Source organism: Aureisphaera galaxeae (assembly GCF_028561275.1).
Taxonomy (GTDB): domain Bacteria; phylum Bacteroidota; class Bacteroidia; order Flavobacteriales; family Flavobacteriaceae; genus Aureisphaera; species Aureisphaera galaxeae.
Genome location: NZ_JAQQTF010000006.1, coordinates 288,357 through 346,027, shown reverse-complemented (window position 1 = coordinate 346,027; position 57,671 = coordinate 288,357). Strand labels below are relative to the sequence as shown.

The 57,671-nt window shown below is 40.7% G+C and carries 30 protein-coding genes and 1 pseudogene (2 of these 31 cut by a window edge); all 31 read left to right on the top strand.

Annotation, left to right across the window (positions count from 1 at the left end):
- Positions 1-117, top strand: partial view of an alpha-amylase family glycosyl hydrolase gene (locus tag POV27_RS11920; RefSeq protein ID WP_272863001.1) — the 3' portion only. 1,569 nt of this gene lie to the left of the window's left edge; only the last 117 of its 1,686 coding nucleotides appear in the window; the start codon falls outside the window, past its left edge; the stop codon is at positions 115-117.
- Between the two features lie 2 nt (positions 118-119).
- The gene (locus POV27_RS11915) at positions 120-1,586 is read left to right on the top strand and encodes an alpha-amylase family glycosyl hydrolase (protein WP_272863000.1); all 1,467 of its coding nucleotides are present in this window, start codon (positions 120-122) and stop codon (positions 1,584-1,586) included.
- A 106-nt stretch (positions 1,587-1,692) separates the two neighbouring features.
- Positions 1,693-2,679 (top strand): 6-phosphofructokinase, encoded by a 987-nt coding sequence (pfkA, locus tag POV27_RS11910; RefSeq protein WP_272862999.1) that lies wholly within the window; start codon positions 1,693-1,695, stop codon positions 2,677-2,679.
- 15 nt (positions 2,680-2,694) lie between these two features.
- Positions 2,695-3,690: a type I glyceraldehyde-3-phosphate dehydrogenase gene (gene gap / locus POV27_RS11905; protein ID WP_272862998.1), complete on the top strand. Its 996-nt coding sequence runs from the start codon at positions 2,695-2,697 to the stop codon at positions 3,688-3,690.
- 3 nt (positions 3,691-3,693) lie between these two features.
- A complete protein-coding gene (locus POV27_RS11900; protein WP_272862997.1) occupies positions 3,694-4,563 on the top strand; it encodes a BadF/BadG/BcrA/BcrD ATPase family protein in 870 nt (289 codons plus the stop codon).
- 12 nt (positions 4,564-4,575) lie between these two features.
- A complete protein-coding gene (gene pgi / locus POV27_RS11895; RefSeq protein ID WP_272862996.1) occupies positions 4,576-6,138 on the top strand; it encodes a glucose-6-phosphate isomerase in 1,563 nt (520 codons plus the stop codon).
- A 111-nt stretch (positions 6,139-6,249) separates the two neighbouring features.
- Positions 6,250-6,609 (top strand): hypothetical protein, encoded by a 360-nt coding sequence (locus tag POV27_RS11890; RefSeq protein WP_272862995.1) that lies wholly within the window; start codon positions 6,250-6,252, stop codon positions 6,607-6,609.
- 672 nt (positions 6,610-7,281) lie between these two features.
- A complete protein-coding gene (locus POV27_RS11885) occupies positions 7,282-8,091 on the top strand; it encodes a sensor histidine kinase (RefSeq protein ID WP_272862994.1) in 810 nt (269 codons plus the stop codon).
- A gap of 46 nt (positions 8,092-8,137) precedes the next feature.
- Positions 8,138-8,809 (top strand): response regulator transcription factor, encoded by a 672-nt coding sequence (locus POV27_RS11880; RefSeq protein ID WP_272862993.1) that lies wholly within the window; start codon positions 8,138-8,140, stop codon positions 8,807-8,809.
- A 157-nt stretch (positions 8,810-8,966) separates the two neighbouring features.
- Positions 8,967-9,704 (top strand): hypothetical protein, encoded by a 738-nt coding sequence (locus tag POV27_RS11875; RefSeq protein ID WP_272862992.1) that lies wholly within the window; start codon positions 8,967-8,969, stop codon positions 9,702-9,704.
- Complete coding sequence (locus POV27_RS11870) at positions 9,701-12,469, top strand: TonB-dependent receptor domain-containing protein (RefSeq protein WP_272862991.1); 2,769 nt, start codon at positions 9,701-9,703, stop codon at positions 12,467-12,469. Before POV27_RS11875 ends, POV27_RS11870 begins: the two co-directional genes overlap by 4 nt.
- Positions 12,469-13,725 carry a DUF4249 domain-containing protein gene (locus POV27_RS11865; protein ID WP_272862990.1) on the top strand — a complete coding sequence of 419 codons (1,257 nt, stop codon included), beginning with the start codon at positions 12,469-12,471 and terminating at the stop codon, positions 13,723-13,725. The genes POV27_RS11870 and POV27_RS11865 overlap by 1 nt, the downstream gene beginning before the upstream one ends.
- Positions 13,722-14,957, top strand: coding sequence for a DUF4249 domain-containing protein (locus tag POV27_RS11860; RefSeq protein WP_272862989.1), 1,236 nt, complete (start codon positions 13,722-13,724; stop codon positions 14,955-14,957). Before POV27_RS11865 ends, POV27_RS11860 begins: the two co-directional genes overlap by 4 nt.
- On the top strand, positions 14,954-16,156 hold the full coding sequence (locus POV27_RS11855) for a DUF4249 domain-containing protein (RefSeq protein WP_272862988.1): 1,203 nt from the start codon (positions 14,954-14,956) through the stop codon (positions 16,154-16,156). The genes POV27_RS11860 and POV27_RS11855 overlap by 4 nt, the downstream gene beginning before the upstream one ends.
- 12 nt (positions 16,157-16,168) lie before the next feature.
- Positions 16,169-17,917 (top strand): hypothetical protein, encoded by a 1,749-nt coding sequence (locus POV27_RS11850; RefSeq protein WP_272862987.1) that lies wholly within the window; start codon positions 16,169-16,171, stop codon positions 17,915-17,917.
- A gap of 75 nt (positions 17,918-17,992) precedes the next feature.
- Entirely contained in the window at positions 17,993-19,534 is a 1,542-nt protein-coding gene (locus tag POV27_RS11845; protein ID WP_272862986.1) for a YifB family Mg chelatase-like AAA ATPase, read from the top strand.
- A 448-nt stretch (positions 19,535-19,982) separates the two neighbouring features.
- Positions 19,983-20,918 carry a DNA/RNA non-specific endonuclease gene (locus tag POV27_RS11840; RefSeq protein WP_272862985.1) on the top strand — a complete coding sequence of 312 codons (936 nt, stop codon included), beginning with the start codon at positions 19,983-19,985 and terminating at the stop codon, positions 20,916-20,918.
- Positions 20,919-20,923: 5 nt separating this feature from the next.
- Positions 20,924-21,595, top strand: coding sequence for a CHAT domain-containing protein (locus POV27_RS11835; RefSeq protein ID WP_272862984.1), 672 nt, complete (start codon positions 20,924-20,926; stop codon positions 21,593-21,595).
- 2 nt (positions 21,596-21,597) lie between these two features.
- Positions 21,598-22,833: a hypothetical protein gene (locus tag POV27_RS11830; RefSeq protein WP_272862983.1), complete on the top strand. Its 1,236-nt coding sequence runs from the start codon at positions 21,598-21,600 to the stop codon at positions 22,831-22,833.
- An 809-nt stretch (positions 22,834-23,642) separates the two neighbouring features.
- Positions 23,643-24,308: a LytR/AlgR family response regulator transcription factor gene (locus POV27_RS11825; protein WP_272862982.1), complete on the top strand. Its 666-nt coding sequence runs from the start codon at positions 23,643-23,645 to the stop codon at positions 24,306-24,308.
- A 499-nt stretch (positions 24,309-24,807) separates the two neighbouring features.
- On the top strand, positions 24,808-24,984 hold the full coding sequence (locus POV27_RS11820) for a hypothetical protein (protein ID WP_272862981.1): 177 nt from the start codon (positions 24,808-24,810) through the stop codon (positions 24,982-24,984).
- A gap of 78 nt (positions 24,985-25,062) precedes the next feature.
- The gene (locus tag POV27_RS11815) at positions 25,063-27,114 is read left to right on the top strand and encodes a tetratricopeptide repeat-containing sensor histidine kinase (protein WP_272862980.1); all 2,052 of its coding nucleotides are present in this window, start codon (positions 25,063-25,065) and stop codon (positions 27,112-27,114) included.
- Between the two features lie 4 nt (positions 27,115-27,118).
- Positions 27,119-27,796 carry a response regulator gene (locus POV27_RS11810; protein ID WP_272862979.1) on the top strand — a complete coding sequence of 226 codons (678 nt, stop codon included), beginning with the start codon at positions 27,119-27,121 and terminating at the stop codon, positions 27,794-27,796.
- A 401-nt stretch (positions 27,797-28,197) separates the two neighbouring features.
- Entirely contained in the window at positions 28,198-28,728 is a 531-nt protein-coding gene (locus POV27_RS11805) for a UpxY family transcription antiterminator (protein WP_272862978.1), read from the top strand.
- Between the two features lie 13 nt (positions 28,729-28,741).
- Entirely contained in the window at positions 28,742-37,447 is an 8,706-nt protein-coding gene (locus POV27_RS11800) for a non-ribosomal peptide synthetase (protein ID WP_272862977.1), read from the top strand.
- A 43-nt stretch (positions 37,448-37,490) separates the two neighbouring features.
- Positions 37,491-40,736, top strand: a pseudogene (locus POV27_RS11795) (non-ribosomal peptide synthetase); the annotation flags it as partial.
- A gap of 187 nt (positions 40,737-40,923) precedes the next feature.
- Positions 40,924-45,612, top strand: coding sequence for a non-ribosomal peptide synthetase (locus tag POV27_RS11790; RefSeq protein ID WP_272862975.1), 4,689 nt, complete (start codon positions 40,924-40,926; stop codon positions 45,610-45,612).
- Between the two features lie 84 nt (positions 45,613-45,696).
- Positions 45,697-53,277 (top strand): non-ribosomal peptide synthetase, encoded by a 7,581-nt coding sequence (locus tag POV27_RS11785; protein ID WP_272862974.1) that lies wholly within the window; start codon positions 45,697-45,699, stop codon positions 53,275-53,277.
- Positions 53,278-53,397: 120 nt separating this feature from the next.
- The gene (locus tag POV27_RS11780; RefSeq protein ID WP_272862973.1) at positions 53,398-54,690 is read left to right on the top strand and encodes a KamA family radical SAM protein; all 1,293 of its coding nucleotides are present in this window, start codon (positions 53,398-53,400) and stop codon (positions 54,688-54,690) included.
- Positions 54,691-54,806: 116 nt separating this feature from the next.
- Positions 54,807-55,736, top strand: coding sequence for a TauD/TfdA family dioxygenase (locus tag POV27_RS11775; RefSeq protein WP_272862972.1), 930 nt, complete (start codon positions 54,807-54,809; stop codon positions 55,734-55,736).
- A 171-nt stretch (positions 55,737-55,907) separates the two neighbouring features.
- On the top strand, positions 55,908-57,671 hold the 5' portion of the coding sequence (locus tag POV27_RS11770) for a non-ribosomal peptide synthetase (RefSeq protein ID WP_272862971.1). It continues 3,318 nt past the right edge of the window; 1,764 of the gene's 5,082 nt are visible here — the first part of the coding sequence; it begins with the start codon at positions 55,908-55,910; the stop codon falls past the right edge of the window.

Below are 57,671 nucleotides of genomic sequence, written 5' to 3'. Positions count from 1 at the left end.
GCCAATGGAACTGCACTTAAGGACGCTTATAGCGGTCAAGAAGTGGAGGTGAAAGATGGAAAAGTCACCTTTAGTTCAGAATTCGATATCGTATTACTAGAAACCTTAAATCCTTAAGAATGAAAAAGGTAATTGTGTTTTTACTCGTGCTTTCTGTAGCTTGGTCCTGTAAGGAAGGTCCCGGTAAGGAAGCCGCAGGCGAAAATCAGGATACAGAATCACAGGAAATGGCAAGAAAACCAGAACGTGTTCTCATTAACGATGCTATATTGGAGCAAGGGGTCATTTATGAGGCCAATATCCGTCAATACTCTCCCGAAGGCACTTTCAATGCTTTCACGAAGGATATTCCCCAACTCAAGGAATTGGGTGTTAAGGTTATTTGGCTAATGCCCATTCATCCAATATCTATGGTGAAGCGGAAAGCCACCAACGATTCTTCCATTGAAGAGATCACCGATCCCGAAGAGCGAAAAAAATACTTAGGGAGCTACTATTCGGTGGCCGACTATAAGGCCGTAAACCCCGAGCACGGGACCATGGAAGATTTCCGGGAGTTGGTACAAACAGCACATGATAATGGCATGTATGTCATTATCGATTGGGTGCCCAATCATACAGGATGGGATCACCCCTGGATAACCGAACATCCCGAATATTACACCAAAAACGAGGCGGGTGAAATTACCGATCCTTTAAATGATGAAGGTGAGCCTTGGGGTTGGACCGATGTGGCCGATCTTAATTACGACAATATGGAAATGCAAGACGCCATGATCGACGCTATGAAGTTTTGGATCGTTCAAGAAGGGATCGATGGTTTTCGATGCGATGTAGCCCATAGTGTTCCTGCCAGTTTCTGGGAAAAAGCGATTCCTGCTTTGCGAGCAGAGAAAAATATTTTCATGTTGGCCGAAGCCGAGATTCCTGAGATTATGAAAGATGATTTATTTGAAATGTCCTATGCATGGGAGTTTCACCATCTACTGAATGCTTTGGCTAAAGGGGAAAGCAGTGTTGCAGATTTCGATGCTTATATGACCAAGGAACAGGGACGCTGGGAAGACAATGATATGCTTATGCGATTTGTAACGAATCACGATGAGAATTCGTGGGCAGGACCTGTAAAGGAGCGTATGGGAGATGCTTCCGATGCGTTATTGGCCCTAACGTATTGTGTGAAGGGAATGCCTTTAGTGTATAGCGGACAGGAATATGATTTGAATCATCGTCTTAAGTTCTTCGAAAAGGATCAGATTCCAAAAGATAAAGGCATGACTTGGGAAAACCTGTCCCGATTAGGACAACTAAAGAATAGCTATCCAGCTATGGCTGGTGGAAAGCAATCGGCATCCTATGAACGACTCACTTCCAACAACGATAATGTCTTGGCTTTCCAACGTGAGAAAGGAGATAGTAAATTGATCTACATAGCAAATTTGAGCGGCGCACCTCAAAACGTAATCTTGAATGTAGAAGCCGAAGGTCCAAATTGGGATCCCATTTTGAATCGGGAATGGGAAGTTAACAAAGACGGACCCATGGAATTAGCTCCTTGGGAGTACCATATTTTGATAAAAAAATAAAAATTAGCCCCAAATTTTGGGGCTTTTTCATAAAATGGCCTTTTCGAAAACGTTATCGTCAATATTTTGCTTTGTTCAATAAAAACTTTGCTATAATTTTACCTAAATGAGTGAGAAAATTAAAAGAATTGCAGTGCTTACAAGTGGGGGGGATGCCCCTGGAATGAATGCGGCCATTCGAGCTGTTGTACGTTCCTGTGCCTACCATGATGTAGAGTGTGTAGGTGTGTTTAGAGGCCTGCAAGGACTTATAGAAGGTGACTTTAAGGAATTGGGCCCCCGATCGGTGAAAAACATCATCAATAGAGGAGGAACTTTTCTGAAATCGGCACGCTCTCAAGAATTCAGAACCAAGGCCGGAAGACAGGAAGCTTACGATAATTTGAAGGAATCCAATATAGATGCCCTTGTGGTGATTGGAGGGGACGGAACTTTTACCGGAGCTAAGGTGTTTAATGAAGAGTACGATTTCCCTATTGTCGGAATCCCTGGAACCATAGATAATGACATTAACGGAACCGACTATACCATAGGATATGATACGGCTTTGAACACCGTGGTGGAAGCCATAGATAAGATTCGGGATACAGCCAACTCTCACAACCGATTGTTCTTGGTGGAGGTAATGGGACGTGATGCGGGCGACATTGCCTTGAATGCCGGAATTGGTGCTGGAGCAGAGGAAATTTTGATTCCCGAACAGGATATGGGAAAAGACAGGTTGGTGGCTTCTTTACGACGAAGTAAGAAGTCCGGAAAGTCGTCCAGTATCGTGGTGGTTGCGGAAGGTGATCAGATTGGAAAGAACATTATGGAATTGGCCGATTACATTCGGGAAAATTTGGATGAATATGAAGTAAAGGTGACCGTTCTCGGACACATTCAGCGTGGTGGCACCCCCAGTTGCTACGACAGGGTATTGGGCAGTAGATTGGGCGTAGGAGCCGTCGATGCCCTCCTAAAAGGAGAACGGGATGTAATGATAGGAATTTCACACAACAAATTGGTTTCGGTCCCCTTTACCGAAGCCATAAAAGGAGAAAACGAAATAGATTTAGACCTAATACGCGTTGCAGATATTACATCTGTATAATTTCAAAAATAGAATATGACAAAACTCGGTATAAACGGCTTCGGCCGCATAGGAAGAATTGCCTTTAGAATAGCAGCTAAAAACGACAATGTAGAGATTGTTGCTGTCAATGATTTATTGGATGTAGATCACCTGGCTTACTTACTTAAATACGATTCCGTACACGGAAAATACGACGGAACCGTAGAAGTAAAGGACGGTCATTTGGTGGTCGATGGAAAAACCATCCGTGTTACCGCAGAAAGAAACCCCGAAGACTTAAAATGGGATGAAGTAGGTGCAGAAATCATCATAGACTGTACAGGAATTTTTACGACCAAAGATACAGCCAGTGCCCACATTAAAGCCGGTGCCAAGAAAGTAGTGATTTCGGCTCCTTCCAAGGATGCCCCCATGTTCGTAATGGGCGTAAATCACAACGAAGTGAAGCCTGAGGATACCATCGTGTCCAACGCCTCTTGTACGACCAACTGTTTGGCGCCTATGGCAAAGGTGATCGATGATAATTTAGGTATTGTAGAAGGACTTATGACTACGGTGCATGCCGCTACCGCCACACAACTTACGGTAGATGGCCCTTCCCGAAAGAATTACCGATTGGGGAGAAGTGCTTTGGCCAATATCATCCCTACCTCTACGGGGGCTGCTGTTGCAGTAACCAAGGTAATCCCTACTTTGGAAGGGAAACTTACCGGGATGGCATTCCGTGTACCTACTACCGATGTATCTGTGGTAGATCTAACAGTGCGAACCGAAAAATCGGCCACCTATGAAGACATCAAGAAGTTATTTAAAGATGCTGCTTCTGGAGCACTAAAAGGGATTGTGGATTACGTGGAAGACCCTGTGGTTTCCCAAGATTTTGTGAGCGATCCGAACACCTGTAATTTCGACGCCAATGCGGGGATTGCCCTTAATGACAATTTCTTTAAATTAGTGGCGTGGTATGATAATGAATATGGATATTCTGCCAAGCTAATTGATTTGGCAGCACACATTGCAAGTATATAATATATGACGATTATAGCCGACGGTGGTTCCACGAAATGCGATTGGATATTGCTGGATGAAGCGGGGAATCAAGTCCTTAAAACAAGAACACGTGGATTGAATCCTGCGGTAGTACCGCGGGAAGATCTCTACCAAAGAATAAAGGAAAACAATGACCTTCCGGGACTCTTTGGTAAGGTAAGTCATGTGGATTTTTATGGTGCCGGATGTGGTACCGAAACGCCTAGAACGGCATTACGTTTGGTACTCGAAGATTTATTCGAAGGTGCTAAGGTTACTGTTCAGGAGGATGTGGCTGCGGCCGTTTATGCAGCGACCACAGAACCCGGTATTGTATGTATCCTCGGAACGGGATCCAATAGTTGTTATTTCGATGGAAAGGAGATTCACACTCCTGTAGCGTCCCTAGGATTTTCCTTAATGGATGAAGCTAGTGGAAACTACTTCGGAAAACGCCTTATCCGTGATTACTTCTATAAGCGAATGCCGGAAGTTTTGGCCAAGGAATTTGAAAAACGTTTCGATTTAGATCCCGATGTCATCAAACAGAATCTGTATCAGAAACCCAATCCGAATACCTATCTAGCCAGCTTTGCGGAGTTTATCTTTACGAGTGAAGAGGTGAACGGGTATTTCTATAAGCTGATTAGCGAAGGCATCATCCGTTTTATCGATTACCGTATTATGTGCTATAAGGAAGCTCAAAGTGTTCCCATTCACTTTGTAGGGTCCATCGCCCATTTTTCCAAAGATATTATTGAAGATTGCATGAAACGCTATCAGTTGGAGTTGGGTAATGTGATTCGCAGGCCCATCGATGGACTTATAGAATACTACCGCAACCATAGATTGAACGTAGCTACCCAAAACTAATACCAAGAGCGTATGAGTTTCCCAAAAATAAATCCCACAAAAACAAAAGCTTGGGACCAATTGACCGCGCATTTTTCTGAAACCAAGTCGGACAAAATGCAGGACTATTTTGCCAATGATCCGAATCGCGCGGATCGTTTCAGTATTCATTGGAACGATTTTTATGTTGATTATTCCAAAAATCGAATTTCAGAAACTACTCAGTCGCTATTGCTTCAATTGGCAGAAGAAGTAAAACTGAAGGAAGCCATTTCAGCTCAGTTTTCGGGAGTGCATATCAATGAAACGGAAGATCGAGCTGTGGGTCATACCGCATTACGGGATTTTACGAATATGAAACCGGAGGTTTCTGAAACCCTTCAGAAGATCAAGGGATTTACACAATCTGTGATCGGTGGAACATGGAAAGGCTATACGGGTAAGTCTATTGAAACCATTGTGAATATTGGTATTGGCGGAAGCGATTTGGGACCCGACATGGTGTGCGAAGCGCTTCGGTATTACCATAATCATCTGGAAGTTCGATTCGTTTCCAATGTAGATGGAGATCATACCATGGAGTCCTTAAAAGGATTGAATCCCGAAACGACTTTATTCATCATTGTTTCGAAAACTTTTACTACCCAAGAAACCCTAACGAATGCCAATACCATTCGAGAGTGGTTCTTGCAATCGGGGACTTCGGAGGATATAGCAAAGCATTTTGTGGCCGTGTCCACCAACTTGGAAGCAGTTTCCAATTTCGGGATTGCCCCAGAAAATATTTTCCCCATGTGGGATTGGGTTGGGGGACGTTTCTCTCTGTGGAGTGCCGTCGGGCTTTCCATTGCCTGTGCCGTAGGGTATGAAAATTTTGAAAACCTTTTAAGAGGGGCTCATGAAACGGATGTACACTTCAAAAGTGCTGCTTTCGAAGAAAATATTCCTGTGATGTTGGCCTTGCTATCTGTTTGGTATAACAATTTTTACGAGGCAGAAAGTGAATGCATTGTACCCTATTCCCAATATCTAAATAAACTGGTGGCCTATCTTCAGCAAGGGATTATGGAAAGTAATGGAAAGGGAGTGGATAGAAACGGTGATCCTATCAATTACCAAACAGGAACCATAGTTTGGGGAAGTACCGGAACCAATGCGCAGCATGCCTTTTTTCAGTTAATTCACCAAGGAACCAAGATCATCCCGACCGACTTCATCGGATTTGCGAAATCATTACATGGAAACGAAGACCATCAGAATAAACTAATGGCCAATATGATCGCCCAGACAGAGGCTTTGTTACAAGGGACATTGGGTACTACGGTAGAAACAGCCTTTAAGGTCTTTACGGGCAATCGACCTACGAACACCATTTTAATTGAAGAGTTGACTCCTAAGTCCTTGGGAAGCTTAATTGCGATGTACGAACACAAGCTTTTTGTACAGGGTGTGGTTTGGAATATCTTCAGTTATGATCAATGGGGCGTGGAGTTGGGCAAGAAGTTGGCCAAGGGAACTTTGCAAGCTATTGAGAAAGAGGATATTTCTCACATAAGTAACACATCTACCCAGAATCTCATCAAGCGTCTGTCCTAGTACACTTCATCGATAAGTTTTTGAAACCTTCGTCAAGTTACGAGGGTTTTACTATTTTTAGTTACTGTTTTCCCCACAAAACAGGCAACTAGTAACCAATAAACTTTAAATATGAGTGCAACAGACAAGAAAATTACATTAGCCGAAGCCATTTCATGGACCTCTGCTTGGAGAAGTGCCCCATCTACCTCAGCTAGGGCATTTTTAATTCCTATTCAGGATCTTCAGGGAGTGTTGAATGAAATTAGTGGACAGGGAGGAAATCCTTGTGCTCGGGCTTATTTGGCTATCGACGGGGGAGTGGAAAAGTTAATTTTCGTGGGTACTTCTCAAGAGACCCAACCGGATAAATCGGTGATCTATCGCGATTTATTACCGGCAGCTGGAGAGGAGGCCACTTCTTCCAATTCCATCTATGATTTTACCAATCCTTGCCCGCCGGATTGTGATCCAAGCAGTCCTTTGAACTAAAGCCGTGAGCGAACATTTCAAAACTATAGGAGATATTACTGTTTATGTTTCCTTGGTCCTTGGACTTATTTACACTGTAAGCTTTATTAGGAATAATAAAGCTTACAGGCTTTTCACGATTTATCTTTTACTAATTTCAATCATTCAAATTGCAGCTTTATATGTAGGTAGAGGCGGTTTGCAGAAATCGAACTTATACTTTTCTCACTACTACTACATAAGTCAATTTGTGCTGCTGTCCCTTTTTTATTTTGAACTCCTTAAAATGCGGTGGATTAAGTTTGCATTGATTCCCGTCCTTCTGTTTATTGCTTATCAGTTCATTGCGGACCCTGAGATATATTTCAGGTATAATCCCTTGGCGATGACAATAACGCAAACAATTATAGTATTTTATTCTATTCTCTATCTCTACAAAACCCTTCAAGGAAAATCAGAATTCGTTATTGTTAATGTCGGAATCTTGGTTTACCTAATTTCCAGCACTTTAATTTTCGCTTCAGGAAATTTGGTTTTGGATCTCGATATTCCTCAAGAGACGAGGTTTACTTTAATTAATGTAAATCGAATATTAACCTTGATTTTTCAGTTATTGATACTAATCGAGTGGATAAAAAATTATCGGCCTCAGTTTAGACGTTCTTAGCGTACTAAAATTCCTATCTTCGTTTCGTGGAAGATTTGCTAACCTCGGACAATCAAGTAATCAATATCATATTAATTGCTATTGGGCTGTTACTGCTCATGGCAATAGCCATTGTCCTATTCTTTTATTTTTCCCGTAAAAAAATCATCAAGGCCGAATTGGAAAAGGCTCGATTAGAAATAGATCACCAAAAGGAATTGCTTCAGGCGACCATTATTACCCAAGAAGAAGAGCGAAGCCGAATTGCCCAAGACCTACACGATGCCATTAGTTCAAAACTGAATGTGGTATCCCTAAATGCGAATTTCCTTACCGAAAAGGACATTACCACCGACGATGCCAATAAATTTGGGGAAAGCATTTTAAACGTCACTTCCACGGTGTTGGAAAACTCCCGTAGGATTGCCCACGACCTTTTGCCACCTACCTTAAGCAAATTTGGATTAGAAGCCGCCTTGGAAGAACTGTGTGACGAGGTGTCGGAATCGGGAAAGTTCGAAGTGCGTTATGAAGCGAACTATCCTATGGAAACTTTGCCATCGGACGAAGAATTACATCTCTTTCGGGTGATTCAGGAATTGATGAACAATTCCATTAAATACAGCGAAGCGTCCCAAATAGACGTGGCACTTCATAAGGAAGATTCGGTGGTGCGGTTGGCGTATATGGATAACGGAAAAGGCTTCGATATAAACGACGCGATGAATTCTAAAGGACTGGGAATGAGTGGTATAAAAAATAGAGCTGCCATACTTAAAGCGGAGCTATCCATGACATCGGCACCCAATGAGGGAATCGAGGTAAAAATTGAAAAACCTTTGGGCAGTAGCGCATAGTATGTTTTCAATTTTATAACTTTACGAAAACTAATTGACCCCAAAAGTGAAAATAAATCTAGTATTAGCAGACGACGAGGAGCTTTTCCGTGTTGGAATGGCCCATATTCTTTCTAAGGATGAAGATATTAATATCGTTCATCAAGCTTGTAATGGAAAAGAGTTACTAGATTATCTGGCAGGAGCCGAATTGCTTCCCGACATCATTATCATGGATATAAAAATGCCAGAACTCAATGGGGTGGAAGCCACCAAGACCATTCACAAGGCGTATCCCGAAATTAGTATCATAGCCCTAACTACTTATAATACCAAACCCTTTATCCGCAATATGATTCAGGTAGGCGCGAGTGCCTATTTGGTGAAAAACTCGCCACCGAATAAGGTACTTCACACGATAAAACAGGTGTATTACAATGGATTTTACTACGATGCGGAGGTTATGAAGGCCATTAAGGGGATCACTAACTTGGCCAATAAGAACGATGCCAAGACCATTTTCGATGATGAGCTTATTACCCCAAGGGAAAAAGACGTACTGGAATTGATCTGCCATCAATATACGTCCCAAGAGATCGCAGACAAGCTTTTTATAAGCAAGCGAACGGTAGAGGTGCACCGAAAAAATCTTCTGGATAAAGCCAATGTGAAGAACATCGCAGGCTTGGTTATTTTTGCCATTCAGAATGACTTGGTGTTGCTATCGGATATGGAATAGCGCAACCATTTTCAATTTTCCAGACTCTTTATTTATAAAAGATGGGCGGTTTACCTAAATATTTTCGCCCATTGATTCATATTTCAGCAATTTTGAAATAACTTTAGAATCAGAAAAGCAATCCTAAAGGGTTGTAATTCATTCAAAAAAACTGCCAATGAAAATACCCCCGATTATAATTGCGTGTATTTTTTTCACGTCTTTGTTGTATGCGCAAAACTCAGCTTCAGAAAGTAATTATTATACGTGGTACGATGCTATAGTAGGTATAGAAAACACGCCTCTTTTCAATGGTGTGGAATATATAGAAGGGTATAAGACCACGCGTGAAAACCACAAGTTCTTCATTAATCAATCCTTCTATGAAGGAAGGGTAGACTACGATGGGCAATCCTATTATAATATTAGCCTTAAGTACGATATCTATGAGGACGAGCTTATTGCCAATTTGGAAAGTGAGGCTCAAAAATCGTTACTACAGCTCATAAAAAGCAAGGTGGCACAGTTCACCATAGGAACACATACCTTTATTAATGTAACGGATCGAGAAGCCCAAAACAATGGAATAGAAGGGTTTCATGAACGCTTGGCCGAAAATAATTTGGGTGTCTTTTATAAGAAACATAGAAAAAGACGTGTAAAGAAGGAAGACAAACGCATTTTGTATTTCGAGTTTTTCGACACCAAAAGCGATTACGTCATCCTTATGGATGGAACCTATCACTGGGTAAACAGTAAAAATGATTTTTATGAACTATTCCCAGAAATCAAAAAAGAATTAAAGTCGTTTCTAAATGCCAATGACGCACTGAGGAGATCGGATAAAGAACAGCAATTAAAGGCGCTTTTCAATAAAGCTAGTCAGATGTTGAATGCTCAAAATCCTGCCCCATGATGAAGAAATGGTTATTCCTGTGGGCTATGGTCCTGCTACCCGTACTGATATCGGCCCAAGAAACGAAGACAATTACCGTGTCATTTCAAGATGAAGGCTTAAAAGAAGCCTTACTAAAGATTGAATCGGCTACTGGCCTACAATTCTATTTTGTAGACGAATGGTTAAAAGAGAAGCGCATTACGGCCAATTATACCGAAACTCCTTTAGAGGAGGTGCTTAATGACCTTTTTACAGATACCATTATAAACTATTACATACTCGATGGGGACAAGGTTATTCTCACGCAGAATAACATTATCTACGATCAGTTGCCTGAGGAATTTTTCGGAAAAGAAGAAACCACCGATCCACAACCTACGGATCAACCTGTAGGGAAAACGGTTACTCCCATCTTTAATACCATTACCAACACGGGAGGAAATACCCCTATGGAAACGGTACGGATAGGAAAGGAGACCAAGGGCAACAATGCGAGTAGTTTTACACTGAGTGGAACCATAAGCGATGAAGATGGTAAGCCTTTGCCCAATGTTACTTTGGTGGTAAGGAATTCAGGATTGGGAACCACCACCAATGCAAGTGGGGCCTATCGTATTACATTGCGTCCCGGAGTGAATAGGATTGAGATCCGTTCCCTTGGATTCCGAAACCTTCAGAAGAGAATTATCATCTATAACAATGGACAATTGGATATCACCCTAGAAGAAGGACTGGAGCAATTGGATGCTGTTGTTTTGGAAGGAAGCGCTAAGCAGAATGTAGCCGAAGTTTCTACCGGAGTTACCGAAATAGACGTAAAAGAAATTAAAAACATTCCTCTGGTTCTGGGGGAGCGTGATATTTTAAAAGTCGCGACTACCTTGCCTGGTATTACCACGGCTGGAGAAGGTAGCTCAGGATTCAATGTAAGGGGAGGTAAGGAAGATCAGAACCTTATCTTGTTGGATGATGGTGTGGTGTACAATCCAACCCATTTCTTCGGTATATTTTCGGGAATTAATCCCTTTACTACCGAAGACGCCAAAATTTACAAAGGGAATATTCCTGCCGAATATGGAGGACGTCTTTCTTCGGTAGTAGATATCATTACCAAGGACGCCAATACAGAGAAATTCTCGGCAGAAGGCTCCATTGGTCCCGTTACCGGAAGTCTTTCGGTAGAAGTGCCTATAGAAAAGGAAAAAGGAGCTTTTTTGGTAGGGGGTAGGAGTACCTATTCCAATTGGATTCTTCGTTCCTTGGACGATGAGGCCCTTCAAAACAGTGAAGCCAATTTCTTCGATGTCATTGCTAAGTACAACCATAAAATAGGCGAGAAGGACGATATAAAGTTTACCGGCTACTATAGCAATGATGCCTTCAGTATCACATCCGATTCTCTGTATAGCTATTCCAACAGAATGGCTTCTTTGCGTTGGAATCATGAGTTTAACGAAAATCACCGAGGTAGCATCGCGATTTCCAATAGTAACTATCAGTTCGGAATTGAGTTCGATGGGCAATCCAATAATGATTTCGATTTAGGTTACGACCTTAACGAAACCAAGCTGAAGTTGAAGATGGAGTCCAATGTTGGGGACAATCATACATTGAGTTATGGTCTGGCTTCGAAGCTCTACAATGTGAGTCCGGGTGAAATAGAACCCATTAACGGATCGAGTGTAATTCCGCTTACAATCCCCGACGAAAAGGGATGGGAGTCTGCTTTGTTTATTTCGGACGATTGGAATGTGACGGACGAATGGCAACTCAGTGCAGGGATACGGTATTCGTACTTTTCGGCTTTAGGGCCGGGATCCCAGAATATTTATGCCGATGGACTTCCCAGAAATGAAGCCACTTTTATCGAAAGTCGCGAATTTGCCGATAATGAATCCATAGAAACGTATGGAGGGCCAGAATTTAGATTGTCTACGCGTTATTTCCTTACATCAGACCTTTCGGTAAAGGCAAGTTTTAATACCACCTATCAGTACATACATACCCTTACGAACAACACCACGGTTTCGCCTACCGATACTTGGAAACTATCCGATCTTAATATAAAACCCCAAGAGGCGAGTCAGTACTCCCTAGGTTTTTACAAGAACCTAAATGACAATATGTTCGAAATCAGTTTGGAGGGCTACTATAAGACTTTAGACAATGTATTGGACTTTAAAACCGGTGCCGAATTGCTATTGAATGAGACCATCGAAACTGAAGTGCTTCAGGGAGAAGGAAGGGCTTATGGGGTGGAATTTCTACTGCGCAAACGAAAAGGGAATCTAAACGGTTGGTTAGGCTATACCTATTCCCGATCTGAACAGAAATTTGAAAGTGCCTTTTCTGAAGAGACCATTAATAACGGAAATTATTTCCCGAGTAATTTCGATAAGCCACACGATATTAGTCTAGTAGCGAATTACAAGTTGACCAAGCGATTCAGTTTCTCGGCCAATTTTGTATATCAGACAGGAAGACCCGTAACAGTACCCGTTGGGAACTTCTTTATCAATAATTCAGAATTTGTACTCTATAGCGAACGGAATAAGTTCCGTATTCCAGATTATTATCGTTTCGATATCAGTTTCAATGTAGAGGGAAACCATAAGAATGACAAACTGGCCCATAGTTTTTGGAACATTTCTATTTACAATGTCCTGGGCAGGAATAATCCCTATTCGGTATTCTTTGTGACGGAAGAAGGACAGGTAAAGGCATTGCAAAGTTCAATCTTTTCCATTCCTGTACCTACAATCACATATAATTTCAAATTTTAATGAAGCAGTGGTGGAGGACATATAGTGCATGGGGAACTGTAACGATACTAATTGTTACTGCTTCCTGCTACGAAGAAATTGGGTTCGATACCCAAAATCTTGAGAATGCACTTATTATTGAAACCATCATTTCCAATGAAAACAAAAAACAGGAGGTGCTGTTAAGTCGCAGTCATGGATTTAGCGACACTATTATGAGCGCTACCCCCGAAAGGAACGCCCAAGTATTTGTAGAAACCGATACAGAAACCATTCCTTTTGAAGAAGTGGAGGACGGCGTGTATACTTCCGTGGAGCCATTTGCAGCACAGCCCAATGTAAATTATACCCTGAGAATCCAGACCAACAATGGAGAAGTTTATTCTTCGACTCCGAGGCAATTAACCACACCCAGTAGTTTGGAGCGATTGTATGCCGAACGTGAAGTAGGGAACAATGGGCAACCCGTGCTTTCCATTTTTGTAGACAGTAATGCGCCGGATAACACCACTAATTATTATCGATATCAATTCGAAGAAACCTATAAGATCGTTGCACCCAAATACAGTAGGTTCAATCTAATTATTACCGATCCCAGATGGGCCTTTTGCGATGTGGAGTTGTTTGATAAAGAGGTAAACAAAGAGATATGTTATAACACAGTTAGGAATACCGAGGTATTACAAATAAGTACAGAAGGGTTAAATACCAATGAAGTCTCCCGATTTAAGGTGCGGCAGATAGATAGTGATAATTACATTATTGGGCAGCGATATTCTATAGAAGTAAAACAATATACGCAGTCTAGCGATGCCTATTTTTATTTTGATCGCCTGTTGGACTTTCAGGAGCAGCCCAATACCTTTTCTCAGGTTCAGCCTGGATACCTTACTGGAAATGTGCAGTCTTCAGACTCCGAATTGCTAACCATTGGATTTTTTGATGTTTCCTATGTAACGTCGCAGCGCATCTTTTTTAACTATGTGGATTTCTTCCCCGATGTAGATATCCCCTCACAAGTGCGATTTTGTGATGTTTATGCACCTATACACTATGATAAATACTCTTTCCCGCCTTTCGAAGATTGTGGTCCTCTTATTTTAGAGGATTTGCCAAGGGACAGGTATTTGTTTTTTGAAATAAACTTGGATCAGGAATTTTATGATGATCCGCCCTTTTTCTTTCCATTAGATGGTCCGTACGATCTCGTTCCCAAAGAATGCGGCGATTGTACGTTATTTGGAAGTATAGAGGTTCCAGAATTTTGGGTAGAATGAAAGAAGTAAAAAAGAAAATGAAAACAATGATTCCCCATAAAATAGTTAGTCTTGCTTGCACCCTGCTTGTTTTTACTGGGTGTGTTGAGGAAGTGGCCTTCGAAACTGAGGAACTGGAAAGTGCTTTGGTTATCGAAGCCATCATAACCGATGAAAACAAGCAACATGAAATTTTACTGAGTCGTACGTATGCCTTCGAAGCCGATGGGCCTACTGCGGAATCTGGCGCTGCAGTGACAATAGAAAGTGGCAATGGAACGATCACGTTTACGGAAGAAGAAAGCGGAAGGTACGTTTCCAATGATAGTTTCAGTGCTGTGCCCAATATAGACTACAAGTTGCTTATTAGAACGAGTGATGGCCGACAATATAGCTCTGCCAATACACAATTAACCAAGGATACGGATATAGCCGAGCTATACGTAGAACGGGAGGTAGACGATTTTGGAGATGACGGAGTATCCATTTTTGTGGATAGTTTCGATCCTGATGGAGAATCACAGTTCTACCGATTCACCTATGTGGAAACCTTTAAAGTAATTGCTCCCCTTTGGCGATTGGAAGATTTGATAGTGATAGACCCCACTTGGCCTGCTTGCGAGGTAGCAACAGTTCTTAAAGAGGAAGAGAAAAGAGTATGTTATAGAACTGAATTTTCGGATAAGATTGTCATAGGTAATACTCTTTCTTTGAGTGAAGATCGACTGGAGCGGTTTCAGGTGCGTCGAATTCCTAGAGACGATTACCGTATTACGCATCGCTATAGTATAGAAGTGAAGCAGTTTGTGCAATCTAGGGAAGCGCACACCTATTATGCGACCTTGCAGGAATTTTCGGGGCAAGGGAGCATTTTTTCTCAGAGTCAGCCCGGATTTTTCGATGGTAATATCATTTCAGAAACCGATAGTGAGGAAAAGGTGGTAGGTTTTTTCGAAGTATCCCATGTGGCGACCAAACGTCTGTTTTTCAATTTTAGGGATCTTATTCCCGATGGCCCATTGCCCCCTTATGTTTCTGGTTGTACGGAATTTGCCCCGCCTCGAGATTTAGGGCATCCTACAGATCGTTGTGGAGGGCTCATTTTTGCTTTATTGAATGAAGAAGTGGTGTATACCAGGGATAATCCACTACCGGAAACCACGGAAATGGGACCCTATTTTGTGGCCGATGCTGTTTGTGGCGACTGTACGCTTTTGGGAAGTAACGTAGTACCAGAATTTTGGGAAGAATGATCAGAAGAATAATAAAGATATATAAAGCTTTTGTGGTATTGGCCCTTCTTGTATCGATGGGTTGTGTGGAAGAGGTTTCTTTCAACACCCAAGAATTGGAAAGCGCTTTGGTGGTAGAAGCTACTATTACCGATGAAACCAAGCCACAACAAATTCGTTTGAGTCGAACGTATAGATTTGAAGAGGACGGCCCAACTCCCGAATCGGGAGCACGGGTGTGGATGGATTCTGATGATGGGATGATTTCTTTCCAAGAATCTTTGGAACCTGGCCTTTACCTATCCACTTCTGCCTATGCCGCCAGCCCCAATACCAATTATGAACTGCATATTGAAACCAACGATGGTAGCAGTTATCAAAGTCGATCCACGCAAATGGTGACCGAGGTACCCATTGAGGATGTGTATGCAGTTCGGGAAGCCAGCGATTTTGGTGATGATGGAGTTTCTATATATGTAGATAGTTTCGATCCAACAGGTACCGCCGATTATTACCGATATGAATATTTGGAAACCTATAAGATCATAGCACCTTTATGGAATTCGATCTCCATGATTGCTTCCGATAATTGCGATGTACAGTTGGGCATTCGGGAGCAAGAAGAGCGTATATGCTTTAACACAGTCGCTTCCACGGATGTAAATCTGGTCAATACCAGTGGCCTTTCCGAAAGTAGGGTACAGCGGCATCTTGTTCGTTTTTTAGATGCCGACAACTATATCATTTCACATCGTTACAGCATTTTGTTACGTCAATACGCACAATCGCAAGAGGCCTTTACCTATTATAGATTATTGAATGAGCTTTCGGAGAGTGAAAGCCTTTTTTCTCAGAATCAGCCAGGCTTTTTCGAAGGCAACATCCGGTCTGCTACCAATCAAGAGGAGAAAGTAGTTGGCTTTTTCGAAGTGGCTAGTGTTTCTGAACGACGATTGTACTTCGACTATGAAGATTTTTTCCCTAACGAAACCTTACCACCCTATCCTTCTGGTTGCACCGAAATTGCCCCGCCACAGTTTACGCCGGCAGGAACCTGTGGAGGATTGGTCACAGGTATACGAAATAACGAAATACGATTCCTAAGAGAAAATTTTTCACCCAATGATGTTTTTCCAGGACCTTACTACGTGGTAGCTAGGGCTTGTGGCGATTGTACGGCATTGGGTTCGAATGTAGTTCCAGATTTCTGGGAAGATTAAAAATTAATGGCAATGATAAAACGACTATTGGTTCTTAGTTTAAGTGTGTGGTGTTTTCAAAACACCTTTGGGCAAACGGTGATTGCCACCCAAGAAATATTACAGGGATATAAGACAATTCCCCAAGAGGAGATCTTCGTGCATCATAATACCGATTTGCTCCTTGCTGGCGAGTACCTGTATTACAAGGTCTATTGCAAAAACCGAGCTACCAAAGAAATGAGTTCGTTAAGCAAGGTCGCTTATGTAGAGTTGGTCGGTGAGGACAAGACTACGGTGTTTCGCCATAAAGTCCGTTTGAACAATGGAATGGCGCAGGGAGATTTCTTTTTACCTGTAGGTGTTTCGTCTGGAAGCTATAAATTGATTGCGTATACCCAATGGATGCGTAATGCTGGGGAAGGGGCCTTTTTTGAAAGTGATATAGCCATTATCAATCCATATCGGAGCTCTCAAGGAAACATATTGACTTCTTCGGAAAATTCGGCTGCAGCCATTGCTCCTTACGATAACAATATAACGCCGATAAACCCAAATAATGGGGCCATTCAACTAAAGACGGACAAATTATCCTACGATAAACGCGAGAAGGTTCGTCTTCAGGTAAGTACGGGCGATTATGATGTGAAGGCGGGGAGCTACTCCCTTTCCGTTCGGAAATTGGATGCCGTGGTTCCGTTTTCAGAAAAGAGCAGTCAAAATTATATAGATAAGCAGACCACAAAAAGCCTATCGATAGGTTCGTCCATGTTTCTTCCAGAATTACGGGGAGAAGTGGTTTGGGGTACGATTACTTCCAAAGCGAATGGCAGTCCTGCTGGTAATGCGAAGGTTGCTTTGTCCATTCCTGGACAGGATTTTGTTACCAAAATCGCCAACACCAATCCCGAAGGGATTTTCTACTTCGTATTGCAGGATGAATTTAATGATGAGAATGCCACCTTTCAGGTACTAGGGGATACGGCATCCGATTATGAGATTGTAGTATCTAAGCACGCTCCTTTGGCCTATGATGATCTTGAATTCAAGGGATTTACCATTACGAAGGATTTAGAGGATATTATTTTGAAGCGTAGTGTGTACAATCAGATAGAGAATGGATACTACGAATTAAAACCCGACACCATTAAACTTCCCTTAGCAAGCCCACCTTTTTACGGAAAGCGGGGAAGGGCGTATAATTTGGATGATTATAAGCGATTCAACACGGTAAAGGAGACTTTTTTAGAGTTTATAGACGATGCCTGGACCAAGAATGTGGGAGGAGAAACCGTTTTCTCTGTCCGTGCCTATGAAAATACCTTGGTATCGGATTTCCCGCCTTTAATTATTGTGGATGGGATTGTGGTGCAGGATCAACAGAAGTTATTGGACTATCCCGCTAGAAAAATAAAGACCGTGAGTATTGTGAGAGACAAGTATTTCTTGGGAGCTGAGGTTTTTCAAGGAGTGATTATCATAGAGACACTCACAGGCGACTTTTACGAATCCCTTACGGAGGACTATGTGGCTAAGATCGGTTTGTTTACTACACAGCCTAAGAAATCATACTTCTCTCAATCGTATATGGACTACGGCGGAAATAGAATGCCCGATTTTAGAAGTCAGTTGTTATGGGAACCCAATGCGGAAGTTAATGAATCCAATGGTGTTTGGGAGTTCTATACATCGGATAATACAGGCACTTATGAGGTATCGTTGGAGGGCTTTACCGGAAATGGCGTTCCTGTTTCGTTAAAAAAGTTTATTTCTGTGAAATAATTCCATCATTCACTACAGACTTTTCCCCGAAATTTCTAACTTCGTTCTACTCCCTTAATTGAAGAATTATGATCTATGCTTACCAAAGTGTATGGGAGTGCTGTGTTTGGAGTCGAAGCCCAAACCATAACCGTAGAAGTTAATACCGACATAGGAGTCGGTTACCATTTGGTCGGATTGCCCGACAATGCCATTAAAGAAAGCAATTACCGGATTGCAGCTGCACTACAGAACAATGGCTACAAAATCCCCGGAAAGAAAATAACGTTAAACATGGCTCCTGCCGATCTCCGTAAGGAAGGATCTGCCTATGACCTGACCTTGGCCATGGGTATTCTGGTATCCACAGGACAGATTAAGGAAGGACATTCGTTGGAAGATTTTATCATTATGGGCGAATTGTCCTTGGATGGTTCCCTTCAACCCATTAAAGGAGCTTTGCCCATTGCCATTAAAGCCAAAGAAGAAGGATTCAAGGGCTTTATTCTTCCCGAACAGAATGCCAAGGAAGCCGCCATTGTGGATGGATTGGATGTTTTTGGAGTAAGTTCCATTAGTGAAGTGATTGCCTTTTTTGATGAATCACAAACATTAGAACCTACCCAAATCGATATGAAGGCCGAGTTCTATGAACATTTGGAGCATCCTGAATTCGATTTTGCCGATGTAAAAGGGCAGGAGAGTATTAAGCGGTGTATGGAGATCGCTGCTGCGGGAGGACACAATATTATTTTGATCGGTCCGCCAGGTTCGGGGAAGACGATGTTGGCGAAGCGATTACCTTCCATCCTTCCTCCATTGACATTGATTGAAGCATTGGAAACGACGAAAATCCACAGTGTTGCAGGAAGAACGTTGGAGAAAGGAGGAATAATGACCTCCCGACCTTTTCGTTCTCCACATCATACCATTTCGGATGTGGCTTTGGTGGGTGGAGGGCAATATCCCCAACCTGGAGAGATTTCATTGGCGCATAATGGCGTGTTGTTTTTGGATGAACTGCCAGAGTTTAAACGAAGTGTTTTGGAAGTGATGCGACAGCCGTTGGAAGATCGGGATGTGACCATTTCCAGGGCTCGGTTCACCGTCACCTATCCCGCCAGCTTTATGTTGGTTGCCAGTATGAATCCCAGTCCGGGAGGTTATTTTAACGATCCGAATGCTCCGGTAACGTCATCACCTGCCGAGATGCAACGGTATTTAAGTAAGATATCGGGACCTTTATTAGATCGTATCGATATCCATATTGAAGTGACTCCCGTTCCTTTCGAAAAGTTGAGTGAAGATCGAAAAGGGGAGTCGAGTGTGGTGATTCGGGAGCGGGTTACCAGGGCAAGGCTCCTTCAATCGGAGCGCTTTCAGGAAATGGAGCATATTCATTACAATGCTCAGATGGGGGTAAAGCAAATCCGTAAGTTTTGCCGACTGGATGAAGCTTCTTTGGGATTATTGAAGAGTGCCATGGAACGATTACAACTTTCTGCAAGGGCTTACGACCGTATTTTGAAAGTAGCCCGAACCATTGCCGATTTGGAGGATTCAGCTTCCATTCAAGGACATCATATTTCGGAAGCGATACAGTACAGAAGCCTTGATAGGGAAGGGTGGTTGGGGTGAAGGCGCTGGACTAGAGACGAGCGCTAGGGGTGGTTAAAATACTATACTCATAGAATAAAAAATGGCTTGAAGCTAGCGAATATTGCTTTAGTTGTTGGACTGAATAAGACTACCATAGGGAGGATTGAAAGTGATCGTTATTGTAAAAAAGTATCTTTAGTCAAAAAACTAGACATGCGTAAGCGGCCTGAATTCGACAGCCTACAATAAATAAAACAGTTTTTGTTGAATTTCAATTTCTCTTGGCTATTATTAATATACCATATCCAAATGGATGATAAAAAACTCACCAGCCATTTTGTTCAAGAACTACAATTGCCTTATATTTATGACTCTCCCCGTTTTGCTTTAGCTGTTCAACAAAAAAATTTATTTGTGTATTAAGATAAATTGAGGCTGCGGCTATTTCTCATGATCTATGTAATTATAATTACTATTTGTTTGAAACATGGCATTTAATAAAAATTTTATAGATGGATGCTTTATAGAGTTACCAAGACTTTCTCAAAGACAGATTATGGAATATTCCGAGAACGGGCTTGAATTAAATGACTACTATTTGGACTATATAAACTATTCCGTCTTTCAAAATCCTTTCAGAAGATTTCCCTATTACACTGCGACCAATATAGATGGGGCTAATTTTATTGAAAAATTAGAGCGATCTGATAGGTGGGAAAAAGACGATAGGATTCCACAAAATCATCAATTTGGAGATGATTTATATGACGCTGTGAAGAGTGATTTTGATAGAGGGCATATGACCAAAAGGGAGGATGTGCAATGGGGAATGAATAAGTCCGAAGCTAAAAAATCTGCAGATTCTACTTTTTTTTATACAAATGCCGTGCCTCAACATGCTCGATTAAATAGAAGTATATGGCGACGTATTGAAAATTATATTTTGCATTCGGAAGGAGTTAAACATCGATTAAAGTTAAGCGTTTTTACTGGACCAGTACTGAATCACAATGATCCTGTTTTTGTTACAAAAATTAACGGAGAATCGGTTAAAATCCCTAGAATTTTTTGGAAAGTTGTTTACTATTTAAATGCTTCAAGTGAGTTGTCTAGAGTAGCTTATATTACTAATCAGTCTAATCTACTACAGACATATAACATTGTAGAGCCTAGTGGTGAAATTATGAGAAGTTCTTATGGTGAAGATGATTTCTTTTTGGACTATAAGGATGCAGATACCTACCAAACAGATGTTTCAGTTATTGAATCGTTAACGTTGTTTACTTTTCCTAAAGCAAATGATGTTTATGAAGATAATCGAATAGTAAGGTTGATATTGGAAGAGGTAAATTATAGAAACAGTCAGGTAGTTCCCAATGCAGATGAGGATATTTCGTTAAGTATAAAGAATCTAATGCTCTAAACAGTATGAGAATCTTGTTTATAGGAATAAATCCAAAGGATACCCGTCAACTTCGACTACAGGAGGAAATAAATATCATAAAGGATGTTTTAGATGCACAACCAATTAAAAATAAATATAAACTTAGGGTAAGAAACGCTTCAACAAAGATGGCCATGAGAAGGTATCTAAATAGGCATAAACCTAATGTTTTACATATATCTGGACATGGCAATGATGATCAAACTTTGCTTTTTGAAGACAGTTCCGGGCACTCAGATATTGTTTATACAAATCAATTGGGTGATTTTTTAGAGAATTACAACAAACACCTTAAATGCGTCATATTATCCGCTTGCTACAGTTTAAATGATATTGAAAATTTTTCAAACAATATTCACTGTGTGATAGGTATGAAAACTGCTATTGGTAATAGTAAGGCAATGGACTTTTCTAGTTCATTTTACGACTCATTAAGTTCCGGTCAAAGTTTTGAATCTGCCTTTAATATTGCCAAAGATGAGATTAATTTGTCTCAAGAAAATAATGAAGATATCCTCAAAATTATAATTAAAGAAGATATCACTTCGGTGGTACCAACATCACCAGTCATTAATTGGAGACTGGTTGGTTTTATTGTTATGGTTATAATTCTAGTTGGGTCTTTGATGTTTTATTTTGACTTTAGTATTGCCTAAATATGGGAGATTTAGCGACAAGTGTTTATACCGATAGAATAAAAAATTTACGAAATAGAATTGTAACTGTAGGCGCAATACTATTAGTTTTTATTATTACTCTTGGGTTTATTTTTTTGAAACAGTACAATAAAAAAATAAAGTATGAAAGCGAATTAAGTAACCTATATACGATTGAGCAGAATCCTTGGAGTGACTTTCAAACGTTATACGATAATTCTTTCCTATACATAGAAGATTACACTTTGAATGTTGCGAGACCATATAGTCAAATGTGTGTTTTTATGGGAATAGACTTAATGTTACTTAATAGTAAATTGGATGATGGTGCGAAAAACAACCCAAAGATATCAAGAAGCATCGATTATATAACTTACGCAGGACGTGAATTAGGGCATTATTCTAATGATTTGCATAGTATCATTGCTTCCCAAAAAACCAATGCCACTTTTGATGAATTGAGTAGAGAAAAACTTTTACAACTTATAAATATTTATACTTTCAACAATCGTGTAGTTGAAGATAGTTTGATAGAAGGGATAAATCTCGCTATTCCAATGACAGGAATGTATTTAAAATTGGATACTATAGACCCAGGAACTATTAAAAAAGATATATTAAAAGAGGTCTATCAGCACTCGTTTCACAATTTGGATTCTGCATTTACTTCATTTGAAACAACTATGCTTTTAAACAATTTTCGTTATAGTGAAAAAGTTACGGATTCTGTGTTGAGTTCTTTAAAGAATGTTATAGAAAATTGTGAGTTTAAAAATTTAAAATCCTTTAGAAGTGATTATAACTATATAATGAATCAATTGAAAGAAATAGATCAAGGAGAAAATATAAAAATCCCAATAATAAACTTCAATGTTTCATTAAATCAAATTGTACTATTTGGTGGTCTCATAAACCTTGGGGTATTATTATACTTCTATTTTATGGTGATGAACCTTAAGTTCTTATCACATAAACTAGAAGAGTCTATGGAAACTACTTTGAGCGTTCAAGATAAACACGCCTTGTTTTTTGGATTGGACTATCAAATAAAAAACCGCTGGCTATATGTTACAATAAACACAGTATTTTTTTCCGCTTTACCTATATTTTCAATCATTTTAAGTAATGTTATATTTGAGAATGGCCCTGATAGAGTATTGTTGATAAGTATTGTTTGTATAATCAATCTTTACTTTTCAATAATTATATCAAAGATATTATTCCAATTAACTGACTGATAATCAATCTATAGTTTAGCGATAATTTTTTCAGCAGTTTGATCTTCATTGGTATGAAAGCATAGTTCCCATATTGCTATAAATATCAGACACTAATTTCTCTAACATTCATAACCCAATATCTCATTTAAACTTAAAACACCATAAATCCAAGAATTACCTATTTATGGGAATAATTATTGTTGAAGCTGATGAAGTCCTAACCAAGACACGGGATAAAAAAACAACACAGGACAATTGAGGTTAATGGTATTATATTTCGGAAGCGATAAAATGTCAGAGTTTGGATCGAGAAGGGTGCTTGGGTTAATTTGACGATAGTATTTAAGATGTGATTATTCAATACCTAAAATCACTTCCATTTTGTTTAACTTTTCGCCCCACGGTCTTCGCTCAATGAGACTATTACGGCCTATTATAGTAATTCTAACAAATTTCAGCGAACATCCTTATCCATAATACAAGTAATTCCAGTGTAATATTTTCATTATCAGTTATATTGATGACCTCTTGATTTTGAGTCGGAAGGTAACATTTGAATTTTAGAGACCGATATTTTGTTTAACCTTTCAAAAACCTGAAAATTAGCCAATTTGATGAATATCAGTAGTTATTTTATGCTTTTACCACCTTAATTCAAGTTTCAAGACTACACTAATGTGAAATCCTTAGTAATAGTATAATTTATCCATACTTCGTTCGTGTAATTCTAAAGTAATTTTATTGAAGAATCCATATAGCACGGGTTGAAAAATTGCTTTATCATAGAAAAATGTCAGAAATCAATACAATGTATTGAGAATATTCTAATGGACTTTTCGGACTCTGCTTCCCTAATTGGAAGTACCTCCAATCGCAAAGAAGCAATCAACACAATACTTAAACAAAATCCAAGTGTTGTTTTCTTAAACGTAGATGGCGTTGTAGAACGTCCTTTCGAACTTGCAGATGAAGTAGCGAGATACAGTGATAACCCTCCTGTATTTATTGCCATTTCCAAAGGAAAGGAGCACGCTTACGATGTGATCAAGCATGGTTTTGTCGATTACCTCCTAAAACCCCTTGAGGAATTGGATGTTCGTAAGAGCATTATGAAATTGGAAAAACGTGCTACGGTGGAGAGAGCCCAGACCATTTGTCTAAAATCCTATAAGGACTATCAATACTTGAACACGGAAGATATCCTTTTCTTAAAGGCGGATAACAATACTACCGATTTCTATATGAAAGACGGTTCTGTTATTGGAGCGTTTAAGACACTTCGTACTTTCGAAGATATCCTACCCAAAAATTTCCTTCGTATTCATAAGAGTTACATTATTAATAGTAACTATGTTTCCCGAATTCAATATGGGAAATCCCTATGCACCATTAGTGAAAATAACTTCCGTATTCCCTTCACAAAAACCTTTATAGATAATGTAGAGCAAATTAACAATACCCTCTACAAATCTTCGGTACTATCCCTTAACTAATTCATTCTTCTTTTAGTTCTTTTTGATCGATGGTTCAAACCATCTGAATCCATATTCTTTTATTTTTTGACCTAAGAATAATCCCAATGAAAATCCGGGATATATACCCATATTTTTCCATTACACCCTCAAAAATGGGTATTTCACCCATAATTTCTCGTCTTCACTTAGATCAGTGTTATATTAATTTACTATTTAAATAGCTTATAGTCAATCAGTTATATTGATTTTAACGATAAATCAAGGATACCTCAGAATACCCAAAAATCGATTTTCCTTTCAAATTCGGGGGTTTCACTCGCAGAACTACCTACTTCACTAGACCCTTGGTTTTTAGCATGGTAGCGCGGATATCTCACTGTACATTAGCATCAGAATTAGAAGCTTCTCCGGCATTAAAAGATTAAAAAAGATGCCACCCATTTTCTTAAGAAAGTCAACGAATTCATGCGTGATTCGGCATGATAAACAATATACCTAACCCATAAATTTTTTAATTATGAAAACTTTCAAAAACATATTCTTCTTTGCATTAATCGCCACTTTTATTTTCTCTTGTACTCCAGAACAATTACATGATGAAACCTCTAACGCCGATACCGAAGTATACGGAACAGGAGACGGGGACAACTCTGGGACCGATGACGATAAAGACGGAGACAATGGAGGAAACTAATTGAACCATTCAATTATTTAAAAAGCCTTTGATACGTATCAAAGGCTTTTTTTATACCTTTATAGTTAAACGCTATTCTTGAAGAATCTTAACAAACCTATCTTCTTTTTAGTCGTTCTGTTTATAGGTGTAACCTTTTTGTCTAGTTGCAAGGATAAGCAGGACGCATCCGACATTCCAGTCGATGAAGGCGTCAATTCTTTTTCCTTCTGGATGAATAGGTCCAGGGACAATAACCATTCCATAGACCAACGCCAAATCGCACTTCGACAAGCGTACCGATTAACAGAAGAACTTGACAACGACACCCTCCAAACCATCAACCTTAGAGCCATTGCCTTTCAGGCTTATAAATTGAACGATTCCCTGTTTTTCAGAAAAACAAATAACGAGGCTTTCGAACTCACTTCAAAAATTAAGGACACCTTGGGAATCGCAGACACTTATTGGAACTATGGTGCCTTCTATGCCCAGCGCGATGTGTACGATAGTGCTTACTCCAATTATCAGACAGCCCATAACTATTACAGTCTTATCCGCAACGAATACTACGCTGGTAAAATGCTGTACAATATGGCCTTCATTAAAGGTCGATTAAAGGATTATACGGGAAGCGAGGTGCTCACCTTTCAGGCCATTACAAAATTTAAGCGTTTAAAAAGGAATAAATCCCTGTATACGGCCTACAATCATTTGGCTACCTTATATAAAGGACTCGGGGAATACTCCAAAGCTCATTTTTATAACGAACAGGCACTCTACTATCTATCCGATCTAGATGATAAGAAAACCTTTTACGAGGGTACTCTTAATAATATAGGTCTTATTTATCACGAGGAAGAGAAATATGAAGAAGCGATAGAATACTTTAATCGAGCCCTTGCCCGTAAAAACCTGAAACAGGCCAACATCGATTTGTATGTTCGATTGATTGACAATCGCGCACATAGCAAACTATTGAACAAGGACACTACCAATATATATAATGAGTTTAGTGAAGCGCTTCATATTAGGGATAGTGTATCCAATTATGCAGGGATTGTAATCAATAAACTTCATCTAGCACAGTATTTTGGTCATATCGGGGATACCAGTAGAGCCATTGCATTGGGTATGGAAGCTAGCGAATTGGCGAAAGAAATTAATAACAATAGCGATTATCTTGCCTCGCTTCGATTGCTTTCTGAATTGGATAGGAACAATTCCAACGAATATCTAGAAGAGTTCATACAAATGAATGACAGTCTTCAGACGCTGGAGAGACGTATACGGGATAAGTTCACCCGTATCGATTTTGAAACCGACACCTATATAGAGCAAACCGAACGCCTATCCCAACAAAAGATATTGATATTGGTCGTGGGAATTTCATTGGTGCTCATTTTATCACTGTTGTACTTTGCAACCAGACAGTATGCTAAGGGAAAGGAAATCCTTTTTGAAAGTGAACAGCGGAAGGCCAATGAGAAAATATATCTGTTATCGCTGAAGCAACAGGCCAAACTTCAAGAAGGGAAGGTCCAGGAACGGAATAGAATTTCTGAAGAACTACACGATGGGGTCCTGGGTAAACTGTTTGGTACCCGGGTAGGCCTTGGTTTTTTAAATCCAGGTTTGGATGTTAAGGGAAGTGAGAAATACAAAAACCTTTTGGATGAATTACAGATCATTGAAAAGGAAATTAGGGACATTTCACACGAATTGAAGAATCATGACAATTATGCTTCTAGCACTGGATTCTTTAATTTGGTGACAAAGCTTTTAATAGATTCCAGCGAAACTGGTAAATTTGAATATAAACTAGAAAAAGAAGCTGCAGCGTCTTGGGGAGAATTAGACGAAACTATAAAAGCACATTTATACCGAATCATCCAGGAATCACTACAGAACACGATTAAGTATGCAAATGCAACTAGGGTAGTAGTAGAGTTCCTTGAGGGTAAAGAGTGCTTGGTTCTAAAAATCTCCGATAATGGTACAGGATTCCGTGTGGATAAGAGGAAAACGGGGATAGGTCTTAAAAACATGAAATCCAGAACCATAAAACTGAAAGGTGAGCTTTCCATTACCTCCGAGCTTGACAAAGGAACCACCATAAAGGTTGTTATCCCCCAAAAAGAAAAAAAATAAGATCATGAGAAGGAATTATAAGGTATTGCTAATCGACGACCATCCGTTGATTACTGGGGCGTATAAAAGTGCATTACAATTTGTAAGCGATGAATCTGAAGAAATCAACTTTTATATAGATACAGCAGACAATTGCGACGACGGATATGAAAAAATAAAAGATGCTTCCGAGAACAGTCACTTGGATTTAATCTTCCTAGATCTCAGATTACCACCTTCTAAAGACAATAAGATCCTATCGGGAGAAGATTTGGGGATTATCGCCAATAAACTAATGCCGGATACAAAGGTGATCATTTCGACCACCTTTAATGACAATTACCGTATACACAGCATTCTGAAAAGCGTGAATCCCGATGGATTCCTTATTAAAAACGATATCACCCCAGAGGAAATCGTTACCGCAATTAAGAATGTACTTTTCGATCCTCCCTATTATAGCAAATCTGTACTTCGATTGTTGCGAAATGAAGTTTCCAACGACTTCCTGTTAGATAAAATAGATAGGCGCTTATTATATGAGCTTTCTATAGGAACCAAGATGAAGGACCTTCCCGATATCTTACCCCTTTCCATTGCTGGAATTGAGAAGCGGAAACGGCACTTAAAAGAGGTGTTCGATGTTTCCAAATCAAGCGATAAAGACTTGATTCTCATAGCGAAAGAAAAAGGTTTTATATAAACCGTTCCGCACTTTCTTCACGTAAATTATAAGGTTTTCCCTTACTTTTTCTACGATTCCCAAATTGCTAAAATTAGGGTGTCGCACTACTTTTATTGTGTAGTAATAATCCATGTTGATAGGGCTTATTTGCCTGCTAAGCGGATGATTACTCAGTTATTTGAATTATGAAATACTTTTTTATGTCCAGACAGACACAATAAGTTGAAAATCAAAACCCCTGGGATGCTCTAATAAAAGAGTAAGGAGAATCCATACTTTCTCTACGTATCCCACTTCTTTATTGATAAGTAGTTCAGATAATTTTATTCAACGATAATTCTCTTTTTCACAGAACAGTAAATGTGACTCGAGGTAGCGAAGCTATGTCCAAAACCTAACAAAAAATAAAATCTTCGTCTATGAAACCTAAATCCACAATCGGTTGGCATGTTGTATATGTCAGATCTCGTTTTGAGCGAAAAGTACATGAGGCCATAGAGGAAATGTCCATTGAGTCGTTTCTACCTATGGTTAAAACAGTACGTAAATGGAGCGACCGTAAAAAGGTCATAGAAAAGCCATTGTTTCCGTCCTATGTTTTTGTAAACATCCGGTCATCCATGGACTTCTATAAAGTACTTTCTGTAAATGGAACTTGTGCCTATATAAAGATAGGATCGGATTACGCCACCGTACGGGAAGAAGAAATTAATAAAGTAAAATTCATGGTAGGCGCTAGGGATCTTGAAGATATAGAGACAAAGGTAGCCTTACCTAAAGTAGGAGAGATTAAGACCATTTACTATGGTCCACTAGCAGACTTGGAATGCGAGGTTCTTAAAGTAAACAACCAGAATAAAATTGTGGTTCGTTTAAACTCCTTGCAGCAGAATATTGTAGCGACTTTACCCGCACATTACCTAGACGAATCAGTAAAAGCCATCGCGTAAAGCTAAAGACAGCATGGACGCCATTCAAAATAAAATCACAGTAGATTATTGGTTGGAAAAGCTTAAGCCACTTGGATCGGTCCGACTTGACTGGACGGAGCGATCGGTGGCTAAAGCTCTTTCCGCTTCGCCTAACGATATTGCCTATTTCACCAAGCTTACGGGTGGACAGGAAATTGCAGAGAGAACCGTTTTCTTAGCGCTATTCGCTGGGCTTGTACAACGTTATTTCGATAATCCTGCCAATGTATATTCGGAAAGTGCTTCGGGGAATCCGCTGGTGTATCAATTGGGCAATATCCAACAGCTTTCCTTGAAAGAATATATAGGTACAACGAAAGTTGAGGTACAACAAGCCTTTAAGCATGCGAACTACGATCCTGATATTTTGATGGGTTTATTGGATGATACGACTATCGATGGTTACGCTCCTTTTGTCCTATATTATGGAGATTCGGATATATCTTATACCACAGGAAATCCTTTTGCCTTGGTCATTAAAAAGACCGAAGAGAATGGATTTCAGTTTTCAGTAGATTATGCGAAGGAATTCACCAACGATCGCATTGCCAATCACTTTCTTTCCAATTTTATCGATTGGATTAAAAACCTAGAACAATACTTAGAGGAACCCGTTGCTCAACTGGCTATCGTATCAAAGAGAGAGACGGAAAAGATCCTAGGGTTTAATCCCGAAAGAAAGCGGTTTCCAAAGAATGATACCCTAGTAAGCCTGTTTCAAAAGCAGGTGGACAGAACACCTAATAGTACTGCCTTAATTTTCGATGACAATTCATTTACCTATAAAGAGCTAGATGAAGCTTCGAATCGATTGGCTCATTACTTACAATCTAACCATAAAATAACCTCAGGCGATCTCGTAGCGGTAAAATTAAAGCGGGATGAGCAATTATTGATAGCCTTATTGGCCATCCTAAAAACAGGAGCCGCCTATGTGCCTATCGATATTAATTATCCGGAAGAACGACAATCCTACATAGAAAACGATAGTAAGGCGCGCCTTGTTATTGATGAAAAAGAGCTATTCCAATTCCATAAAGCGGAAGCTGAGTATAGTAATAAGCGATCGGAGGTTGATCAAAACCCGAATGATCTTGCTTATATCATCTATACCTCAGGAACGACGGGAGCTCCTAAGGGTGTTATGATTACTCAAGCCAATGCTACAGCATTGGTACATTGGGGGAAGAAAGAATTTGATCTTTCAAGATTTAGCATCGTATATGCCGCCACATCGCATTGTTTTGATCTATCAGTATTCGAAATGTTCTTCACCTTATCCGTAGGAAGGACCATTCGAATGTTAGAGAGCTCTTTCGATATAGAAAACTACCTCTCCAAGGATAAAGACATTTTGCTGAATACGGTTCCTTCTGTCTTAAGAAGAGTAACCGAATCCGGAATGGAAGTATTAGCCAATGTAAAGGTAATTAACCTTGCTGGGGAAGTGTTCCCTGTAGATTTGGCAAACAAACTTCCTTTATACAGAATAGCCGTTCGCAATCTATACGGTCCATCAGAGGATACGACCTATAGTACTTGCTATCAGTTGTTACAACCTGACTATACCAATATTCCAATTGGGAAGCCTATATCTAACACACAGGCATATATTTTGGACGACAACCTCCAATTACTACCTGTGGGTGTTCCTGGGAAACTATTCCTTTCTGGAGACGGTATTACACAAGGGTACTTGTATAAGCCTGAACTGACCCAAGAGAAATTCTTGGACAATCCCTATAAAGCCGATACCAAACTCTATGACACGGGTGATATTGCCTATTGGTCGGAGAATGGAACACTTATATTCATGGGCCGAAAGGACCATCAAGTAAAACTAAGGGGATATCGTATCGAACTCGAGGAGATCGAGTGCAAAATGGCCGAGTATTCTGATGAAATTCAACAGGCCGTTGTTGCTGTTAAGGAAGTGGCCAACGAAAGTACTTTGGTAGGATATTTTGTGTCGGATTATGCGATAGACACTTCCGCATTGAGAGGATATTTGTCAAAGCAACTACCCGCCTATATGATTCCCAGTCATTTTGTGGAAATGAACTCCATTCCCGTTAATGCCAATGGGAAAACCGATAAGAAAGCCTTGCCTGTTCCATCCAATGAAAACACCATTCGTACTACGTACGTAGCTCCCAAAAATGAGATGGAGAAAGGCCTAGTGGCGATTTGGCGAGAAGTGTTGGGAGTAGAAACCATTGGGGTGACCGATAACTTTTTCGAATTGGGAGGGCACAGCCTTATGGTGAATCAGGTGATCAATAGAATGTATAAGGAATTGAATTGCGGTGTAACGCATCAAGATTTCTTCGATGCTCCTACTATTGAACTGATTGCCGATAAGTTGAAACAAACAGAACAATATGTTCCGATTCCAAAGGTTGAATCCAGACCTCATTATCCGACGACCGCCGCACAGAAAAGACTCTGGTTGCTTAGTCAAATGGAAGGGGGAGCCCAAGCGTATCAGATAGCCGGCGCCATCGAAATGCGCGGAAAGATAAAAGAGCAATATCTAAAGGACGCATTTGCACGAACCGTTTCCAGACATGAGGTATTGCGAACCTATTTCAAGAAAACATCTGATGATGATTTGGTTCAGTGTATTGTACCGGAAACCGAATTTTCATTCCAAATAGAAAGCGTAGATCTATCTTCTTACGAAGGTTCTGACCAACGTTTTCATGAATTTGTAGCCGAACAACAAGGCTCAGCTTTCAGATTAACGGAGGCGCCTTTGTTTAATGCAGCCATCGTAAAGATTTCGGATGAACGACACATTTTCTTTATCACCATTCATCATATCATAAGTGATGGTTGGTCTATGGAAAATCTTACGGCCGAAGTACTGTTGGCGTATCAAAACTTGCACAATGGAGATGAATTGGCTTGGCAACCCTTGCCGATACAATTCAAAGATTATGCGACTTGGTTGAATGACACAAATAATGATGCTACATGGCAAAAGGATGAAGCCTATTGGCAGCAGATTTTCAGTAGTACGGTTGAACCGTTAGAGATTCCTTCATTCAAATCACGTCCGCCTGTTAAGACGTATAATGGTAATAAGATTCGTTTTTCCTTTACCGCTGAGCTTTATGAAGCGATTAGAGCGTTTTCCAATGTACACCAGGTTTCTTTGTTCATGACCTTATTTACGGGTGTAAAAGTACTATTGGCACGCTATTGCAATCAGACAGATATTACCGTTGGAACGCCATTGGCGGGAAGGGAACATCCCGATTTGGAAAACCAATTGGGATTATTCCTCAATATATTGGCCATCCGAAGTGAGATCCATCTAAACGAGACATTCCTAACCGTATTACAAAGAGAAAAACAAGCCTTGTTGGGTGCTTACGCCCATCAAGGATATCCATTGGATCATCTTATAGAAACCCTTGACCTAGAAAGGGATACTTCACGAAATCCATTGTTCGATGTCATGGTAGCCCTTCAAAATCATATGCAGTTGGCGAAATTCGGTGATGAGGTTTCCATCGAGGATGTCGAGATAACTCCCTACGATTTGGGACGATCCACTTCTCAATTTGACTTGGCTTTCACCTTCGTAGAGCAGGACACTCTATTGCTAGATATAGAATACAATACCGATATGTATGAGGAGGCCTTTATTCAAGGAATCAATGCACATTTAGAAAATATGTTCACGGCAGTAGTTGAAGATGCAGAAATACTTCTTGGAGTTATAGATCTTGTTACTGAAAGTGAAAAAGAACACTTACAAATTGCCTGTAACGACACCTATGCACCCTATAACAAGGAAATTACGGTACTGGATTTATTGAGTCAGCGCTTAGCTGAAGGCTCAAAGAACACGGCTGTGGTGCAGGATGGGGTTGCAATTTCCTATCGTACGTTGGAAGAACAATCCAATCGTTTGGCACATTATATCCTACAAAGGCAGGAAATTAATCCTGAAGATATTATCGCCATCCAGTTGGAGCGTAGTGATTGGCTTGTTATGGCCATCTTGGCTGTCCTTAAAACAGGAGCCGCGTATGTACCTATAGATACATCATATCCAGAAAGCAGGGTAGCTTATATCATTGACGATACCCGGACCAAATTGGTCATAAATGATACCTTTTTAGATACCTTTTCCAGAAGGGATAATCTACCACATAGACGTCCAAAGATAGAAATTACAGGTTCCCAGCTAGCCTATGTTATTTATACCTCAGGTTCTACGGGAATGCCCAAGGGAGTTATGGTAGAGCACCGAAATTTGGTCAATTTATGCCACTGGCATATTCGGGAATACGATGTAACCGAAGAAAGTCGCGGAACCCTATTTGCTGGGATCTCCTTCGACGCTTCGGTATGGGAACTATTCCCTTATCTGGTAGCCGGAGCTAGTCTATTCCCCATTCGAAATAATGAAATTCGATTGGATGCCGATAAACTGGTTTCATTTTTAAGGGATAATGATATTACTCATGCCTATATTCCCTCCAAATTGTGTCAGGAATTTGTAGAAAGAGGTGTCGCTTCTTTACCAACGAAGATTTTAACAGGAGGAGAAGCCCTTACTTATACTAAAGAAACAGATTTACAGATCTATAATAACTACGGTCCTACGGAGAATACTGTGGTGACTACGTTCTTCGATTGTTCCCAGGATACATTCGAAAATATACCGATTGGGAAACCCATCGACAACACTAAGGTTTACGTGTTATCCGATCTTATGAAACCACAGCCTGTAGGGGTCATTGGCGAATTATGTATTTCCGGAAGCAGCTTGGCTAGGGGATATCTAAATCAACCAGAATTAACCGCCGCCGCATTTGTAGAAAATCCATTTTCAGCAGGGGAAAGACTCTATAAAACGGGAGACTTAGTGCGATGGCTGCCCGATGGGAATCTGGAATTCAGTCACAGAAAAGACGATCAGATTAAGGTAAGAGGTCATAGAATTGAACTGGGGGAGATAGAATATGCTTTACTGGGATACAAGTCTGAAATACATCAAGTGGTGGCTACTGCTATTACCGCTGAAAACGAAACTAAAATTGCTGCCTACTATGTAGCTTCGGGAGTAGTTGATAAGAAGGCGTTGCGTCATTATTTAAAGTCTCATTTACCCGTTTATATGGTGCCGGATTACTTTGTAGCTATAGATGCCGTGCCACTTACCGTCAATGGAAAAGTGGATAAGACACAATTAAAACCAGTAACCGAAGACGATCAGGTTCGCAGTGCGTATACGGCGCCGACCAATGAAATTGAAGAGAAATTGGTTGGCATCTGGAAGGAAGTATTAGAGAAAGAAACCATTGGTATTTTCGATGACTTTTTCGAATTGGGCGGACATAGTTTATTGCTTATTCGTTTAATCAATGAATACCTAAGGGAGTTCCATGTAGACTTAGACTTAAACGAAGTCTACGCCAATACGACCTTAAAGCATCATGGAACGCTAATAGCATCTGCCAATCCTTCGACCTTAGAAGAGATAGAAGCCTTACCCGAACAGGAATTATACGATGTTTCGCCATCGCAGCTTCGGTATTGGCTCCTTCATAAAATACAAGGGAAGTCCAAAGAATTCAATATTTACAGCACTTTAGACTTACCGGACGATTTAGATATTACTGCATTTCAATATGCATTCAACAAACTTATAGAGAGGCACGAGGTTTTGAGAACCGTGTTCGTAGAGGACAACGGTATCCCAAAACAGAAGGTTCTTCCAAATCAACTAATAAAAACTCCACTCGTAGAAGACGGGGACATGATCCACGTCCAAAATCAGGTTTTTAATTATGAATTTGATTTGGAAGCCTTTCCTCTTTATAAAATAGCATTGTTTAAGAATGAAGCGGGGTGTGAGCTGTTTTTCAATATTCATCACAGTATAAGCGATGGATTCTCTATCGGGATCATTCAAAAAGAACTCTTGGAGTTGTACGAAGCCAAAAAGAGAGGGAAGGAGTTAAGCTTACCCGATGTTGAGGTGCACTTTAAAGACTATGCGGCGTGGCAGAACGATTTGATCCAATCTGGAAAGTTGTTGAATCAACGTTCGTATTGGATAGAGCAATTTCAAGGCGACTATCCGTACCTACAATTGCCGTTGGATTACGCCAATAAAGCCAAGGACAATCAATCGTCTTCCTCCTATTATACCATGTATTTGGATGAAGGGCTTAAGGAAAAGATATTTCAGTTATCTACAGACCACAAAGTGAGTGTTTTTGCCATTTTCGTAGCGGGACTGAAGATTTTACTGAACAGACTTACCGGAATCAAAGATGTCATCTTAGGGATTCCGGCAGCGAATAGAAACCATTATCAGTTAAAGAATATGGTAGGGTGTTTCCTAAATACCCTCATGCTAAGGGATCAGGTAAAAGTAACCACTACTTTTTCCACTTTCTTAGCTCAAATTAATGATACCTTAAAAGGGGCATTGATCAATCAGAATTATCCGTTCGAACAATTATTATCGGATCTTGATGAGAGTAAGGATCAAGGACGTTTTCCTTTGAGTTCGGTATTTCTGAATTTGTTAGACTTCCATTCCAATAATGAAACTAAAATTGAGGATTTTGAGGTGCAGAGTGGATCCTTGGATGCCGCTCCTAAGTTCGATTTCGAATGCTATCTGAAAAGTTATGACAATGGCATTTCCATGAACTGTGTTTACGATCCAGCCTTATTCAAACAGGAAACCATTGCTCAATGGATGGAAGCGTATACTTCTATCATTTCTCAAGTGGTCGAAGACGATTCTCGAGCCTTATCAGATATTGAAATATTCGAGTCTTTTGTACCACAAACAGAAGATCCGAAACCGACGAATACCTTCTCCGTTTTTGAAACGATAGAAACAGAAACGACCCTGGTTAGTCGGTTCGAAGCTCAAGTAGAAAAGTTCCCCGAACATATTGCTGTTGCTGCGGGATCTAACACGCTTAACTATAAAGAATTGAATAATAGGGCCAATGCCCTTGCCTCCCAGATTGTGGAGCATCAAGGGAGCGACACAAAACGTGTTGCCCTTGTCTTGGAACATGATGCCTCATGTGTTATAGGTATGTTGGCAGCCTTAAAAGCAGGTTGTGCCTATGTGCCAATAGATCATGGCAATCCGATAGGCAGGATTCAATATATCGTGGAAGATGCTTCCTGTGATATTGTGGTCTGCACTCCGAAAACAGTGGCAAAAGTGAACGCATTGCTTGAAGAAAATGCGGAATTGAAAATAATTGAACTAACGAATGAACCGCAAGCGGATAGCATTCCCAATCTAAACAGGGAAATAGATCCACAACAGGAAGCGTATGTGTTGTATACTTCGGGTTCTACAGGATTACCTAAGGGTGTTCGTCAGAACCATCGTAACGTATTGCATTACATCAAGGTGTACACGAACAATACCCATATTAACCCAGAAGATAACCTAAGTGTCTTTTCCACCTTTACCTTCGATGCTTCGGTGAAGGATATTTATGGAGCCATCTTAAATGGTGCTACCGTAAGCCTTTACAACGTAGCCGAAGAAGGATTGAATATGCTGAATGGATGGTTACGCCAAGAAGGAATCACCATCATACATATGGTTCCAACCATCTACCGACACTTTCTGAAAGGATTGAGCGAGAACGAAGTGCTCGATACCGTTAGAATTGTCGACATGGGTGGGGAGGCCTGTTACAAATCCGATTTCGATTTGTTCAAAAAACACTTTAAAAGAGGAGCGTTGTTTATTAACGATTATGGTCCAACAGAGTCAACTATTGTCTCCCAGAAGTTCTTGTCCCATGATTCTGAAATTACACGTCATGCAGTGCCTTTAGGAATGCCCGTTATGAATACCGAAGTTTTTCTGCTCACTGACGCGAATACCAAAGCACGAATGTATGAAGAAGGGGAAATCGTATTCAAAAGTGATTATTTGTCCTTAGGGTATCTGAATCGGGAAGAATTAACGAATCGCGTTTTTGGAGAAGATCCCGTTGAAGGAAACGGAAGGGTTTACAGATCGGGCGATATTGGTCGGATGCTTCCTTCTGGAGAGATCGAATTTGTGAAGCGTAAGGATACGCAAGTGAAGTGGAATGGAATACGGATCGAACTCGCGGAAATTGAATTTCAATTAGAACAATTAGAAGTCATAGAAGAGGCTATCGTATTACTGAAAGAAGTAAGCGACAACCAACACCTAATTGCCTACATAAAGACCCAGGGTAGTTGTAATGTCGACACCCTGAAACAAGAATTGAAGAATATATTACCTAAGCATATGATACCAACCATTTTTGTACCCGTAGAAGCGTTCCCATTAACAAGAACAGGGAAGATAGACAGAAAAGAATTGCCTATACCGAAGCTTTCGGAAATTATGAAAGTGCCTTTCGTAGCACCCGAAAATGAGATGGAAGAAAGGCTGGTTGCTATTTGGGCAGAGGTGCTCAATGCCGAGCAAAATGAGGTAGGAGTAAAAGATAACTTTTTCGAGTTGGGAGGAAATAGCCTCCAAGCCGTGGTCCTTATCAACAAGTTGAACAGAGCCTTCAATACGGTACTATCCATTGAAAATTTATACGACACACAAAACATTCGGGATTTGGGCCAATTACTACAGTTTTCTGTTTCCCAAACTCAAGAGAATGTGGTGTTGAATGGAGATCATGATGAGGTAGTGATTTAAGCTACCCAATTAATTCAGAGATTCACTTATCCAGACGTATTTTATGAAAAACGAATTGATACATAAGTTATCCGCATTGGGTGTTCAGCTCAAAGTGGTGGAAGGCAATCTAAAGGTAAATGCACCTAAAGGGACCTTAACCCAAGAACTACTGGAAGAAATTAAGGCAAACAAGGCGTATTTAATGCAATTAATCGCTGCTAATGCCAGGATTCCTAAGGTTGAGGAGCAAGAGAGTTACGTCGTAACTTCTTCTCAAAAAAGATTGTGGGCTTTGAGTCAATTCGAAGGAGGAAATGCCGCCTATAATATTTCCAATTGTATGGAATTTACCGGGCCTTTTACCCTTTCCATATTTTCCGAAGCTTTTAAGATGCTCATTGAACGTCATGAGAGTTTGCGAACCTATTTCCGTCAGGATGAAAGTGGAACCCTAAGACAATATATTGTTTCTGAAGATGCACTCGATTTTTCCATCAATTATCAAGATGTTAGTAATGTATCACCGGAAAAATTAGATGCGATTATTTCGGAACATCGATCGAAACCCTTCGATCTAGCTACAGCTCCACTGCTCAAGGTGGGCGTGCTAAAATGCGATGAAAACAAACATATCCTCTTATTCAACCTACACCACATAGTAGGCGATGGTTGGTCCATGGAGGTGCTTTCCAAGGAAATCGTGCAATGCTACAATGCGTTGCAAAAAGAACAAACTCCGCAATGGCAAGAATTGCCCATCCAGTATAAGGATTATGCAGAATGGATGGAAGGCGATGCACAGGAACAAAGATTACAAACGGCAAAAACGTATTGGCAACAAAAATTCAGTGGAGAAATCCCTGTTTTAAGCATTCCTTCGACTAAGAAGCGTCCCAAGGTAAAGACGTATAACGGTGATTCGATGGAATACCGCTTTTCCGATGTCTTCTATACAAACCTTTCCCAATTTACCCAAGAGCAGGAAGCGAGCTTATTTATGGGCATTATGGCGGGAATAAATGGTTTGTTTTACAGATATAGCAATGCTTCGGACATTGTATTGGGTACCGCAGTAGCTGGGAGGGAACATCCCGACTTGGAACATCAAATTGGTTTATACCTCAATACCTTGGCCATTAGAACAACCTTCAATGCAGATGCTGGCTTCAAAGGGTTACTTACGGAACAAAAGGAAACACTTATAGATGCCTATAAATATCAATCCTTTCCCTTCGACAATTTGGTCGATCTTATCGAGGTAAAAAGAGACGTTTCTAGATCTGCTTTGTTTGATGTAATGGTGGTTTTTCAGAATCAAAAAAACCTACTGTCTTCCCAAGGACATGAAATGGATGGAATTTCCATTCAACCCTACGAGAAAAAGAAGGAAACGAGTCAATTCGATATGAACTTCTCTTTTGTGGAAGAAGACAAAGGATTAAAACTGGTATTGGATTACAATACCGATATCTATAGCGAAGCCTATGTAAAACAGCTTGTTTCCCATTTTGAAAGAATGATCATTAATGGGGTAGCAGCACCCGAACTTCCATTATCTCAAATTGAATTGCTTTCTGAAGAAGAGCAACGGGAATTGGTTTACGATTTTAATGCGACCACATTCAAACATAACACCGATAGAACGCTTATCGACTTGTTTAAAGAACAGGTCTATACCCAAAAGGATCATGTGGCTTTACGGTTTAACGACCGCCCATTTACGTACGGTGAATTGGATGTAGCATCCAACAGACTTGCAAACTTTTTAAGCGCACAGTACGATGTTGATGTAGAGGATAAGATTGGTGTACTGTTAGAAAGAAATGAAATGCTCATTATATCCATATTGGCTATTTTGAAACTGGGAGCTGGTTATGTTCCTTTGGATCCTAATTTTCCAGCGGACAGACTGTCTTATATTATCAATGACAGTAACTGCAAACTAACCATCAATGCTGAACTCCTAGAGGCATTTGCAAAAGATACCTGGGAAGATACCGCGCCCGATGTGGCTATCGCGCCCCATAATTTGGCGTATATCATATACACTTCCGGATCTACAGGGAAACCCAAGGGAGTAATGATAGAACACGGCAATGCGGTTTCTTTAATTCAGAATAGGGATGGGATCCTTAATCTGAACGATTACGATACCATAGCGGCTACTATTAATGTGGTGTTCGATATTTCATTTTTTGAAATATTCGGAAGCCTTTGTTCTGGGAAAGAACTTGTCTTATTTAACGCTAAAGAATTACTATCTCCACAGCTATATGTTGAAAGGTTAATAAAGGACCAAGTAGAGGTATTACAGATCACCCCTTCTAGATTCAATCAGTTGTTGGACATATTCTTAACGAATGACCTACCGCATCTCAAATTAATGATATTAGGAGGCGAATCATTCCCAAAATCCTTGTTGAAACATTTGGACGATTTTAAGGGAATTACGATTATCAATGCATACGGGCCTACGGAAACAACCATTTGGAGTACGGCCACTCAAGTACTGGGACCGACCAATCTAACGATTGGGAAGCCTTTACTGAATGAGCAGGTCTATATTCTTACGGATGATCTGAAGTTACAGCCCAAATGGGTGGTAGGGGAAGTATGTATTTCTGGAGAAGGAGTAGCAAGAGGGTATCTCAACAAAGAAGACCTTACTCGGGATCGTTTTATTGCGAATCCGTTCGATCCTACCCAGCGTTTGTACAAAAGTGGCGATTTAGCACGGTGGTTACCCGACGGTACCATCGACTTTGTGGGAAGGAAAGACGATCAGGTAAAGGTGAACGGATACCGAATCGAATTAGGAGAAATTGAAACATTGCTCCGAAAAAAGGAAGGCGTAACCGATGTAGCCGTACGCGTAAAAGAAACAGAAGGACAGCCGAGTGAATTGATTGCGTTTTTGGTGGCCAATATTGAAGAGAATGCGAGTAGTTTACGAGACTATTTGGCTTCCTTTCTACCGCAATACATGATCCCTGCACAATACATTCAACTAGAAAAATTACCCTTAACCCCCAATGGAAAATTAGATCACAAATTGCTGTTAAGCATGTCTGCTGAAACCCTTTCGGTAAGTGCCGTTTATGAAGCACCTAGGGACAGGGTAGAACGTACCCTCGTGGAAATTTGGGAAGCGGTGCTCAATAAAGAAAAGATCGGAATTAAGGACGACTTTTTCGATTTGGGAGGACATAGCCTAAAAGCAGTAAGTATGCTTACTAAAGTGAATACGATTTTCCATTTAAATATCGACTTCACATCCATTTTCAAACTGAGAAATATTTCCCAATTGGCAGAACTTATTAATCAGATCCTTTGGGAAAAAGAGCAAAAGAGCAATAAACAAGCCGCTCAAAAAATTAGAATCTAACCCCTTATCAAAAAGGAGGAACACAAGCCAAATACAACATTTTTAATGGAAGGCATTTCCCGAATCATCTCGGGAAATACAACCATTGCACAAAAGCATCATTCGCAAGATGGAAGAACTTTTGAAAATACTATCGGATTTAAGAAAGAGCAATGCCCAATTGGTATTGGATCAAGGAGAATTAGATCTCATTACCTACGGTGAGGCGATTGCCCCTGAACTTTTGGAAGCCATTAGAGCCAACAAAGAAGGGTTGATCGAATATTTGACGCTATTGGATAATGCCAGCGATACCCAAGCAGCTATTCCTGTGCAACCCAAACAGGAAGCCTATCCGGTTTCCAGCGCACAGGGTAGAATGTGGATGCTTTGTCAATACGAAGAAGAATCCAAAGCCTATCAAATGCCTTCTCAGGTAAGACTTTCTGGAGCTTACGATATCGAAAATTTCAAAAAGGCACTCTATGCTGTTATTGAAAGACATGATATTCTTCGTACCGTATTTTTTGAAACGGACACTGGCGCGGTCATGCAACAAGTAAAAGAGATTGAAGACTTCCAATTTTCTATCGATTACCATGATTTACGAAATGAAAGTGATGCAGAAGGTACTTGTCATTCGATCATTACCGCCGACAAGCAGGTAGCCTTTAATTTAGAGCAGGGGCCTTTGCTGAGAGCCAAGCTATTCCGATTGGAAGAAATGGAATACGAGTTCTATTTCAACATGCATCACATCATTAGCGATGGTTGGTCTATGGATATATTATCCAGGGATGTTTTGGCCTACTACGAAGCCTATCAAAACAATACCGAGTCCAACGTGCCCGAACTTTCCATTCAGTATAAAGATTATGCGGCTTGGTATAGGAACGAAAGCCAACAACCCGCTTTCGATTCACATAAAAAGTACTGGGAAGAAAAACTAGGAGGTGAGATTCCTCTATTAGATCTACCTACAAGAAAGCAACGACCGAGCATTAAAACCTATAAAGGAGCGGCCCTACAGACCTACCTTTCAAAAGAAGCGACACAAGCACTCAATAAGTGGGTACAAGCCCATGGAGGAAGTTTATTTACTGCGGTTTTGGCCGTGTACAATGTGCTGTTTTCCAAATATACAGGTCAGGAAGATATCATGGTGGGAACACCTGTTTCGGGACGCGATCATTCGGATTTACTCAATCAGATTGGACTCTATGTCAATACCCTTGTTTTACGCAATTCGATAGACGCTAACGACAGTTTTGCTCAATTCTACAAGAAATTATGCGAATCTACCCTGAATGATTTTGAACATCAGGCGTATTCATTCGATCAGATCATAGAAGACCTTAATATCAAAGGAGATCCTTCCCGAAGTGCTTTGTTCGATGTTATCTTTACCCTTCAAAATAGGGTAGATGAAGACTTCGAGGCTACGGAAATTAAGGATTCTGAAAGTATAAAGACTTTGGATGATGGAACCGCTAAGTTCGATCTTCAAATCATCGCTAGGGAAGAGGGAGAACAATTGTCCTTAAAACTAACCTATAATACCGATGTGTATGGAATGGGGATGTTAAAGCGGTTTTTGAATCACTTCAAACAATTAATTCCGGCACTTATCGATCAAAGCAATACTCCCCTAAAACGGATTGAATACCTGTCTGAAGAGGAGCGATGGGAAATCCTAGGGGATTTTAACAATACCACGGTGGCGTATCCAAAAGATGTAACCTTGGTAGATCTCTTTAGGGATCAGGTTAGTCAAACACCCGATGCGGTTGCAGTTATCTACGAAGATCGTGAGTGGACCTATCAAGAGTTGGAGGATTTGTCCAATAAAATGGCTCATTTCTTACTCTCCAACTACGAAATTTACAAAGGAGATTTTATCGGGATTAGAATCCCAAGGAGCGAATGGTCGGTACTATCCATTCTGGCGATCCTGAAAGTAGGGGCCGCCTATGTACCTATCGATATGGACTATCCAACAGAGCGTATCGAATATATGGAGAGCGATAGCAATTGCTCGCTTACCATAGATGCCGATGTCCTGGAGCGTTTTAAAGAAGAAAAGGATCAATATCCAGCTTCAGTTCCAGAATTGACCCTATCGCCCAACCAATTGGCGTACTTAATGTATACTTCGGGTTCCACAGGAAGACCGAAAGGGGTTATGATCGAGCAAATGGGGATCATTCGATTGGTAAAAAACACCAACTACGTAGGGCTTAAAAGAGGAACCGTTGTTTTGGGGCTTTCCAATTTTTCATTCGATGGTTCCACCTTCGATATTTATGCCGCATTGCTAAACGGGGGAACCTTGGTCATTGCACCCAAGGATATTTATTTGGATCTGCCGAAACTGGATACCCTTATTAACGATTATGAAGTAGATGTATTCTTTTTAACAGTGGTCTTCTTCAATGCCATTACCGATGCAGAACTACCTTCTTTAGGTAGATTGAAATACATTTTATTTGGAGGCGAGAAGGCTTCAACCCCGCATGCCCGAAAATTTAAGAAACTATATCCAACCGTAAACGTTCACAACGCTTATGGTCCTACGGAGAATACTACCTTTTCCACTTACTATGCAGTAGAAGAGGGGCCGAGTACAGTGAAAAATATTCCTATTGGAATACCTATTTCGAACAGTACCTGTTACTTGTTAGACACTCACCTCAACATAGTGCCTATTGGCGTAACAGGGGAACTTTATTTAGGAGGAGATGGCTTGGCAAGAGGATATTACAATCGTCCCGATCTAAACGAAGAACGGTTTATTCCTAGTCCCTTCAAATCTGAGGAAAACCTTTATAAAACAGGAGATTTAGGTCGCTGGTTACCGGACGGAACCATTGAATTTCTGGGCCGCACCGACGATCAAGTAAAAATACGTGGACATCGTATAGAGCTGGGTGAAATTGAAACTACATTACAGAGCAAAGAAGGAATAAATGAAGTGGTGGTGCTCGTAGAAACGTCGAGCGAAGGAGAAATGGAGTTGGTGGCGTACTATGTTTCCGAAAATTCCGAAAGCATTAAAAACCTTAGGGAATTCCTAAAAGAGAAATTGCCCAATTATATGATCCCGAATGTGTTCGTTTCCTTAGACGCTTTTCCATTAACAACCAATGGTAAGGTGGACAAAAAGAAATTGGCCACTTACGATAAGTCTGGGACGCAAACAGGAAATGATTATGTAGCTCCTCGCTCAAAAACCGAAGAACAACTGGTGGCCATTTGGCAGACCGTTTTGGGTAGGGAAGAAATGGGAGTTACCGATGGTTTCTTCGAATTGGGAGGAAACAGCTTGAAGGTATTCAAAATGATTTCCCTCATTCAACAAGAATTCAATATAAAGATCGCAGTGAAGCGATTCTATGAAAACCCTACCATAAGCGGATTGGCCGAGATACTGAAGGAAAACAAAGGTGGAATGACCGATACCATTCAACCCATTGCACTGTCCAAAACTGGCTATCCTGTCTCTAACGAACAGTTGCGCATTTGGATCGCTTCCCAATCGGAAGAAGGCTCTATGGCTCATCATATGATATCCGACTACTTAGTGGCGGGAGATTTGGATGTAGAAATACTGAAAGCATCCATTGCCCATATTTGCAATAGACATGAAGCGCTTCGCACCTATTTTTCGGTGACTCAAGAAGGGGATGTGGTACAGTTCATAAAAGATACCATCGATATCGATTCGGTATTCCGTTTTCAATCGGAGTCCTCTGAGACCATAGAACAAACATTGGAGCACTTTAAGGCTGCCGGTTTTCACTTAGGAAATGCGCCTTTGTTCCGAGTGTTACTGCTTCTGACATCGGAAGATACCTATGTCATGTCATATGTGATGCACCATATCATTGGGGATTTCGGTTCGTATGAAATACTTATTAAGGAAATTCAGCAGACCTACGATGCCTTAAAGCACGGAGGACTGTTACAAGTAGAACCCTTACCGGTTCAGAATAAGGATTATGTTGCATGGATTACCAAGAAATTGGTACATAACGAATTTGCGCCTCAGAAGGCATTTTTAAAGACCTACTTAGAAAAAATTCAGTCCAAAAGTAATTGGATCAATGGAAGGAACGCTTCCGATTTCGAAGGAGGTGCTTTTAGTGATTCTTTCGATGCCGATCTGGTACAATCGCTAAAGAAATACAGCGCCGAGGGAGGCGTGGGGTTGATGAGCCTGATGTCATCCGCGTTGGGAGTTCTGATTCACAAAACTACCGGACAGGAAGATGTAGTAGTAGGCTTGCCTATTAGTTTGCGCAATCATCCAGATCTTATGCAACAGGTAGGATTGTACCTCAATATGTTGCCTATTAGAATCAACGTAAAAGATGAACAGCAAGTAACGCACTTCTTACAGGAGAATGCCAAGGAGCAATTGCAACTTATGGATGCTGCGTTTTACCCTTTCGATAGCATTATAGAGGATTTTGAAAGGGAGTACAACTTCAACCTAGCCGATAGGATCGATGTGTATTTAAACATCGTGCATTGTTCCGAAGCCACTCAATCCGAAGGAGAGTTTAGTGCCATAACATTCACTCCTAAGCCACAACCTACTCGTAAAAGCAAGTTTCCTATTTGTTTTTACCTGTACGAATACGACGATCACATTTCGTTTACCATCGAGTATCAAACGGAGGTATTCGATACAAAAGAGATCTCCAATTTAGGCAATAGGTTCAAAAAATGCCTTACACAGCTTTTGGAACAGCCCACTGCCGAGATTCATAAGATTAGCCTAATAGACAAGGCTTCTATACCCAGTTTTAATTTCTAATGATAACAGGCCTTTCCGCCTTAGAATGTCCCATGAATTTTCATGGGCTACACAACAATACATACCATTTAATATTTCAAAAGAATGAAAACATTAAGTTCATATCACCAGCAACGTTTATGGTTTATAGATTATTTCGAAAAGGACGATTTGTATGATGGCAGTCCAATATACCATAATATTCCATTGTACCTAAAGCTGGACCGTAAAGTTTCGAATAATGAATTGTCGAATTCTTTTGAAGCATTGGTACAACGACATGAGGTATTGCGAACATCCTTAGTAAGCGAAGATGGAAAGGTTTCACAAGTAATTGCACCTGCAGCCGATTTCGATTTTGCACGCATCGCAGTGAACGAAACCAATATTGCTGAACGCTTGGAATCCCTAAGGCAAGTACCGTTGGATTTCGATTGCCTAATGAAAGTGTATGTAGAGCAAAAAGAGGAGGAAACACATGTATTAGTAGTATTGCACCACGCCATCGTAGATCGATTTAGTGTGAAAACCATTCGAAAGGAGTTGCTTTCCGTATTGAATAACGCGTCTATAACTACAGCGCCCATTAAATACAGTAACTATTCCGATTGGCAAAATTCCCTTTCCAATGACGATTTGGAATCCCTCATCTTTCATTGGAAATCGAAACTGCACAACCTACAAGTGCTTTATTTGCCTACCGATACGGAGCGTGATAAAATTCATAAATACGCCTCTAATTCCATTAAAATGGAATTACCCAAAGCAGCAGTGGCGGCATTTGCCAAAAAACACAGATTAAGCCCAAGAAGCCTGTTTTTGTCAGCCTACAAGATGACGCTAGCGCGTTTTAGCGGTCTCTCTGATATAGTGATTGGATCGTTCATGAACCCAAGGGAAGACAGTTCTCAAGTCCTTTTGGGACCAGTAGAAAACCTTGTCGTACTAAGATCCCAGATTGAAACAGAGAAGTCATTATTGGACATCAATAAGGTGGTTGACGAGACCTGGGTAGAAGCCGAAGGCTTTAAGGCATTGCCTTTCGACCGATTGGTGAGTGAGATCAATCCTAAGAAAGACATGAGTAGAACCGCGTTGTTCGATGTGTTGTTTGCCTATGATGCTTATGAAGAAGGAGACGAAAACACCGCAGCCAATAATGAAGGATGGGGTAAGTACGATTTCAATCTATTGGTAAAAGAGCAGCAGGAGAGCTTCGAGCTTATTTTAACGTATAACGATTTGTATTTCCGTAAAGGGACCGTTCAATCTGTAATGCAACTTATTGAACGCATTTTGGAGACGACAGTTACAGAAGAACACACCGCTTTAAGAGATATTTCTTTGGTTTCCGAAGAGGAGCGCGAAGTGCTGATTCAGTTGGGTGATTTCAAAGATCACAAAAGTGACCAAACCATTGTAAGCCTATTTGCTGAGCAGGTAGCCAAAAACAAAGATAATATTGCTCTTACCTGTTCCTCTGGATCCTATACCTATCAAGAAATTGATGAAAAGTCGAGTAGGTTGGCAAACGTTCTCAACGAGAAGCTCAACATACAATTGGAAGATAAGGTAGCGGTAATCCTCTCAGAAAAAGAGGAAATCGTTGTCACCCTATTAGCCGTTTTAAAATCGGGTGCGGCCTATGTGCCCATTCATCCCGATTATCCAGATTCCCGAAAGGAGTTTATCATTCAGGATGCCGAATGCAAATTGGTAATCGACGATGCCTTCTTCGATAAGTGGAGTCTTTCGTTAGAATCGGCCAGCTCGATTAATCCCAATAACAACATAGCACCCGCCAATTTGGCCTATATCATTTATACGTCGGGTACCACGGGACAACCCAAAGGAGTGCTTATAGAAAATAGGAATGTGATCAGTTTGCTCAATTCATGTTATGAGAAACTGAACGTCACTTCCAACGATACCTGGTTATTCTTCCATTCGTATTGCTTCGATTTCTCTGTATGGGAAATCTTCGGAAGCCTCTTAAGCGGTGGTACGGTATGTATTGCCGAAGATGCCGACTCCAAGAATGCCAAGGACCTTTCAGACTTAATGAATAGAACGAATACGACGGTATTCAGTCAGACACCTTCCGCTTTCTACAACTTTATTGAAGTTGGAAACGAAGTGCCATCTTTACGATATGTCGTTTTTGGGGGAGAAGCACTGAACCCACATAAATTAAAGACATGGGCTGAAAAGCACCCACAAGTAGATCTTATTAATATGTACGGTATTACCGAAACGACCGTCCATGTTACCTACAAGAAATTGGAGATTGAAGATCTATCGAACGACATTAGCAACATCGGGAAACCGTTGTCCTTTGCAAAATGTTATGTGCTTAATAAAGAACAACAATTATTGCCTTACGGAATGCCCGGAGAGCTCTATGTAGCAGGATCCGGACTTGCGCGAGGATACGTAAATCGACCCAAACTAAACGAAGAACGATTCCTAAAGACCAATTCTTTTGGAGTAAATGAAACCCTTTACAGAACGGGGGACTTAGTTCGCTATATGGAAAACGGAGAACTGGAATATCTGGGTCGTGTAGATGACCAGGTGAAGATTAGGGGATACCGTATAGAATTGGACGAAATAAAGAGACAGTTGCAGACCTTCGATAAGGTGAAGCAGGTTGCCGTAAAGGTTTTTGAACATACAGATGGAGATAAGAGCATTGTAGCTTATGTTTCTGCCGCGAATGGAGTTGCCCAGGATGATATTCGATCTTATATCGCTACGCGATTGCCAGAGTATATGATTCCTACCTTCATTATTGTGATGGATCATATTCCTCTCAACTCCAATGGAAAAATAGACAAGGCGAGTTTGCCATCTCCTTTGGATGTACTTTCGGCCAATACCGACGCCCAAGTCCCACCGGAGAATCCGGTTGAAGAGACCATTTTCGCCATTTGGAAAGAAATTTTGGGATCGGACAACTTCGGAACCACCGAAAACTTCTTCGAAATAGGGGGGCACAGCCTTAGGGCTACCCGCCTTATGGCAAGCCTTCAGAAAGAATTCAATGTCAAAATTGGATTGAAGGATATTTTCGAAAATGCAAGTATAAAAGAACAAGCACGATTCGTTAATGCCCAGGAAAAATCTACGTTTACAGAGATTCCGCAGGTAGAAGAATCGGAATACTATCCCATATCCAGCGCCCAACGCAGATTGTGGGTGCTAAGCCAAATGGAAGGAGGCTCAAAGGCATACAATATGCCTTCTCAGATAAGCCTAAAAGGAAGCCATTCCATCGATGATTTCAAGAAAGCCATTTTAGCTGTGGTGGATAGGCATGAAATCCTTCGCACTGTATTTGTCACCCTAGAGGATGGAGCGGTTATGCAGAAGGTGATTCCCACGGACGAGATGGATTTCGAAATTGAAATTATTGACTTTAGAAATGAAGAAGATCCCAAGGCTGCTTGTAGTGCTTACATCACAACAGATGCCGAAGTTCCTTTCGATTTGGAAAACGGACCGTTATTACGGGCTGCCATTATTCAGGTTTCAGATCAAGAATATACTTTCTATTACAATATGCACCACATTATTAGCGATGGTTGGTCCATGGAGGTACTATCTAAAGATGTTCTTGCCTATTATGAAGCCTTTACACAAGATACAGAACCACAGTTGCCAGAATTACGCATTCAATATAAAGATTATGCGCAGTGGCAGCTTAATGAAATGAGTCGTCCAGAATTTGAGGAACACAAGAATTATTGGACGTCGAAGCTGGAAGGGGAAATTCCACTTATCGATCTACCTTCGAGAAAGCAACGTCCCAAAGTGAAAAGTTATAAGGGAGCTGTACAGCGAACTTATCTTTCACCAGAAATAACAAGCTCGGTCAATCAGTTTGCCAAGGAGGGCAATGGAAGTCTCTTTACGACGCTTTTGGCCACTTGGAAGGTGCTTTTGCACAAATACACCTCGCTAACAGATTTGGTGGTAGGGAGTCCAGTATCTGGAAGGGACCACAACGACTTAGCCGATCAGATTGGCTTTTACGTCAATACGTTGGTGCTTCGCAATTCATTACATCCTGAAAAAAGCTTCAAAGCATTTCAAAATCAGGTGCATGAAGCTACGCTGGCATCTTACGAGCATCAGTTATATTCCTTCGATCAGTTGGTGGAAGATGTGGATCCTAAAGTAGATCCATCGAGAAGTCCATTTTTCGATATCATATTCACCCTTCAGACAAAAAACCATGAAGTAGATTTAGGTGAAGTGACCGAAAAGGACAGCAAAGAAATCATTCTAAAAGAGGACAGAGCCTCCAAGTTCGATTTGCAGGTCATTTTCGAAGAGGAAGGCGATCAGCTATCCTTTCATATAGGGTATAATACCGATGTGTATGACAACGAAATGATTTCGGCCTTGATGATTCACTTCAAGGAATTACTGAATCAAGTAATGAACAATCCCGAAGTACAAATCGCTGCCATCGATTATTTATCGGTAGAAGAAAAAGAACAATTACTGGTCAGTTTTAACGATAGCATCTCCGATTATCCAAAGGAAAAATCGGTTGTGGAATTGTTTGCGGAACAGGTACAGGAGACACCAGAGGCTACAGCCATTGTGTTCGAAGGTAAGACACTAACGTATGCTGAATTGGATACGTTGTCCAATCAAATGGCGCACTATCTACTGCAGAACTACGAGCTGTCTTCCGAAGATTTTATCGGAATAAAACTCGATCGAAACGAATGGCATATTGTTGCCATCCTCGCCATTCTTAAGGCAGGTTGTGCCTATGTGCCGATAGATGTAGATTACCCAGAAGATCGAATTGCTTTTATGGAAACCGATAGCCATTGCCAATTATCTGTAGATGCCGCTTTCGTAAAAGAATTTGATGCCGTTAAGGAAACCTACGGAACGGAGTTACCACAATTGACAATTGGAGCCAATCAGTTGGCGTATGTCATTTACACCTCTGGTTCTACAGGAAAACCCAAAGGAGTGCTCGTGGAACACCAAAGCATTGTACGATTGGTGAAAGCGACCAACTATTGTCAACTTACGGAAGATAATGTTTTGCTAACAACTGGATCCTTCTCATTCGATGCGACTATTTTCGAATTCTTCGGAACCCTGTTAAATGGAGCCAAGCTCGTTATTACTTCCAAAGACACCATGTTGGATGCACGGGGATTAGCGAAGGAAATCGAACAAAATTCGGTAGAGGTTATGTGGTTTACTTCAGGATGGTTAAATCAACTTGTAGACACACATTTGGAACTGTTTGCGCCTTTAAAGACAGTGCTTGTTGGAGGAGACCGATTGTCGCCCATTCATATTGAAAAATTAAAGAAAGCCCACAAGGAGTTGAATGTAATCAATGCCTATGGACCCACAGAAAATACCACCTTTACAACTACGTATCCTATTGAAGAGGTGACAGCAGATATTCCTATTGGATATCCTATTAGCAACGGAACGATCTATGTGTTGGACGAAACACGACAATTGGTGCCGGTTGGAGTTACGGGTGAAATTTATTTGGGCGGAGATGGCCTTTCCCGGGGGTATTTAAATCGTCCAGATTTAACCGAAGAAAAATTTGTTCCCAATCCTTTTAAAGAAGGGGAACGCCTATATAGAACGGGCGATTTGGGGGCTTGGCTGCCCAATGGAGCTTTGACCTTCGTAGGTCGTGTGGACAACCAAGTAAAAGTAAATGGACACCGTATTGAGCTTGGTGAAATAGAATATCAATTACAAAACAAGGAAGGCATAAATGAAGTGGTGGTGTTGATTGAAGAAGTGGCCGATCAAGAGAAGCAGATCAATGCGTATTTTGTTTCGGAAGAGGAAGAGAATGTAACGACGTTGAGAAGTTACCTTTCCAACGAACTTCCCGATTATATGCTTCCGCATGCCTTTGTTCAAGTGGAAGAAATGCCCTTGAACGGCAACGGAAAAGTAGATAAAAAAGCCCTATTGGCTCTTGATAATGGCGTAACCCTTAATGGGGCCGATTACGAAGCACCTACCAATGAATTGGAGGCGCAATTAGCCGAAGTTTGGGGAGCTATCCTAAATAGAAAAACGGTAGGGATTACCGATGATTTCTTCGAATTGGGCGGAAATAGCTTGAAGTTGTTGAACCTTATCAACGAATTCCATAAGAAGTTCGACTATAAAATCACCATGAAAGAGATTTTCTCTTATCGCACCGTGAAAGAACAGGCAGAACTCATTGGTAATGCCAAAAAAGATACCTATGTAGAGATCGAGAAAGTACCAGAGGAGGAGAGCTATCCGGTATCCGTCACACAGAAACGTTTGCTGTTGCTAAGCCATATGGACGAAAGCTCTGTGGCTTATAATATGCCTACCTCTATGGTTTTGAAGGATGTACAAGACATCGAGAAGTTTAAGACAGCTGTACATGCCACTATAGAAAGACATGAAATCTTACGAACGGTCTTTAGGGAAGATACCGAGGGAAACAATCGACAGTGGGTGTTATCTAAAGAAGAATTGAATTTTAAGATAGAAGAGGTTGACTTTAGATCCAGCACCGATGCCGAAAAAGGAGTAAACGATTACATCACTCAGGATTCCTATGCGAAGTTTGATTTAGTGAATGGTCCTTTGTTACGGGCAAGTCTATTGCGAATTTCGGATGAAGACTACATTTTCTATTACAATATGCATCACATTATTGGTGATGGATGGTCTATAGAAGTCCTTTCCAAAGATGTAATGGCCTTCTATAAGGCGTTCTTGAATGACACTACACCAGAATTGCCAGAATTGCGCATACAGTACAAAGATTACGCCATTTGGCAGTTGAACCGCTTCAAAAACAATGAAGTGGATATAAGCAAATTGTACTGGTTCAACCAATTTAAAGGAGACATTCCAACTTTAGATTTGTCGTTTTCGAAGCCGAGGCCTAAAATGAAGACCTTTACTGGAGATCTTATTCCGCATAGGGTTTCTAAGGAGGCGTTGGATGGCTTAAATGCTTTGGCCGCTCGCACCGAGACTACTTTGTTCATGAACCTTATGTGCATGTTTGGAATGGTGTTGAATCGATACTCGCATCAGAAGGAATTCATTGTAGGAAGTCCTATGGTGGCCCGTATGAATGCAGAGTTGAAGGATCAGATTGGATTCTACGTAAATACCTTGATCTATGGTATTGATATCGATACGACCGAGACCTATCAGGAAATGCTTCAGAAGATGAAGAACAAAGTACTGGAGAATTTCGAGTATCGGGAATACCCCTTCGATCTTTTGGTTGAGGATTTAGGGCAAGGAAAAGACTTCTCACGAAATCCACTATTCGATGCTATGCTCGTGATTAACGAACATCAAGGCGCATCAAGTGGAAGTGTGAAAGGGTCGAGCAATATCAGATTCAAAAACCAAGGGGTGAAAAGTAAGTTCGATATCACTTTTACCTTCAATGTTTATAAGGAGAAGATTAACTGCAATGTTATTTTCAATACCGATCTATATGATAGGCAAGATGTAGAAGAAATGTTGTCCACGTTTATGGGCCTTATAGATACCGTACTCGAGGATGATTCCTTGACGGTGAATGACTACATCAATTCTATGATTCAGGAAGAAGAGCTGCAGGAGCACGATTCATTTTTCAGTGAAATGATGAAGAGCATGGACAGCGACTTCTAGTTCAACCTTCAATACTACACATTTTAAACACCCAGCGCTTAGACAGGGAAGATGACGATGCCCCAACTTGGTGGGTATATAGCGGCAAAATCAATATTGATTCAAAAAATTCAAAATAAAATGATCGAAGTTCAAAAGAAATACCAGGTTATCACATTGCGAAATTTTCGGGAAGTGGAGAAGATTAGAAATCACCTTACCGAAGAGCAAATGCACGCTATAGAGGTAGTGGGAAATGTACTTCCTTTTAAGATCAACAATTACGTCATCGACGAATTGATCGATTGGAACAACATCCCGGAAGACCCCATTTTTCAGCTCACATTTCCACAAAAAGGAATGTTATCCGACTTCTTCTACAAAACCATGGAAGATGCATTATCGTTGGATTTAAGCAAAGCCGAGCTAAAGAAGGTAGCCGATGGCATTCGGTATCAATTAAACCCGAATCCATCGGGGCAGGAAAAGAACACCGCCACCTTGGAGGATCAGGATTTAAGAGGGATTCAACATAAGTACAAGGAAACGGCCTTGTTTTTCCCGAGTAGTGGGCAAACCTGTCATGCTTATTGCACCTTTTGTTTTAGGTGGTCCCAATTTGTGGGGATGGAGGATCTGAAATTCGCGATGAAGGAGTCCGAACTTTTGGTGAATTATCTCAATGAGAACCCATCCATTACCGACGTTATTTTCACAGGGGGTGATCCCATGGTGATGTCAACCCAAAAACTGGAAACGTACATCAATCCTTTGTTGGAATCACGACCTGGAAACCTGCAAAACATACGATTGGGCTCTAAAGCTTTAGGATATTGGCCCTACAAGTTCCTAACGGATAAAGATGCCGATGATACCCTACGCCTTTTCGAAAGGATCGTAAACAGCGGTTTTCACCTCACGCTTATGGCGCATTTCAATCATCCCAATGAATTGGAATCGGAGGCAGTACAGTATGCAATTAAAAGAATATTGAAAACAGGGGTTCAGATAAGAACCCAAGCGCCTATACTAACACATATAAACGACAATGCAAAGGCATGGGCCGATATGTGGAAGAAGCAAGTAAGCTTAGGGCTCATCCCTTACTATATGTTCGTAGCACGTGATACGGGAGCCCAAGAATACTTCGCAGTGACATTAGAAAGGGCACTAGCCATTTACAAGAAGGCTTATCAAAATGTAAGTGGTTTGGCAAGGACGGTAAAAGGCCCAAGCATGTCTACGGACTATGGAAAAATTGAGGTCTTGGGAATAAATGAAATTAACAATGAAAAAGTATTTACCCTGCGCTTCATTCAGGCCAGAAACCCTGAATGGGTAAAGGAACCCTTCTTCGCGAAGTACAATCCAGATGCGGTTTGGATTAGCGATTTGGAACCAGCTTTTGGCGGGGAAAAATTCTTTTTCCAGTAAGCAAATGAGTCATGAATGCTTGTACAAAATGCAGAAAGTGCAGAAACAAGGCACAGAATACTACCGAATGTAACCGTCGTTCTGGCGAGAAGAATCATATAACCAAAAACAATGTTATGACCTTACCATTTGAAATAGCACTGAGTGAGCAAAAAAGTCCACAGGAGTTTATTGCATATTACAAAGAGAACGAACAGAAAATAGACGAGGAACTGTCCAAATACGGAGCACTAAAGTTTAAAAATGTAGCGATTAATTCTACCGAAGATTTCGAAGCCATTACCGCTGCTTTGTCTAGCAAATTCCTGAATTACGTGAATGGAAATTCGCCAAGGAAGAAACTTTCAAACCATGTCTACACGTCTACCGAATACGACAAGTCTCAAATCATTACCATGCACAATGAGATGTCCTATTCTGCTTCATGGCCTAAAAGACTTTTCCTAAGCTGTATCACGGTTTCTGAAACTGGGGGAGAAACTTTACTGGCGGATAGCAAGGAGATTTTGAACAAAATGAACCCCACCATTGTAAATGACATTAAAACCAAGGGAATTAAGTACATCCGGAATCTTCACGGGGGTGATGGATTCTTTGGAAATTCTTGGCAAGACACCTATGAAACCACTAACAAAGAAGAGATTGAAGCTTATCTAAAAGCTTCGGAAATCGACTTTACTTGGAAGGCCGATAATTCTTTACGAATTGTACAATCCCGCCATGGACTAAATAAGCATCCGGATACTGGAGAAGATGTTTGGTTCAACCAAATTGAACATTTCCATCCCTGTCATTTGGGCGATGAGATTTATGAGGTAATTCAGTCGGTGTACGAATCCCCTTTAGACTATCCTATGTACGTAACCTATGGAGACGGATCTCCCATAGACGTAGAAATCATTGAAGAAATCGTTACGACTATCGATTCATTGACAGTGGCTCCGAAATGGAACACCAACGAACTACTTATTCTGGACAACGAACGGGTTTGCCATGGTAGAAACTCGTTTACGGGAGATCGATTGGTTTTGGTTTCCATGTCCTAACGAACACGATAACAAACCTACATAGAACAAACGACGGTTCCTTCCACATAGAACAAGCGAAAGAAGGAATTGAGCTCTTTGACATTTTTAACCCATTCCATAAGACCATTCACTAATGCCATAGTTTGTCTTTTGCTGTGCAATAGACAACTGTACTCAAACAGTATTTAAATGAATAACAAAGTAATACATTACGCGTTCGAACAAGTTGCGGCTGCTAACCCGGAAGCTGTTGCCGTAAAAACGGAGTCTTCGGCTCTGTCCTATGCAGATCTTAATGCAAACGCCAATAGGTTGGCCGACCTATTAGTTCAGCGGAATTGCAAGAAAGACGATATTGTTGCGGCCTTCCTAAACGAACCTATCGCTCAGTTGGTTTCATTACTTGGTATTTTTAAAGCGGGTAGTATCTATTTGCCCGTCGATGTAAAATACAATCAGAACCATTGGGAATCCTTGTTTATGGATATCTGTCCAAAGGTCATAGTGCTATCTCAAGAGAATTTTGAGTTGCTGAATTCGTATGATGAAACCTTTCAGTATTCCATTCCTGAAGCCATAGTGCCAGAAGTGGATGCCGATGGAAGCATTACTTTTTCGGTCTATGTTCATAACGGAAATACCTATGAAAAAGAAGAACAAAATATTGAACTTTCTATCGAGAATCCAGTAGTGACTATCGATAAGGACGACGCCAATTATATATTTTTCACTTCGGGATCTACCGGGAAGCCCAAAGCTGTTTTAGGAAAACACCAAAGCTTGGCGCATTTCATTTCCTGGGTAAATAACGCTTTCGAAATTACAGAGAAAGACAATATTGGGTTGGTTGCTTCCTTTTCTTTCGATGCTTCCTTACACGATATTTTTGCTGCCTTTACCAATGGTTGCACCTTGTTTGTACCATCTTCGGAAACAAAGGAAGACATATTCAAACTACAACAATGGATTAAGGAAGAAGAGATAACGGTATTACACATGGTGCCTACCTTGTTCCGACTTATCTCATCAAGTTATGTTTCGAAGCCAGAATCCTGCGACCTTCAGTTCCCTTCATTACGATATATGCTATTGGCAGGTGAAAAACTATATGGAAAAGACGTGACCGCTTGGCGTACGCGATTTGGAAATCGTACCGAAATCGTGAACCTCTATGGTACTACAGAAACTACCTGTTTAAGTACTTTTTACAGAATCGAGGATACAGAAGACATAGGTCCTTCCGATGTGTTTTGCGTGGGACAGCCTATTTCCAATACCATGATTTTAGTACTTAATCAGAACAATGAACTGTGTCGTGTAAACGAAACAGGAAGTGTGTATATAAGAACACCCTATACCACACAAGGATACTATAAGAATCCAGAACAGACGAATCTTCGGTTCGTACAGAACCCATTAACGTCCAAGAAAGACATGATTTACAAAACGGGCGATTACGGAAAGTACGACGCCGATCGAAATGTGATCATTTTGGGAAGGGAAGATAGCATTGTAAAGGTGAGTGGAGTCCGTGTTGATGTGAACTCAATTGAAGCCACAATCCTAGAATTGGAGCAAGTGGACATGGTGAAATGTATTTTAAGGCAAGATCAGGACAACAACTTCAACATTGCTTGTTTTTTCAAATCGGATGTGATGGAAATAGAAGACATCCGGCGTCATTGCCTACAATTCCTTTCGCACTACGAAGTACCATCTGTATTCGTGAAATTGGATGATTTTCCGAAGAATACCAGTGGCAAGATAGATGCAGTGGCATTAGAGAAAAGTTTAGAGACACCTCAATTGGGCGGTGATAACAGTAGGCCCATGAATGAAACGGAAGAACAACTCGCTAGTATTTGGAAAGAAATACTGGAAGTAGCACCTATTGGGGCGACAGATGATTTCCTTTTGTTAGGCGGAAATAGCATTAGATTAATCAAGTTAAAA

Coding starts and splice junctions, on each gene's coding strand:
- POV27_RS11915 (WP_272863000.1), top strand. CDS start 120: ATGAAAAAGGTAATTGTGTTTTTACTCGTGCTTTCTGTAGCTTGGTCC.
- pfkA (WP_272862999.1), top strand. CDS start 1,693: ATGAGTGAGAAAATTAAAAGAATTGCAGTGCTTACAAGTGGGGGGGAT.
- gap (WP_272862998.1), top strand. CDS start 2,695: ATGACAAAACTCGGTATAAACGGCTTCGGCCGCATAGGAAGAATTGCC.
- POV27_RS11900 (WP_272862997.1), top strand. CDS start 3,694: ATGACGATTATAGCCGACGGTGGTTCCACGAAATGCGATTGGATATTG.
- pgi (WP_272862996.1), top strand. CDS start 4,576: ATGAGTTTCCCAAAAATAAATCCCACAAAAACAAAAGCTTGGGACCAA.
- POV27_RS11890 (WP_272862995.1), top strand. CDS start 6,250: ATGAGTGCAACAGACAAGAAAATTACATTAGCCGAAGCCATTTCATGG.
- POV27_RS11875 (WP_272862992.1), top strand. CDS start 8,967: ATGAAAATACCCCCGATTATAATTGCGTGTATTTTTTTCACGTCTTTG.
- POV27_RS11870 (WP_272862991.1), top strand. CDS start 9,701: ATGATGAAGAAATGGTTATTCCTGTGGGCTATGGTCCTGCTACCCGTA.
- POV27_RS11865 (WP_272862990.1), top strand. CDS start 12,469: ATGAAGCAGTGGTGGAGGACATATAGTGCATGGGGAACTGTAACGATA.
- POV27_RS11860 (WP_272862989.1), top strand. CDS start 13,722: ATGAAAGAAGTAAAAAAGAAAATGAAAACAATGATTCCCCATAAAATA.
- POV27_RS11855 (WP_272862988.1), top strand. CDS start 14,954: ATGATCAGAAGAATAATAAAGATATATAAAGCTTTTGTGGTATTGGCC.
- POV27_RS11850 (WP_272862987.1), top strand. CDS start 16,169: ATGATAAAACGACTATTGGTTCTTAGTTTAAGTGTGTGGTGTTTTCAA.
- POV27_RS11845 (WP_272862986.1), top strand. CDS start 17,993: ATGCTTACCAAAGTGTATGGGAGTGCTGTGTTTGGAGTCGAAGCCCAA.
- POV27_RS11840 (WP_272862985.1), top strand. CDS start 19,983: ATGGCATTTAATAAAAATTTTATAGATGGATGCTTTATAGAGTTACCA.
- POV27_RS11835 (WP_272862984.1), top strand. CDS start 20,924: ATGAGAATCTTGTTTATAGGAATAAATCCAAAGGATACCCGTCAACTT.
- POV27_RS11830 (WP_272862983.1), top strand. CDS start 21,598: ATGGGAGATTTAGCGACAAGTGTTTATACCGATAGAATAAAAAATTTA.
- POV27_RS11825 (WP_272862982.1), top strand. CDS start 23,643: ATGGACTTTTCGGACTCTGCTTCCCTAATTGGAAGTACCTCCAATCGC.
- POV27_RS11820 (WP_272862981.1), top strand. CDS start 24,808: ATGAAAACTTTCAAAAACATATTCTTCTTTGCATTAATCGCCACTTTT.
- POV27_RS11810 (WP_272862979.1), top strand. CDS start 27,119: ATGAGAAGGAATTATAAGGTATTGCTAATCGACGACCATCCGTTGATT.
- POV27_RS11805 (WP_272862978.1), top strand. CDS start 28,198: ATGAAACCTAAATCCACAATCGGTTGGCATGTTGTATATGTCAGATCT.
- POV27_RS11800 (WP_272862977.1), top strand. CDS start 28,742: ATGGACGCCATTCAAAATAAAATCACAGTAGATTATTGGTTGGAAAAG.
- POV27_RS11790 (WP_272862975.1), top strand. CDS start 40,924: ATGGAAGAACTTTTGAAAATACTATCGGATTTAAGAAAGAGCAATGCC.
- POV27_RS11785 (WP_272862974.1), top strand. CDS start 45,697: ATGAAAACATTAAGTTCATATCACCAGCAACGTTTATGGTTTATAGAT.
- POV27_RS11780 (WP_272862973.1), top strand. CDS start 53,398: ATGATCGAAGTTCAAAAGAAATACCAGGTTATCACATTGCGAAATTTT.
- POV27_RS11775 (WP_272862972.1), top strand. CDS start 54,807: ATGACCTTACCATTTGAAATAGCACTGAGTGAGCAAAAAAGTCCACAG.